Genomic DNA, 57,671 nt, shown 5'->3' with positions numbered 1-57,671 from the left:
TGCTGATCGGAGACGACGAATACGTGGATTGGCGGAACCGTCCGCGCAGTGAAGCCGACGTCATTTATGCGGAATATCAGCAAGTATCGGCGAAGGCGTTTGAAGCACTGGAGTCGCTTGTCGGCATGCGCTGCCGTTTGAACAAGCTGACGTGGATCGATGCCACGCATCTGTATCCGGAGGACCGTCAACGCTTGGTGGATATTGCCCGCAAGGCGCATGTGCCGGTTATTGCCGTTGTGCTGGACATTCCGGAACAGGAATTGCTGGCGCGTGATGCCGGAAGGGAACATCCGCGCGGACGCCAACGGGTCAAGCAGCAGGTGCAGCAATTCAAACGCACGCAGCGCGGAGTTCGCGAAGACGGCTTTGATGCGGTGTATGTCTTGAAGCAGCCGGACGATATTGCGTTTGTCCGGGGAGAGAACCCGTTGATGGTCGACATCGGCACAGGAATCGATATCATTGGCGACATCCACGGCTGTTACGACGAAATGATGGAGCTGATCGAAAAGCTTGGTTATGTAAATCGCGACGGGGATGGGCTGTTTCGCCATCCGGAAGGCCGCAAGCTGGTCTCGGTAGGCGATGTTACGAGTCGTGGACCAAAGTCTCTTGCCAGCCTGATGTTCTGGCACCGACACTGTGCCGCAGGACTTGCTTACATGGTGGACAGCAACCATGGCTGGAAGATCGCGCGTTATCTGGATGGGCGCAACGTCACGCTTGGCCATGGCGACGAATTGGTCGAGCAGGAATTGCGTCGGTTTGAAGAAGAGCGCGGCGAAGAAGCGGCTCGCCAATTCAAAGACGCATTGAAGCATTTTTTGCAGGAGGCTCCCTCGCATCTCGTATTCACTCGAAACGGCATCAGGCAAGTGGTTGTTGCTCACGCAGGCATTCGGGATCACTTTATCGGCAAACAGTCGGCACGCATCCAGGATTACTGCCGGTACGGCGACGTGGAGGGTACGGACGCTGCGGGTCGGCCGGTGCGCAAGGATTGGTACGTGGACCACAAATCCGGCGAGTGCATCGTGTGGGGTCATGATCCGAGGCCTTACCCCACCATCGTGAACGATACGGTGAACATCGATCAGGGCGTGGTATTCGGCGGCATGCTGACCGCATGGAGGATGCCTGAGCGGCAAGCCGTCAGCGTTCCCGCGCGGCAGGATTACGCGGGGGACCCGGACAGCCCGCTGCGGCGCTGGGAACGGCGGCGGTTCACCGCGCCGAATCTGCGCAAGTTCACGGAAGGCTTCGCGGTTCAGACGGGCTCGCGGATGAATGTCTCCATTAACGGGGAGCAGGCGAGAGCCGCGATCGATACGTTCTCGCATTTTACCGTACCGCTCGAAGAATTGGTGTATGTGCCGCCTACGATGAGCCCGCCGCCCGGAACCTGCTCCGTCGATGGGTATCTGGAGCATCCACGCGACGCATTTCAGTATTACCGGGCACAGGGAGTGACCCGCATGGTAGCCGAGAAAAAACATATGGGCAGCCGGGCAGTGCTCCTTCTATTCCGGGATGAAGCGGCAGGGCTGCAATGGGTGGGAAGGCCGATGCTGGGCAATATCGTGACGAGGTCAGGCAGATCGTTCTTCGACCCGGAGACGGAACGCGAGGTGCTGTCCCGATTGCATGCGGATCTTCGGGCGAACGGTTACTTTGAACGGCATTCCACCGAGTTTGTGCTGCTGGATGCCGAAATCGTGCCATGGAACCTGAAAGCGCGTGAGTTAATTTCGTCCCAGTATGCCCATGTGGCCGAGGCGGCGATGATGGATCGGGACGTATTGCTGGATCAGTTGGGCAAAGCGCTGGCTGCCGGCCGGCATGTGGAAGACTGGCTCCGGGAAACGGAGAGAAAACGCGAAAATGCGGGGCTGTTCCGTGACGTGTTCCAGAAATACTGTTGGGACGTGCAGGGTCTAAACGATATTGCAATAGCTCCATTTCATGTGTTAGCGCATAGCACCGGAACGTTCTGGGACAAGTCGCACGAGTGGCATATGGAGCAGGGACGCGAACTGGCCGGAATGTCTTCGCTGATCGGAGAGACGGAGTATCGCGTCATTACGAACGAAGCCGAGGAAGAGGAAGCTGTCCGCTGGTGGGAGGAAATGACGGCAGAGGGGCATGAGGGAATCGTGATCAAGCCGGACAGGTTCCGTGCGTGGAACGGCGACAAAATGCTCCAGCCTGCGATCAAAGTAAGGGGGCGTTCATACCTGCACATCATCTATGGCATGGATTACCTGGCCCCCGAGAATCTGGAACGTCTTCGCAAACGAAGAACGTCCAGAAAGGAGCGTCATGCGCTGATGGAAAGTGCGCTGGGCATGGAAGCGATCGACCGCTTTGTTCGCCGTGAGCCTGTAGAACGCATTCACGAGTGTATATTGGCAGCGCTGGCGCTCGAATCCGAGCGGATCGATCCGCGATTGTAGCGGATGCAGGCAAGTTTATGGGAAAGGGGCCTTGCAAGCTTGCCTTTTTCTTCATGTGATGATTTTCCGGAATGCTGTTTGATAATCACTGTTTTTTTGAGATTGATTCCCGTTGTTCAAAGGTCTTCATCGTCGGATAAACCTGGTTATATTCGTTGATTTGGCGCGAGAGAGGAAGGGAAAACGATGTTCAAAGTGGTGGAAAACGAGTTGGAACTGGTCATGTTTAATGGGATCTGGACTACGGTTTGGGCCGAGAAAGGGTATGAACTGGAATACTCGAAACAATTTCTGGAAAGATATGTTGTCATCACGGAGGAGGGACGCTACGTCGGGACGGCGGAAATCAAGCCCTTTTCCCGAGAAAGTTATATCAATGAAATATGTGATTTCCAAGATCATCCGCTGATCGCCAATGGTTCCGGGGCGGTTGCCGAAATTGACAAGCTGGCCGTATTATCCTCGCACCGCGGGCCTTATGTTGCCGAACTGTTGTCGGCCGCCGTACAGTTTGCGGAATTTCACCGTTTGAATTGCTTTGTTGCGCTATTGGAACCGATGCTGATCCGAGCGCTGCGAATTTCGTACCATGTTCCCGTAGAGAGGCTTGCGGACCGGATTTTGTACAAAGGGGGAGATGTCATTCCCGCGATTGTTCATGCCGAGGAGGTGTACACCCATCGCAGCCGTTATTCGTGGTTGATTTCTTAAGGCGGACGGCAGGATGAATGGATTCATGTTGAGCGATTGTTTATAAGGAAACCGTTCCAGAGAACGGATCGCCATCCAATCATAGGGACGTTGGTCCGGTTGTAGAAAGGCGAGACCGGGATATTCCGGATACCCAAACGAACCAAAGCCCTATATGATTACCCCCTGATCTGGGAGATAATGATAATAAGCATGTTTTTATTGAAATCTCAGTTAGTAACGATAGGGGGTAACCTGCATGGCATCCATGATTCTGCTGGTCAAACAGGCGGAGGACGATGAGAAGGTTATTTATCGATTCGGGCCGGATGAGCGCAAGATGGGACTTATCGAAATGAATAAGATCAAAGAAAGCGTCAAGGAATTGGAGCCGGTCCGGGTCGAGGGCGTCAATTCAAGCTTTTATTTCAATCGGGCAGCGCAGCGGCTGGTTCGGTATTTGTTTAGGGAAGGCGGGAATTTTCCCGATCGAACGACGTTTGAGTCCTGATTCTTTGCGGCAGGGCGATCACTTCCTTGCAGCTGCCATGTTTTTTGTACACGATCATGAGAAGTTCACATGGATCCTTCGAGGGTTACATGTGAACTTTTTTGCGTTTTTACGCATGTTTGGAATTTGTTTAGAGCGGGTTTGTTAAAGTGGGGTTATTGAACTAATAAAATTCAGGACTAAGGTAGTGTTTTCATTGATCTGTCATCCTGCTGAATAGTAGGAATGACCTTCATGAACCTCCGATCTGTTGTCGAAGGGAGACAATATTTGTGAACAAGTGGCTTCTGCGTACGACGCTCAGCGTCACCCTGCTCAGTCAGCTTCAGGCGCCTTTTGCTTCCGCGCAAGCGTCGGATCTGCTCTTTTCCGACATCCATCAGGCATCCAATTGGTCATTGGATTCGATTGCCTATTTGAATGAAAAAGGCATTACCCACGGATACGATGACGGAACGTACAAACCGCGCAAACCGATTACCCGCCAGGAAGTGGCCGAACTGCTTGTGCGCGCGCTGCAGCTTCCAGCGAGTGCATCGTCGGTAACATTGCCTTCGGACGTTCGTCCGTCCAGTTGGTCTGCCGACAGCATTCAGCGTGTGCTGAACCAGGGATTGATGGGGCGTCCCGATGAGCCTTTTCGTCCTACGGACGTCGTTACCCGGGAAGAGCTGCTGTCGATTTTTGTCCAAGCAACCGGAGCGAGGGGAGAAGGAAAGACTGCGCTGCCTGAAGGTGAAGTAAGCTCTCCCGAGCGTAAACAAAGCATTGAAACGTCTCTGGAGCTTGGGTTGCTGCAAGGGGACGGCCGCAAGCTGGATTTGAACAAACCGACGGAACGGCAAGAAATCGCGGTCTTTTTGACTCGTTTGATGGATGCCCTTCAGGAACCGCAAAACCGTGAATTGGAGCTGACGTTCGTAAACGAAAGCATCGTTCGCATCGGTGCCTTCCAATATCCGGTGACGGATGACATGAAGGCACTCTTTACCGCAGGCAACACAGAGCTGCTTTCCGGTTCGACATTAAAGGTAAAGCTGACCTCCGGTTTCAAGATTCAGGAGATCGTGGATTTGACCGTGCCTGCCTCCAAAAGCAATTTGACCCTCGATGGCGGCGGTCTCCGCGTTTCCGGCAATATCACGATTTTGGGAGACCACATCAAGCTCCAGCATTTGACCGTTGCCGGCAAAATCGTCGCCGGCGGAGCACCTAAAACGTCATTGGAGCTGCACGACGTGACGTCGAATCAACTGGAGCTTGCCACGGCTTCCCAGCTGAGCTTGACAGGAAATTCTTTAATTCAATCTTTGACGGTGAGCCAGACTGCCGTTGACGGATCTTCGATCGTGTTGAAAGAAACCGGCGAGATTAACGACATTATCGTTCCGGACAAACGGCTTGTGCCGAACCTGGTCAAGGATTATGGCATTAACCAGGGCAAAATTCAGCTCATTAATGGACAACCCCGGGAAACGCAAACCGCTGCTTCCGGCGGATCGGGGACCAGTAGCAGTTCTGGAAGCAGCAGTTCCGGGAGCGATAGCAATTCCTCGGCCCCGGTAATCCCAACGATTAACAAAATACAAGAGGTCGACAAAGCGTACGTGCTTCCTGCTCAAGTGTCCGTGCGTTTGGACGGCAACACGACGGTAAACCGGACAGTGGCCTGGACCGCGCCTGAAGGCGTGCAAATTACGGATGGTGCGGTTCACATCAAAGTGCCGGGAGTATACGTATTTTCGGGCAAGGTGGAAGGGGTAGCGGAGAAGGCTCAGCTGAAGCTGGATGTCAGGCTGCCGTTGAAGCTGACGATCGGGAACGAGAACTCCAACATCGTTGTGACAACGCCAGGCGAAGCCAAGACCATCACTTTCACATCGGAGCCTCTCCTTGAAGTGGCCAACAACGTTGAGCATATAAGCTACCTGTTCCAATGGACGGATGAGAACGGCGAACCTTCCAGTCAAGCGAAGTTTATTCGTGCGGAAGGGTATGAGTACGAGAAGCTGGGGAACGGCTGGCTGCTTACCAAAACAGACGATTCTCCGACGACTTCCAAGGAAACGTTGTCCCTTCAAGTGGAATTTGGCGAACCGGGCACCTACAGCGTGAAGATTACTGCCGTTAAGCATGAACATCATGAATACTAAAGGAGTGTTAATTCAATGAAAACGACCAGATTTGTAAAGGTTTTGTTGCTTTCCTCGGCATTATTAATGATGGCTGCCCCTACGTATGCTGCTTCATCCCAAAAGGTGTCCAATACGGTTTCGGCCACATTCACGGTCAAACCCGTGACACCTAGCTTTGTGCTGAAATGGGTCGGCGATGATGAATTGTTGGACACACTTTCGCCTCAAACTGTTAATAGCGGGGACAGCAGGAATGTAACCGTTCGCGCGATCACCTCTCAAGTTTATACAAACGTTGAATTGAAGTTCACCATAACTCGTACCGACGGTACAACCATGCAGAATGGTGACGTGGAACTGGCCGAGTACGTTGAAGGTTCCCTTGGAAATGCTGAAACAGGAAGTGTGAATGGCATCGGAGATCTGGTGATTTTCTCTGATTTTTACCCTTCGATTTCTACGCCAGGCCAAGACTTCAAGTATAATCTGAAATTCAACACTGCTGGCGAGTATGTGATCAAAGTTGTAGCCATAAAAGTTCCTTCTTAAAGGTGAGTACCGATTCAAATCATATACCGTGTGAACATCGAATTCACCGTCAAATCATGAAAAAGGAGATCAAATCCAATGAAAACCCCTGCATTCATAAAAGCGTTGTTGTTGTCTTCCGCCCTGTTTACCATGGTTGCCCCCGCCTATGCGGGAGCAGCGCCATACATCACTCTTTCCAACGAGATCACCGCTACGTTCAAGGTAAATGCTCCGGAAGAACCTACATACATGCTGAGCTGGATCAACTCGAGCGGCGCTGAAGTCAATGTACTCCCGACTCAAGAGGTAAACGCAGGAGAAGAGAAAGAACTGACGCTGCGTGCCACCGTGAGCCAAAATTATGACAATATTCGTTACGAGTTCAACATCACCAGAACAGAAGATAATACCTATGTGGAAACGAATGACGATGTGACTGTGTATCAAATGATCAATAATGAGGCAGTAAAATTGAATGGTTTTACACAAAACGGAGTGTTCTACGCCAGCTCCAACAAATTAGCCACAGTGACCAGCCCGTCCATGGATACTACATTCAAAGTGGTGTTTAACAAGGCCGGCAACTATAAAATAGAAGCGGCAGCCTATCAAGAAGAAGCTCGTTAATCGAAGATTCAGCGATCTGGATGCATACTTGCAATACTCAACCCAAAAACCTGTCCGGCTTTTAAATACCGGACAGGTTTTTGGGTTGAACGTTTTTGGTTTAGATCTATGAAAGGAGGATCGTAGTGGAATCCGTATGCTCAGAACGTTCTTGCAAACGAGATCAGCGCAGTAATCGTGATGATGTTCAGCAGGGTGGAGATCAGCACGGTCTGAGCCGCGAAATCCGGTTCGTTGTCATATTCCTCCGCCAAAATGGAGGCGTTGACGCCGGTCGGCATGCCGGAAGCGATGATCAGCGCCTGGGCGGCGACGCCTTGCATACCCAGGAGCAGCACGATGGAGATGCCGATGGCCGGACCGATCAAGAGGCGCAAAAATGTGCTAATATACACATCAAGGCGATACAGCCTGATCGGATATTTGACGATCTGGGCACCCAGCGTCAGCAGCGCGACGGCGACCATGCTTTGCTGCGCGTACGTGAGCGGCATGGACAGGAAGGTCGGCAGCGGAACATGCCACATCTGGAATAGAAGGCCGAGCAGCAGCGCATAAGGCACGGGCATTTTCAGAAAGCCGATGATGACCGCGCGGTAATTGCCTTTGAGCTTGGCCCCTTGGATCGACAGAACGCCGAACGTAAAGGTGAGCAGCGATTGCAGCGACATGACGAGAGCCTGTATGGAAGAGGCCAGCGGATCGCCGCGGAACACGAGTGCATTGATCGGCAGCCCGTAATTGCCTGCATTGTCCAGCATGATGCTGTTGTTGAAGGCGGCTTTCATGCCTTTATTCAGTTTGAGCGCCCGGGAGACTGCTGACCCGAGAACATATAGAACGATGACGTAAATGGCGTAAAACAGCGTAACCGTCCCGAGCAGCTCGCCCGACATGTCGGAATGGTACATGCTCATGAATACGGCGGCGGGAGTGATGCAGTAAAAGTTGATTTTGGCGAGGGTGTACAAGTCGAGCTTAAAGATCTTTTGCATCCAGGACCCGACTCCGATCAGGAGAAAGACGGGCAGGACGACTTCCAGTATGATGTCAAAAATCATCGAGTTCAGCTTCCTTTTTCATGGGGATTCAATCCGGTTTCGAAAAACACTTTACTCATTATATCACTTCATGCATATATCCGAGGACGCAATTTGAAAAATGAAACGGAGGGTAATTTATGGCTATTCCGGACCATCTCGATTATGGCTTGTCCATTCTGTTCATCGGTTTTAATCCAAGCCTGACGTCTGGAGAAACGGGCCATCATTACGCTTATAAAGGAAATCGTTTCTGGCGCATTCTCGAACGTTCGGGCTTGACTCCGCGTCTGTATGCACCGGAAGAGGACGGAGATTTGCTCAAGCTGGGCTATGGATTCACAAATATCGTGGCCCGTCCCACGAGAGGTGTAGAGGATATCACGCGTGAGGAGTATGCGGAGGGACGCCTCATTTTGAAACAAAAGCTGGAGGAATACCGGCCGCAAGTGGCCTGCTTCGTTGGCAAAGGCGTATACGCCCAGTACAGCAAACGCGGAAAAACGGATTGGGGATTTCAGGACGACCCGGTCGTCCCGGAAATCCATGAATTTGTTGCTCCTTCCTCCAGCGGGCTGGTACGCATGTCCATGGATGAAATCGTGGCCATTTATGCACAGCTTAGCGAGTTTGTGGCCGGGAAATAGGAAGCGAATAGCAAGCGGCATCAGTCTTTCGAATTCACCCCAAACGCACTTTTGCGGGAAAGGGTGAATTCTTTTTTTTGCCAAAGTGAGAAGTTTTAGGGGGAGAGGACGTCTATAGAGTACAGAACCATGCATGGACGCTGTAGAGAAGGGGGATACAATGACACAGCATATGCCTGAAATCTCGGAGGATGAGCTGGTTCGGCGCATTGTGGCGGGGGAGAAGCAGCTGTTTGCCATAATTGTGGACCGGTACAAAAATAAAGTGTTTGGCCTTTTGCGCGGAATGGGCGCGAGCCATCAAGATGCGCAGGATTTGGCGCAGGATGTGTTTATCCGTGTTTACCGGTATTTGGCGACCCGGCGGGAAGGCTCGAGCTTTTCGGCCTGGATCTACACGATTGCGGTGAATCGGATGCGCGATTTCATGCGGCAGCAGAAACCCGTTATGGGCGCAGATACCCTGGAACTGGTGGAGGCTGCCGAGGAGGGAACGCCGGAAAAAACGGTGCTGCAGCAGGAGATGAAACGCGAGATCGTGCAGCAGCTCGATCGATTGCCGGAAGCGTATCGCCTCGTATTATTGCTGAAGTACACGAATGAGCTGAGTTATGAGGAAATCGCACGCATTACGGGCATGAACCAGCTCCAGGTGCGCAATGCGCTGTATCGTGGCAAAAAAGCTCTTAGAAAACAAATGGACCGCAAGGGAGGTTTATCGATATATGAAGCCTATTCCAAGTGAAGAGGACCGGCAATGGGAGCGTGTTTTGTTTCATGAACAGCCGGATTCGGAGTTTACGCTGCGCGTCATGGAGAAGCTGGATGCGATATCCATCGATAAAAAGGAGCAAGGGAATTCGATTGGAGCGCAGATCAAGCTTCCCGGAAAAAGGATGAAACGTGCAGCCGTTTCTGCTGCGGCGCTGCTGCTGCTGGTTGGTGGAGCGTGGTTTGCTTGGGAGTGGGTGCAGCAGCAGCCAGCTGCGAGAAGTACGATCAATGCGGTAAATCCGCCACTCCCGGATATACCGGTACCGGATGAATTCAGGATCAACAATCTGGTCAATGATTATAAGCGCCTGCAACCGCTCGGACTGGTCGTTAATCCGAATATCCGGATTGAGGATCAGGGTTATACGCTGCAAATCGAAGAAGTGCTGGTGGATCGTTCACGGATTGTGCTGACACTTCAGGGGTCTGTACCGGATGGAAGCGGGCCCATTGATATTACACCTGACCCCAGCAGGATCCACATCACGGATGAGAAGGGAGAATCCGTAGTCTCCGAAGTAGAGGTGAATATACAAAGCTGGAAGTACAGGCAGTTTGTTTTTCAGCTGCATGATGACGTTCCGGATCGGATTGTGGTGCGAGGGGAACTGAATCACCTTAATGTAGGCAATGTATATGATGCGAAGAGCCGAACGTATACCGATGAAACGGCCTATGTCGATTGGAGCTTTCAATTTGGAATCGATCTGGCCAAAGCCAAAACATATGCCGTGCAGAAGGCAATGAACGAAAGCTATGTGACGCCGGAAGGCCTTCGTTTGCAAATGAAGCAGTTGCTGCAAACGCCAACCGGAACACGTCTTGATCTGGATATAAGCCTGAACGATAAGCTTCTTGCCAAGGTGGGAGAGGGTTGGGAAAACCAAGTGGAGATTCTGTACCATCTGGAGATCCCGGCTACCCAGGAATATCGAATATTCAACGGCAGCCGAAGTGGTGCTCGTAAGGCAAAATACAGCCTTCGCGATACGACCGGACTGAGCGGGAATGGCGGCGTGCTGAAGCTGTCGGAAATGTGGGACCCCGAATTCGTCACATTAGGCGCGGGACCGATTCGTTTCGTACTGGACGGGTACACCTTGCCTGTCAAAGATGAGCAATCATTAGCGATTGATTTGGACCGGATCCGCGAGCAGCCGGCGAAATTTGAACAGTCTGGGGATGAGCTGGTACTGAGCGACTATGGGTATGGTCACGTCCGGGTATCTGGTAACCAGCCGATAAGTGTATTCGATGATAAGGGGGATCTAATTCTTGAAGGTTCAGGCTCGTTCTGGCAGAAAGAAGCACAAGCTGATCACTGGGTCGCAGTAGACGAGCATGGCGAGCAATACCCAGTGGAAATCGCCGGAACCTCTACTGCTTCTGAATATGGTGGAAAATTTGTTTCGGCGAATCTGAAGTACGTTATTCGGGGATTTTCTCAAAACAAAGGCACCAAACTGACCTTGAAGCGCACCTTGGAGACTCATGATTATCAAGACGTCGATTGGGAGGTGGAGCTTCCTTCATCGGAGCATCTGCCTTGGTTGAATCAATGAGATCGGATCATGACGATGTCTGCCGGGGATTGAATTGTGTAGATTGATAGATAACGATGCTCCGAATGCGTTAGGGCAGTGTCTGAGAAGCTTTGCGCGTGAAACGGATCAGGCTTTAAAGAACCTGACGCACGTTATTAAACGAATTTTCAGGGAAAGAAATTTCTTGCGAATCACAGACACGCTATTGGCGTGAAAATGAAGTTCCTGGCGCTCAAATGGCCACAATAAGGTGTCTGACGTTCGTAAGAAATTCAATTTTCCAAAATGGCCCGAATAAGATGTGTGAGGTTCGTAAGAGTCAAAATGGAGATGTAGAGACAAAGGAGCGAAAGCTTCCGGCACTGTTGTCCGGGAGAATTTCGCTCTTTTTTGTTGTTGAAGGTTCAGCATACGGCAAGTACCCATACCCCCGAGCCGAGCCCGTATGCTAGAAGCTACGCGGAGTCCCTTGGGATCAGGTTGGTGGACAGCATAATCGTTTCCCTCGGCGAACCGGGCCGCTCCATGCGGCGCTGCAGCGATTCGATTGCACGCTGCCCCAGCTCTTCCTTGCACAGGTGAACCGTTGTCAGGGGGGGAATCGCAGAGGCGGCCGCGTGTACGTTGTCGATGCCGAGCACACGGCAATCGCCTGGCACGGAGAAGCCCATGTCCTGCAGTTTGCGTATCCATCGCATCGCAATGTCGTCATTGACGCCAACCCAGGCGTCCGGGCGCTCTGCTTCAGGCAGCCGGCGAAACTCGTGGGCCAACTGTTCAAGCCAATCACCGTGCTCATAAGGAATGCTCCATTCGCGCAGCGCTGCGGTCACGCCATCTTGTGCTTGCGCCTGCTTGACCATCAGCTCCATGCCCATTCTGCGCTGGGCAAAGCTGGTGGCCCGGCCGTCGTCGGTGATCAGCCCGATTCGTTGGCAGCGGACGGACAGCAGGTATTGTGCGGCGGTCATGCCCGCCTCCAGGTTGTCATGGCTGACGGTGTCGCAGTTCAGGAGCGGATCATGGTGATCCACCAGAATGAGGGGGCGTCCCGTTTTCGACAGCCGCTTCATCACGGTATGCGGGAATGCACCCATGACAACGATCCCTGCGCAATGCGCCCAGTCGAGATGCGGAGCGAGGGCTTGCTCCGGCGGTAGGCGGTCATCATCGGCAGACAGTGAAGGCGAAACGATAGCATGATGCCATCCTCGTTCATCGCAGGCAGATATCATGCCGGACAGCACGCGCTGCCAATAATGCGGCTCGCTGAGATTGGATTGGTTCATGCAGATCAGGGCAAACAGCGGGCTCGGTGGCCTGTGAGGGTCTGCTCCAGCATTGGCTATCAGCGTAGACGTAATGCCTGGCGTGTGTTGGCGATATCCGAGCGTTCGGGCTAATTCGAGCACACGTGCGCGCGTTTCTTCGCTGACTCCCGATTTGCCGCCGAGGGCACGGGATACCGCATATTTGGACAGTCCGAGCTGGTCGGCCAGCGTTTGGATGGAAATTTTTCGTGACATGGCAAGGCTCCTTCATCGAAGAAAGTGATGTGAACGGCATGAACAATTGACGGACGTGTACATCCATAGTACATTACAAATATAATAACGTTATTATAATTTAGCATAACAAAAATAACAATATACATCCGCTCCACCTAAAAATCCAACCTAATTCATCCCAAGGGAGACGATATCGATGGAACAGTTCAGATTACCGCAGATTGCCATGCCGCGGCTGGAGCTGCCGCAGGCCGTACAAGATGTTTTGACTCAAGCGGAAGAGCGGTTGCGGGACAGGCCGCGATTGCTCCAGCAATTTCGCAACTGTTTTCCGAACACGCTGGAAACGACGACGAAGCTGCTGGACGACGGCACAACGTTTGTCATTACGGGGGACATTCCCGCGATGTGGCTGCGCGACTCGGTGGAGCAGGTGATGCACTACGTCCCGTTTGCCAAAAAGGATGCCCAGCTGCAGCGCATCATTGGCGGCTTGGTCAAACGGCATATGTTTTATGCCGAGATCGATCCGTATGCCAACGCGTTCAACGAAACGGCAAACGGCTGGCACTGGGATGCCAACGATGAGACTGAAATGTCCCCATGGGTATGGGAGCGGAAGTTTGAGCTGGATTCCCTCTGTTTTTCGATGCGGCTCGCATATGCGTATTGGCGGGAAACGGAATTGACGGACATCTTCGACGAACGCTTCAAACGGGTGATGGAAATGACGGTAAAGCTGTGGCAAACCGAGCAGCGGCATGCGGAACGGTCGCCCTATCGTTTCATGCGGCGCAATTGTCCTGCGCATGATACACTGCGCAATGAAGGGCTCGGCATGCCGGTCAATTATACCGGAATGATCTGGTCGGGCTTTCGCGCAAGCGACGATGCGTGCGATTTTCACTACAATATTCCGGCCAACATGTTTGCCGCCGTAACGTTGAAACAGATGGGAGAAATCGCAAGATGGGTATTCCGGGATGAACGGCTTGTGGGGAGGATGGCATCCTTGGAGGAGGAGATCCGGCATGGCATCGCGCTGTACGGCACCTACAACCATCCGGTATATGGCAAAATCTATGCTTATGAGACCGACGGCTACGGCAACTATTGCCTGATGGATGATGCGGGCACGCCCGGATTGATGTCCATTCCGTATTTCGGATACGTGCAGGCGGACGATCCCGTTTATCGGAATACGCGGCGGTTCATCCTCAGCAAGGACAATCCGTTTTATTTCGAAGGGAAAGCAGCCAAAGGCATCGGCAGCCCGCATACCCCCGAGGGTTATATCTGGCACATGGCACTGTCCATGCAGGGGCTTACGGCAGAGACTGACGAAGAAATGCTGGAGATGATCGGAGTGCTGGAAAGCACCGACGCAGGAACCGGGTACATGCATGAAGGTTTTGCTGCGGATGATCCGTCCACGTTTACGAGACCGTGGTTTGCCTGGTCGAACAGCCTGTTTGCCCAGCTTGTGCGCAAGGCAATGGATAAGGGGATTTTATAGCTGCGATAAAACAGGCCCACATCGCGGTGAATCCGCTGAAAGGGCCTGTTCTTTATTGTATTGAAAATCTATGCCTATACGCTGCCGAGCAGGTCAGCAATCCATACCTTTTGCCCGATGCGTGCGCTTTCCAGAGAGCCGAGCACCATGGCCATGCTGTACTGGTTGTCGCTGCAATGCGTTTCCGGCAAACGTCCGGTTTCGAGCGCGTCGAACATATCTTCCAGACAGCCGTGGTGTCCGGTTTTGTCCATGGCAGGAATCACGCCTTCAATTCGTTCGGCAGGCTGGAAAAAGGTCAGTTTCCCGTTCTCGTCCAAACGTTCCGTTACAACAGATTCTGCGTAAATCTCGTCGTGTCCGTTCCAGATGGCCGACCCTTTTTCCCCGATAACCCGCCAGGATGCTTCCCACGATGTGGGCGCGCCTTCGGCACACCATGAACCGCGGTAATTGAACACCGAGCCGTCGGACATTTCAAAAATGCATAAGGCCATGGCATGGCCCTTATACCACGAACCGGGAGGGTTGAATTCATGGCAGTAGACCGACACCGGATCGGCGCCGAGAATGAACCGGGCCTGATCGAAGGTGTGAATGGCCATGTCCAGCAGCAGCGGGCTGTCCATGATTTCACGGAAGCCGCCAAAATGCGGCCCGAGAAAGAAGTCGGCCCCGGCATAACCAACCTTGCCGATCGTGCCGTCCGCGATCAGGCTGCGATACGCCCGTATGCGCGGATCGAAGCGCCGATTCTGCATGACGGCTTGCAGCTGTCCCGTTTCGCCGGAGAGGCGCACGATATCCCGGCACTCGGGGATGGTTTCGGCCAACGGTTTCTCGCCGAACACGTGGCAGCCTTGCCGCAAGGCAGTCTTGGCAATGTTATAGTGGCTCGACGGTATCGTCACGTCGAAGACGATATTGGCTCCCGTAGCTGCAATGGCTTCGTTGATATCGGTGAACGTGGGGCAGTCCAGCCCGTGCCGCCCTGCAAGCGCAGCCGCCTGCTGCGGCTGAAGGTCCACCAGTCCGACGATGGCCGTATCCGGCCTTTGCATGGCATAGTCGACCCAGGTGCCCGACATGGCCCCGCATCCCGCCACGATGACCCGGTAACGTTCGTTCATGCGATCATCTCCTTTGTTTATGATGGTTTCGAGTCGACGTCACACGGGGTTTGGCACAAAGCTTCCCCCGCGACAGTGCTTCAAGTAGTTCAGCGCGTGCACCTGCCCGGTCATCTCCAGCTCGCCCTTGTAAACCGGATCATGCCAGCCTTCAATATCGATGGTTCCCTCGTAACCGTGCTGGCGCAAAATCGTGATGATATCCGACCAGTTGGTATCCCCGAAGCCTGGTGTGCGGTGCCAGACGAATTCATGCGGTCCATGAACGCCATGTTCCTTCACGACATCCCAAGCAATGGTTGCATCCTTGCCGTGCACATGAAACACTTTATGGGCCCATTTGCGCAATTGCGGAATCGGGTCGATCAGGCTGACCATTTGGTGGCAAGGCTCCCATTCCAGCCCGACATGCTCGTCGGGAACGGCATCGAACATCATTTCCCAAGCGGTTGGATTATGGGCGATATTCCAGTCCCCGCTCTGCCAGGTTCCGCCCATGTCGCAGTTTTCGAAGGCGATCCGCACGCCCCGGTCGGCAGCGCGTTTGGCCAATTCGCCGAAGACTTGCTTGAATTTGGGAATGGATTCGTCGATCGGACGTCCGGTCAGGCGGCCGGTGAAGCCGGAGACGATGGCTGCCCCGAACAGATGGGCATGGTCGATGGCCCGCTCCCAGCTCGCCAAGGTGTCGGCATTGTCTCCTTCTCCCGTAAGCGGATTGCCGAACACGCTGAGCGCCGAAATGACGACGTCATGTTCGTCGACCAGTTCGCGAACGCGTTTGGCCGTCTCGGTCAGGTCCACGGTTCCTGTCGTCTGCCAGAAGGTCAGGTTGAACGATTCGAAGCCGTGCGGCAAAATTTGCGGAATGACTCTTACGGCGTCCGCGCCGCCGACAAGCGTGCCTATGCGCAATGCTTTATTCATGGTTGAATTCACTCCAATATTGGCTTATAGTCTTCGTGACACACTCATTATAGCGGTGCATTTGCCGAATGGCTCTAAACGATCTTGTGCATTATTAGTCCGATTTTGTGGGGGAAGGGGAACATCGGTGACTGAGTTGAAAGCGCTTCACGAAAAAACGCGGATGGACCATAAATCACATCCGTTTCAGCTGTTTCAGAATCGATGCGCTGACAAGAAGGCAGGGGAATGCATATTGTATTTGCATTGGCACGAGCATTTTGAATTCATCGTGATGCGCAGGGGGGAAGCGCAATTCCATATCGACAGCAGGCCGTACACGGCGCGGGCCGGAGAAGTTCTCGCTATTCCTGCAGGAACGCTGCATGTCGGCTACGCGATGAATGACGGCGACGTGGACTACGATTCGGTGGTCGTCAACGCCGCTTTGTTTCAGGACTTCATCCATGACCCGGTGCATATCGGATATGTCGCGCCATATCTGGAGGGAAGGCTGCGTTTTCCGGTCAAACCCGCCGAACAGGATGAAGAATGCGCGCGCATCTACAGTCTGATTCACGAAGCGATCGAAGAGATGACGGAACAGCCGCCCGCTTACCAGCTGATGGTCAAATCCAAGCTGTACGCGCTGTTCACAATGCTGGCTCGCATGTTTTTGCCGCAGCAGCTCCCGAGCAAAGGGGGCGGTTCTTATTTTCCGAACAGGGAACGTTTCAAGCAGCTGATCGAGAAGATCGAGGCCGATCCCGCAGAGAGAGTATCCGTGGCCGAAGCCGCCGGCCAGGTCGGCCTGAATACGTATCATTTTTGCAAAATGTTCAAAAAGCTGACCGGGCGAACGTTCGTTGAATACGTTAACGGCTGCCGCATGATGCTCGCGGAGCGGCTTCTGAAAGAGAGCAGTCTGACGGTCACGGAGATCGCCGCACAGGTCGGCTGCGACAATGCCAATTATTTTACGAAGCTATATAAGAAATACAAAGGTGTGCCGCCATCGCGGGGACGTCAGGCAGCGGAGAATGGAAGCTGAATCTGGCCGTCCGTTTGCCATCTGCCGGCTCCTCTAACGAACCGTAGACACCTTATTCCGCCCGAATCGCCACGCTTCAAAATGTAACGAACTTCAGCCACGCTATTTGGAGCAAAATGCCACAAACCGCGCTTTCCAACCACAGATAACGTGCCTCAGGTTCGTTACCATTTCAAATGCTCCAATACATGCCCTATATCGTGTCTCATGTTTGTTAGGGCTAGTGCCGAACCATAACATAAAACATCCCCCGACATGGAGGTGGGGGGATGTTTTGGCTGCGGATGCTATCATTTCAGAAATCGCGAAAACAGGCGATTGGCCTTCTTGGACAAGTCCTCCAATTTGATATTGGCCTGATCCAGTTGGTTGTAGGCCCATTTAATCGTCTGCAGCATGCGCGGGGAGATCGGGGTGCCCTCAATGCGTGGATACACGTTGTAATAGGCCCAGACGAGATGCTCCCAGCGGTTGTCATTGCCGTCCTGGATATATTCCGAGACATCGAGCACCTTGGCTCGCCCGTTTTGGAGCAGTACGTTTTTCAAATGGATGTCGCGGGGGTTCAGCCCCCGTTCTCGGACCGCTGCACGTGCGGCGTCCACGTCGAGCATGACCTGCTCGGGTACAGGGATGCCTTGCTCCAGGCACTCCAGCAGCGTTGGTCCGGCTTCATGGCTGATTACGATCATGTTGGGGCCGCTGCCGTAATAGGTAGGAAAATAGGGCAGGCCGCGAAGCCGCTCATAGACTTTTTTTTCATGATCGAGCTTGTCCAGAGCATGATCCGAGTACACTTTGAAGGCGTATTGCGGCAACCCGTCATAGGCAAATACGGCTGCATCCGTGCCTGTGCCGATGCAACGGACGCCTTGGGCGCGCCCGATAATGTCGACGAGTTCGTTCCGGTCGCTTCCGATGACCCGGATCTGCTGCAACGCTTTTTCTGCCTGGAACCAATCGGGTTGATTCATGGGTGGTGCCTCCTTTGGGATATTGCCTGCAATCTATCTCATGCGGTTCACTGCGCAATTTCAGTGGTGATGAACGTATATTAACGATACGAATGAAATCCGAAACGGTTCCGATTCGAACCGGGGACGCTTTAGACGGATGACCAGCTAGCTTGCGGCGTTTTTGCCTGGTCCCTTATACTTGGTGCAGCAGCAGTTTTACATAAACTGCAATCACAAATCACACTTCAGAGATTGGTTCTGCCTCTCCGTTAACGTGTGAATGTTTTTTTGACGTTTATAGATGTTGTCCCGATCCATAAGCATCGATTGCACAAAAGTATAATCGCAGAAAGGTAGAATAAATCATGGCACAATATCCGCAGTGGTCTTATTCGCAGTCGCGGGCCAATATGTTCGATGAGTGCCTGCGCAAATATTATTATCATTATTATGGTGCCCACAATGGCTGGAAGACCGATCAAGCCGATGATATGACGGTCCGCCTTTATCGTTTGAAACAGCTCAGCAATCTGTATCTCGTCTTTGGTGACCTGGTGCACCGGATGTGCGAATCGGCCGTGCGCAGCAGGGATGAAGGACGAGAAAGGCCGCGCGTGCCTTTTCTGGAACAGACGATGCGCAAGCTGCTGAATGAGGCGTACGTACAGTCGTTGGACGCGGAGCAGTGGAGGCAGGATCCCAAAAACCGGGTTATGCTGTCCGAAATGTACTACGGGGACGACACGCTGCAGGAGCGGATCGGAACGATCAAAGACCGCATTACCGCCTGTGTGAACAGTCTGTACGATACGTTGACCTGGGAAGACCTGGCGCGCGCAAGCACGCAAATTCTGGAGATCGAGAAATGGGATACGATGATGCTGCACGATACGCGGGTGTACGTCAAGATGGACTTGCTGTATCGGAGAGGCAACGGCAACATCGTGATCGTGGATTGGAAAACGGGCAAGGAAGAAGATTTCTCGGACCAGCTCCTGCTGTATGCCGCATTTGTAAGAGAGCACTATCGGGTGCCGCTGGAGCAGATCGAGCTGCGGGTGGAGTATCTGCTGAACGGAACGCACAAGCAATATGCAGCTACGCAAGAGGATTTGGCGAGGGCGGAGGAAAAAGTCGGACGGTATATCGAGGAGATGAAGTCCTGTGTGGCGGACGAGTATTACAACAGGCCCAAAGACATTTCGTTCTTCACCCCGATGCCTTCGCGCCGGGCTTGCCGGGATTGCAATTTCCGCGAGGTATGCAGTGAACGCGTGATGTGAATTCAAACGGCCATTCCACATACCATGATGCATGCGAAAGAAACCGAAGCGCCAGCCTGGACCACCCACGGTCCGGACTGGCGCTTCATGCGTTCCACAGCCGGCAGCGGACTGCCATGTGGAACGGCAAGCGGCAAGATTACTGGACGTCGGCGCCGTCTTGCAGCACCTGTCCGGGCGGTACATAGGCGTGCCCGAGATCGCGGGCAACCGCCTCGTACGTGATATGTCCATTCAGCGCGTTCACCGCGCTGCGAATGGACGAACTGCCGCGAATCGCGGCGGCTGCACCCTGGTTTGCCAGCTGCAGCGCATAGGGCATGGTGGCGTTGGTCAGCGCCACCGTGGAAGTACGCGGAACGGCGCCAGGCATGTTCGCCACCGCGTAATGCACGACGCCATGTTTCACGTAAGTCGGATGGTCGTGAGTGGTGATGTGGTCGATCGTCTCGACGATCCCGCCCTGATCAATCGCCACGTCCACGATCACCGAACCGGGTGCCATGGCGGTGACCATCTGCTCGGTGACCAGCTTGGGCGCTTTGGCGCCCGGAATCAGCACCGCGCAGATGAGCAGGTCGGTTCCGGCCACGGCGGCCGCAATGTTGGACGGACTGGATACCAGCGTCTGAATCTGGTTGCCAAAAATATCGTCCAGCTGGCGCAGCCGATTCAGATTCAGATCGAGGATGGCGACGTCCGCTCCCAGCCCGATGGCGATTTTGGCCGCATTGGTGCCCACCGTGCCTCCGCCGATGATCGTAACCTTGCCGCGGCTCACGCCGGGCACGCCGGAGAGCAAAATGCCTTTGCCGCCTTTGGGCTTCTCCAGCAGTTGGGCACCGATCTGGGCTGCCATTCGCCCGGCGACCTCGCTCATCGGCGTGAGCAGCGGGAGCGATCCGTTGACTTCAAGCGTCTCGTAGGCCAAGGCCGTCACTCGGCTCTGCACCAGCGCAGCGGCCAGTTCGGGCTCTGCAGCCAAGTGCAGGTAGGTGAAGAGAATCAGTCCGGGACGGAAGTATTCGTACTCGCTGGCCAGCGGCTCCTTCACCTTAAGAATCATGTCGGCTTCCGCCCATACCGTCTTGGCCTGTGCCGTCACGACCGCGCCTGCGGCCTGATACTCGCCGTCGGTAAAGCCGCTGCCGAGTCCCGCACCTTGTTCAATGACCACCTGATGGCCGGCCCGGACGAAATCAGCGGCCCCGGCAGGGGTAATGGCAACGCGGTTTTCATTGTTTTTGATTTCTTTGGGAATTCCGATTCTCATAGCCATGCACCTCGTCCATGATAAGGTTGTTCGCTTACACGTTTAAGTGTATGAATAGAATGGCCGTTTGTCACCTTGCTTTATGTCTAATGTTTTGCAGGAAGGATTCAACATTTGCCGAAAACATCATTGAGGACACTTGTCCTCGGTGAATAAATGTGAAAAAATGACATTACAGAGGTAATTGCCATGGAACGATGATCGAAAGGTCTGATCCGCATCAATGTCATTCTCTTGCACGGACAAGCCGAAACAGAATCGATGTAAACCTGGATGGAAGGTTGCGAATGGAGGCTGCATGCATTCCTTTGACATGGGATGGAGAGGATGGATCGGTCCAACATGTTTGCCTTTCAAACCGTCTGTTAGGTGAAGGCACATGCATGGACCGTACGGAAATCGCGTAATGGTTTAATAATTTCTGCTGACTCGGCGAATCTGGTCAAAATCCGGTTTCGGTATGGCGGAGCGGAACTGGGACCGGCGGCCCCGGAATAGTTTCGGCTGATTTGCGAAAGGGGCCAGCGTTAACGAATCGGGGGCAACCAAACGGTATGGGGCAGTTTCGCGCTCGGCAGGGACGGGGTGTTTCATTGATTCGGATGCTGCGGTATGTTGGCGAAGCCATTCATGAAGGGAATCACTGCTGATTCCGAGTTGTCCGCTCAGATTACAGATGTCGAGTTGTTTTCTCACATAAATCCGCCTTTCTGGAATATCGGGCTAATGGGCTTGAAAGGAAGCGTGATCATATGGCTGCGGCTCAATAGTTTCAACTCCGTGCAGCATGCAGCGACAATGAGGGAGTTGGTCTCGACTGGTACAGACACGAACTTCGGCTATAAGCGTTCGGTCTCCCGGAACCTTCGATCGGCGTTTATTTACATGAAAGAACGGAAACGGCTGGTGAAAAAGCGCTTTCCCGTTGATGTCTGATGTTATTTTCTATAAATTGGCTTTTATCGAAATTTTATCATTTGCAGTGTCGTTGTGCGTCTCAATATAGTCTCAATTTTAGATGAAATGATTGTAAAAGTATCAGGACTCAGTACGGAGGCTACGGATGGAAAACAGTGACGAGAGACGGTTTGACAGCCACTTTGATCATGACAAACGTTTTGTTGGACGAGCGAAGGAATTGAAGTTGTTGAATCGCTGGTTTGGCGATCCGGGAGCACCCCTTACCATTTTTTCGGTGACGGGTATGGGGGGGATCGGGAAATCCTCGCTGCTGTCGGAAATGCTGGAGATATCCCGTGACCGGGGAGCAACGGCCATCTGGATGGACGGCAGGTCCTGCGGTCCGACGCCTTCGATCTTTTTGGAATACCTCTCTTCAACGATCGGACTGGAGATGATGGGGAGCGAAAGCGAGTTCGGTCCGCTGCATGTTCTGACTCAAGCCTCGGCTCGGAATAGGCTGGTGATTGCCGTGGACAATTATGAAGAGCTGGCTTTGCTGGAGCATTGGTTCATGGAAGTGTTTGTCTCCAAGCTGCCGACCAGCGGCGTATTGATCGTGCTCGCTTCGCGCCCAGAGCCTGTGCTGACATGGAAATCGCACCCCCGCTTGCAGCAGCTTTTTGTGCGGATGCCCTTGCAGCATTTTACGGATGAGGAAATTACGGCATATATTGCAGGGGCAGGATTGCCGAACCGAAGCGTTGAAGGCAAGATAGCGCGCATGACGGACGGCCATCCGCTGGGGCTTGCCTTGGCGGTTGAGGCAGCGGACCAAAGCCGGGATGTGCCGTTATCCGAGTGGACGGAAATGTCGCACGCGATCAGCGCCAGGCTGCTGCTGGAGCTGACGTCGCCGCGGCTGCACCCGATGATCGAGGTGCTGACGCTTCTGGAAACCGCAAATCAGGAAGTGTTGTCCGCCGTGCTGCAATCCGAGGTGACTACCGAGGAATATCACGCCCTGCGGCGCATGTCTTTTATTCGTTCCGGCCCGAACGGTTTGGCCTTGCATGACATGGCAAGAATTCATCTGCTTCGGGACTTCAGGCAGCGTGAACCCCGGCGCCTGCAGCAGATGCGTGTACGGATCGCCAATCTGTTAAGGCCGCTGCATGAAAAGGCGAGATCGCATGATCAGCGGCAAATCGCAAGAAAGATGCTGCTGTTATGCCAGGAATCGATGCTGCAGCATCGCCAATACGCAGACGTGTCGGCGGATGCCTTGTTTACGCCGATGGAAGTGATGCGGACCGAGGATTTGCCTGCGCTTCAACGTTTGATGCAGCATTGGACCGAGTATAGCGTGGAGCCTTGGCAGGCGCCTCCTTACAGACCGTTTTTGGACGAGTTGGCCGAACGTTATCCGGAAGGAATTGTGCTCATGCGGGACAGGTCGGGTGACCCGATCTCCATGTTTATTACCGTGCTTGTGCATCGGGAGAGCAGCAAGCTGCTGATGAAATATTTCCCTGCCGAGATGCAGGAGTGCTTCACCCCCGAAGAGCTGGATTGTGACCCGGACCAGACGGATACGCATTATGCCGTTATGGTTACGGCAAAAAACGATGTAAGGGGATACACGCGGGAAGAACTCGTCGGATATATGTGCCTGGACCGGCTGTCCCTGCTTGGCGATGGGACCAGGGTTATGCTGGTGGCGACCAATCCGTATCTTAAACTGTTTTTGCAGAGCATCGGCTTTCAAATGAGAAAAACCCGAAGCCGCGTTTGTGATTTGTATGACCAGCCTGCGGATGTCATGTACCTGGATTTTCGCAATGGCCGATTCGGAGATTGGGTGATGTCACTGCTGAATCCGGAAACGGAGAACGGGAAATTTCATCAGGACGCTGCGGGCGAGAAACGACAGGCCTGGTCCGAGGCAGATATGCGTAAAATGTTGTCCAACTTGCATTCCCCGGCAGATTTGCAGGAATATGCTGCGCAAATGAAAGACATGAAGGATGGCGTGCAGCTGCAATTGCATATTCTGGACATGCTGGAGGGACGAAAGCCGGGGATTAGCGCTCAGGACCAACGGTTGCTGCATGCCCACTATTGGACGCATGCCGGCAATCCGACTGCCGCGGCTGAGGCTTGCTCCATGAGCAGGGCCACTTTTTATCGCCACTTGCGCAATGCGTTGATCCGATTGGCGCGAATGATATAGATGGACAATCCGAAGAGGCCGGTCACAGACCGAGCCTCTTCATGCGGTTATAGAGCGTTGCCCTGGAAATGCCGAGCCGCTTCGCCAGCATACGTTTGTTGCCTCCAACCGTTTCCAGGCATTGCAGCAGAAGATCCGATTCGTATGTCTCCATCTGCTTTTTATAGGCCAGGGGGGAGACTTCGAAGAGCAGACCTTCGTTTCCGGCTTGGTTTGTATCGGGCACGTCCCCGGCCGAATGGAGAGAGGACCGTGCTGGCATGGATCGAAGCGGCATGCTCCCTCCCGTTGTGGACGGTTTCGGATCCATGGAAGCGGTGAGGGATTCCGGCAAATATTCAGGCCTGACCTCTCCGTCCGTCGTCAGGATGGCAATGCGTTCGATCACGTTTCGGAGTTCCCTGACGTTTCCGGGCCAGTCATAGCTGAAGAGCATCTTGAACACTTCCGAAGGGAGCGATTCGATATGGCGGTTGTATAGCAGGGAAAACTCTTGAAGGAATGTCCGCGTCAATTCGTATATGTCTTCCTTGCGCATGCGCAGCGGAGGGATGACGAGATTGATGACATTCAGACGATAGTAGAGATCTTCCCGAAACTGGTTGTTCGCAATCATGCCTAACAGGTTTTGATTGGTAGCGGCGATAATCCGGCAATTGGCCTGCTTCATTCGCGTTCCGCCAACGGGAAAGTAACTTTTCTCTTGCAGCACGCGCAGCAGCTTTACCTGAAGCTCCAAGGGCATTTCGCCGATTTCGTCCAAAAAGAGCGTGCCTCCGTCGGCGAGTTCAATTTTCCCCTTTTTACCTTTGGGGTCAGCACCGGAAAATGCCCCTTTCTCGTATCCGAACAACTCGCTCTCAAATAAGGAAGCGGGTATGGCACCGCAGTTAATGGCAATAAAAGGTGCAGTCTGCGGTTCGCGCAGCTCATGAATGGCTTTGGCGAACAACTCCTTGCCTGTCCCGCTCTCCCCGAGAATAAGCACGGTAGCCGAGGTTGTACTGATCTTGCGAATCGTTTCCAGACACTGCTTCAGTCCCGGACTGCTGCCCTTGATTCCCGCAAACGGATCGGAATCGGGGCGCAGACGGGCGACCGTCTTCTCCAAATGCTGGACTTTGGATGACATATGTAACAATTCCTGGTGCAGGCGAATTTCAGTGGTGATGTCTACTTCGGCCGCAACCGCGCCCACGATGCATCCATCGAGCACCACTGGACGCGCGTTGATGAGGGCAAACAGATCGGACCGGGGCTGATGCTGTTTGCGGTAGACCGTTTCGCCGGTATACAACGTTTTGAGCGACTGAAGCCGCTCAGGCGGGAAGAAGTCTGCAGCCGGCTGCCCGACGATGTCTTCTTTGCGGATGGAAAAAACGTGTTCGGCACCGGACGTCCAATACGCCACCTTCGCTTCTTCATCGATCAGGGTCAGCGCTGAACCTGCGGTTTCCAACGTGGTTTCCAAATAAGCCTCCAAGAGGCGATGAGCCTGCAGCATGTGCTGCAAAACATCCGCTGCGACAATGTATCCCTGCGGCGGGCCTTCGTCTTGAATCAACAAGTAAGGACTCTCATTGAAACAGGCAATAACCTCGGCCCAATTTGCAGAAGAAGGGATTACAGGCAGGGGAAGGGAAGGATCCCGATCCCACTTTCTCAGGTCTGTCCGCAAAAGGGACATGAGGTCAGGAAGCAAATGTTTCATCGGTTTCACCTCAGTCGAAGCATCACGATTAGACACGTTACTGTTGCACTGGCCAAATTGCAATGCGCATGATGGTTGAGAAATAATCGTTGCACATATTATATCGCTTAAACCAACTGGTGTATATATTTTTTGACATGGAGCGTAGGGGTTAAAGGAAGACACTCACGAGTGGATTGGAATGGCAAACGGTTTCATTGAGGTTCAAGTCAAGAAACATTACATTTTGGTGTGATTCGTATCATCGAATATAAGGTTGAGGTGTCCTGAATTTTGGACATTTCCATGCTGGGATGCTTATTTTTTTTGACATTGCGTCAAGCTGGCGTTGCGTGCGGTCCCCAATCGAAAAAAAACATGCGGCCCCCAAAAGTGGACCACATGGTTTTTCTTTCAAAGTCTTCGTCTATCTGAACATGTTTTTAACGACCATCCAGAGATTTGCCGGTTTCTCGGCCAGACGCCGCGTGTAATACGGGTACCACATGGTTCCGTAGGGAACGTAGCAGCGAACGCGATACCCTTCCCGAGCGAGCCTCTCCTGTTCGTTCATGCGCAGTCCGTATAACATTTGAAACTCGAATGCATCGGGAGAGATGGCGCGGTCTTTGGCGTACTGTTTGGTCCATGAAATAAGTTGATCATCGTGAGAGGCAACCGCCGTGTAGACGCCTTGGTCGAGATGCTGGCGAATCATGGATTTGAACTGTTCCATGACTTCGGAGGCGTTCTGATAAGCTACTGCGGCAGGCTCTTTGTATGCCCCCTTAACGAGGCGGAGCTTGATGCCTTCACGGATCATGTCCCGCGTATCCTGCTCGCTCCTGTGCAAATAGGCTTGCAGCACGGTCCCCGTGTTATCGAGCCCTTCTGCGTGAAGACGGCGAACGATGTCCAAGGTAGCCTGGGTAAACGGGCTGTCCTCCATATCGATCCGCACGAAAAGATCATGCAGCTTGGCCTCGGCGGCCACCGCACGGATATTCCGATATCCCTCTTCAGGATCAAGCGCAAGGCCCATCTGGGTTGGCTTCAAAGACACGTTGGAGTTGACGCGATAGCGCGTGATGCCCTCCACGAGCCGAATGTATTCGTCCCGGTACAAGGCTGCCTCGCTCAAACGGGTAATGCCCTCCCCCAGATGGTCCAATGTGGCCATAATGCCTTTGTTGTTCAGGATGCGAATTTCTTCGAGAGCTTCATCCAGCGTGCTGCCTGCGATAAATTTGCTTGCCAGCCTTTTGCCGTATTTGACGGACAGACGCTCGACGGTTTTATTGCCTGCGACGGTCAGCAACGTTTTGCGGTACATTTCCGTTCCCATACTCATGGGGGCTTCCTCCTTATGATCATACTGCTTATGCTTCTGATACGAAGCAAGAATCATGCCAAATGCTGCAATCTCAAAAATAATCCTTCCCCCGATTGGAGTTGGCACGGAACTTGCTACATATATTGGGTGATAAGCAAAACGCATGGCAATCCAGGATATATAAGCCGCAAATAATCAAAACACACGTTAACGGAGAGGCAGAACCAATCTGGGCCTGCGAACCCAACATTTGAAGGAGGAATCATTCATGAACATTCCTTTTGTTAACGAACCGTTCACGCCATTTAGCATCCCGGCCAATAAGGAAGCATTCGAACAAGCGCTGCGCAAGGTGGAATCCGAACTCGGAAAAGACTATCCCCTTATCATTGGCGGGCAAAAAATAACGAGTCCCCGTAGGTTAAACTCCGTGAACCCCGCCGCCAAGCATCAGGTCGTTGGCACCGTTTATCAGGCAGACCGGGAACTGGCGGAGCGGGCTGTTCAGACGGCTGCCGAGACGTTTAACCGCTGGAAGCATACCGATCCGAACGAACGCGCACGGTATTTATATAAGGCAGCAGCGATCATGCGCCGCCGCAAGCATGAGTTTTCCGCCTGGATGGTATATGAAGCGGGCAAAACATGGCCTGAAGCAGATGCGGACACGGCCGAGGCCATCGATTTCATGGAATTTTACGCCAGGGAAATGCAGCGCCTCAGCGAACCCCAGCCCTTGACCCGCATTGCAGGCGAAGACAATGAGCTGTCGTATATCCCGCTAGGCGTAGGCGTCGTCATTCCGCCGTGGAATTTCCCGCTCGCCATCATGGCTGGCATGACGTCGGCCGCGTTCGTTTCCGGCAATACCGTCGTTTTGAAACCGGCCAGCACTACGCCGGTAATTGCGGCCAAATTCATGGAACTGCTGGCTGAAGCGGGCGTGCCGGATGGCGTCGTGAATTATTTGCCGGGGCCGGGCAGCGAAGTGGGGGATTATTTGGTCGATCATGCGTTAACGCGTTTCATCAGCTTTACGGGCTCCAAAGATGTCGGTTTGCGAATCAATGAACGCGCAGCCCGCACGGCGCCGGGACAGAAATGGATCAAACGGGTGATTGCCGAAATGGGAGGCAAGGATTCCATCATCGTGGACGGCGAAAGCGATCTGGAGCTGGCTGCGGAATCCATTACCGCATCGGCGTTCGGGTTCTCCGGCCAGAAATGTTCCGCGTGTTCCCGTGCCATCGTTCATAAAGATGTATATGATGAAGTGCTGCGCAAAGTGATTGAGCGGACGAAGAAGCTTTCGATGGGCAGTCCGGTTGAAGCAGGAAGCCATGTGGGTCCCGTCATTGACGACAAGGCCTATGCCAAAATCAAGGAATATATTGAAGTGGGCAAACAAGAAGGACGATTGATGCTCGGCGGGGAAACAGGGGATGTCCAAGGTTATTTTATCGAGCCAACCATTTTTGCCGATGTCGATCCGCTCGCCCGAATTGCGCAGGAGGAAATTTTTGGACCGGTGCTGGCCTTTATTAAGGCAAACACATTTGAAGAGGCGCTGCAAATAGCGAACAATACCGATTATGGCCTGACAGGTGCGGTTATCTCGCGTAATCGTGAACATCTGGAGCTGGCGCGGCGCGAGTTTTTCGCAGGCAATCTGTATTTCAACCGGAAATGCACGGGCGCATTGGTAGGCACCCATCCGTTCGGGGGATTCAATATGTCAGGGACGGATTCAAAAGCAGGCGGCAGAGATTATTTGCTGCTTTTCACGCAGGCGAAGCTGGTGTCGGAAAAATATTAGAAGGAACTATATAAACCGCAAAAAACAAACACACGTTAACGGAGAGGCAGAACCAATCTGGAGAAGCAAAGCGTTCTAAAAGCTTTCTGAAAGAAAGCTGCATCGGAAGCATAGGCTTATCACCGGATTTTTCCCTTTGAAAAAAGGGATCAAAAAAATCTGGGGATAACAGTGATCGGAAGATGGTTCTGACCACGTAGTGACTCCGTGTAAAAATCATCGGTTCAACTTATATAGAGCCGACATTGCTTTTATGTTACCATTTCCAGAACATGCAGCCTGATCATGATGCCAAAGCTGCCGAGCGGTGCTAAGGGGGAAAACGTATGTTAGGTGTTAAGTTGTTACAGGAACAGCGTTTTCGGCTGGCCATTACGCCTGAGATGAAACGGTCCTTTCATTTGCTGACGTTGTCCAATCAGGATTTGGTCCGTTATTTGCTGGATGCAGCGGATGCGAATCCGCTCCTTGAAGTCGAAGGACACTCTGCGCCGCTGGCCCGACTCCCGCGGAGCATGGATCGCAGGAAGCACGATGGCTATGAACCGTTGCTTCAGGCGCGTGGGGCTGAACCCACGTTGGAGCATTTCCTGGCCGCCCAAGTGCGTTTGCTGGACCTCCCGCCCGCGCTAACGGCCACAGCGGAATACCTGGCTGGCTGCGTGAACGACGACGGTTATCTCACGTTGGACCTGACGGAAGCAGCATCGGCGCTCGGCATATCCGTGGATGAGGCGGCTGAAGGGCTCGAGGTTCTTCAATCGCTGGACCCGGCAGGCGTGGGGGCCCGCAGTCTGCAAGAATGCTTGCTGCTTCAGATCAGGCGCGCCTCGATCGTTGATCGGCATGCCGAGCGGATGGTGGAAGCGGGTTTGTCAGAGCTGGTTCCTTTCCATCCGGGAAAAGCAGGGGCACGACTCGCGATGACTGCAAGCGAAGCCAAGTCCGCATATGATTACATTACGCGGCTTGATCCCAAGCCTTGTCGTTCCATCGGCTGCACTGCACCTCCCCATTACGTTATTCCGGATGCTGTTGCGGAGCTGCGTGATGGCGAAGTCCGCTTGGAATTCCACTCGGCCGGAAACCTCCGCATATCGATGAATGAAGCGTGTTCTCGCTGGGTCAGGCAAGTAGGTACGGGCGAGATTTGGGCGGAACGGGCCGCAGAGGCGCGGGCGATCATTCGCAGTGTGCAGCTTCGGCGCAAAACGTTGATGCGTGTTCTCGCTGCGGTGATGGAAGAGCAGGAGCTTTTTTTGCATCAAGGGCCGTCCGGTCTGAAGCCGCTCAACTTGGCGATGATTGCGGAGAAGATCGGCATGCATGAATCAACGGTGAGCCGTGCCGTTCAAGGGAAATATATCCGGACGCCGCATGGCATGTTTGAATGGAAGGCCTTTTTTGCCACGGCCATCGGAACAGACGATGGGGATCGAACATCTGCCGCGGCGGCCAAATGGCGGTTAAAAGAATTGATTCGCATGGAGCAGGCCGATCGCCCGCACTCGGACAGCCGATTGGCGGAGCTGCTTGCCGGGGAAGGCATCGTCGTCTCGCGCAGAACGGTGGCGAAGTATAGGGAGGAGCTCCGGATTCTGCCTTCGCGTGAGCGCAAACGCCGATAATAGGCGCGCTCTTATCCCGTTTCCGAAACAAATAGCCCCTGCGAACCGGGTTGACGGCGCAGGGGCTGTTCTTCGTTTACATCGGATTGAATACATCCACGTCAGTAGAAACCTACTACATGTTGCGCAGGAAACGTTCGCCAGCGATTCCTGGCGTGGTCATTTGCTCCGGATGCAAAATCTCTTCGAGCTCTTCCGGCGTCAACAGTCCGCGCTCCAGGATGATTTCTTGCAGGGTTGCGCCTGTTTTCAGCGCTTCTTTCACGATTGATGCCGCCACGTCATAACCGAGATGCGGATTGAGAGCAGTAATGACGCTGAAGCTTTGCTTCATAATTTGCGCACAGCGTTCGCGGTTCGCTTCCATCTCTTCCACGGCATATCGCGTGAATACGTCGATGCCGTTATTCATAATTTTCAGCGATTGCAGCAGGTTGAAGGCGATCACGGGACCCATAACGTTCAGCTCGAATTGTCCGGCTTCGCATGCCATGCAGATCGTGTGATCGTTTCCCATCACCTGGAATGCCACCTGGTTGATCACCTCGGCCATCACGGGATTGACTTTGCCCGGCATGATGGACGAGCCCGGCTGGCGTGGAGGCAGGCGAAGCTCGTTGAACCCGGCACGCGGGCCGGAGGCCATCATGCGAATGTCGTTGCAGATTTTGGACAGGTTGACCGCACAGACCTTGAGGGCTGCGGACAGCTCCATGTAGGCATCCGTATTTTGAGTGGCGTCGACGAGATCGTCGGCCGTTTTCAGTTTCAGCCCGGTCGCTTCGGATAAATGCTCCGTCACTTTGGCGATATATTCAGGTTTGGCATTAAGCCCCGTTCCAACCGCGGTTGCGCCAAGGTTGATGGTTAACAAGCGTTGGTTCGCATATTCCAAGCGTTCCATGTCTCGCCCGAGCACTCGTGCATACGCGCCGAATTCTTGCCCCAGACGGATCGGAACCGCATCCTGCAGATGGGTACGTCCGACTTTGACGACATCATTGAATTCCTTCTCCTTCTTGAAGAAGGCATCCTGAAGGCGTTTCATCGTGGCAAGCAGCGTTTCGGACAGCTGATAGGCCGCGATGCGCAAGGCCGTCGGAATGACGTCGTTCGTGGATTGGGACATGTTCACGTGGTTGTTCGGGTTGCAGTGGAAATAGTCTCCTTTGCTCTGCAGCAGCAGCTCGAGTCCGCGGTTGGCCAAAATTTCGTTCATATTCATATTCATGGAAGTGCCTGCACCGCCCTGAATGGAGTCAACAATAAAATGATCCAGATGATGGCCTTTCATCATTTCTTCGGCAGCCATGACGATGACGTCGCCGATTTTGCGCGGCAGCATCTTGAGTTCCATATTCGTTACCGCAGCAGCCTTTTTGACGGCGGCCAGGGCGATGACCAGTTCCCTGTGCACCGCGACTCCGGTAATCGGGAAGTTCTCGACCGCCCGTACCGTCTGAATACCGTAATAGGCATAAGCAGGAATTTCTTTTTCACCGATAAAATCTTTTTCGGTTCTAGTGGACATTTTGTTCGCCTCCAGTGGCATCCAATAATTGGTGGACCTCGGCATTGCCGAAGCGCACTCAGTATATCATTTAAGCAAAAAGGTTGCCAATCTAAAACATTTTACGCATTTTGCCGATAAATAATTAAAATTATAAATAATCATTCGAGATGTGCGACATCAGCTTTGGACGGGCTCGAAGTGCCTTGAATGCCGCGGATGATAGCGCAATCATTATTTTGTTCGAAAAAGGCGTCGGGGAGGGCGATTTCAACGTTGTCAGTGATATATGTTACATGTTTTCTGGTTATTAACTGGTAATCTAGGAAAAAAGGACTAAGAGGTGCGAGGATGAAGTGGACTTTAGGCGCAAAAACGGTCGCAGGTTTAGTACTGATCTCGGTTATTACGTACGGAACTAGCGCTTTTTTTATATTCTTTCTGAAGGATTGGTTTGCATTTAATATTCCAGATTGGTTATATATATCGATCGTGCTGATCCTGGGGGTATGCTGGAACGGAATACTGGGTTGGGGCGCTTCCCGCTGGTTGACCCGTCCGATCAAACATTTGGCCACCGCTGCCAAACAAGTCTCTTCGGGCGATTTGACCGTCACGATCCCGAAGCGGCAGACACAGGATGAAATCACGGTTCTGTACGATGCGTTCGGGGGCATGGTCAGCAATCTGAGGGATATCGTCAACGATATTGCGGAAAGCACCCGCACGACTTCGCAAAACGCCCAGTCGCTCAGCGAAGCGATCACCCAAGCGGCTGCCCAGATCGAGATGATGTCCGATGCCGTTGACCATATCGCCGTTGGCGTCGAGCAGCAGAAGGTAACTTCCCGTCAATCGCTCGCGATGGCCGATGAAATGCTGACGGATTTTCAGGACATGCACGGCCAATCCGTGAGCATGACCGATCTGTCGGGGCAGATGGAACGTTCGGTGGTTCAAACGAAAGAGACGTTTTCATCGTTGATGAACGGCATGGAGGAACTGACTGCTTCCCATGACCGTTCCAGAGAAATCATGCTGCTGCTTGAAAAGGAAGCGTCCGATATTGAAGTTATTACTCAATCCGTTAAGAACATTGCGGAAGAAACCGGGCTGCTTGCCCTTAATGCTTCCATCGAGGCTGCGCGCGCGGGCGAGGAAGGTTCAGGCTTTGCGGTCGTTGCCCAGCAAATTCGCAAGCTGGCAGATGAGAGCAAGCAGTCCGTACACCGTATCAACGAATTGATCAGCCGCGTGCAGCAGCGAATTCGGGATACCGCGCAGTTGATTCACGTCCAGCACGGGCTGGTCGTAAGCGAATCGCAGCGTACCGTGACGGTGGACGAGACGTTGCACGTACTTACGGGCGCGGTGGAAGTGTTCATGCAAGGGGCCAACAAGATCGGCTCCCAGATTGCGGAACAGACCTCCAGGGTAGAGCAAACCCATGGCCATGTGAAGCAAATCCAGGGGAAAGCAAGTTCATTCTCGGATGAAGCGAAACGAATCATGGATGCGGCACATGAAGAAACGGCGATCATGCAGGAGATTTCTTCATCGGCCGAAGAACTGAGACAATTGACCGATCGTTTGCTGGACAAAACGAAAGCATTCCGGATGCAGCCTTGAGCTGATCCGGGGTGCTTTTTTCTTGATTCGTACCTGTTCAAAGAGACGTCTTTGACGGTGATTCCCCCTATTTTTAGCCAATATTTTGCTTGTCATGCTAAAACACGAACATTCTTTCGTGAAAATGAATATATGTAAAGTTTTTTTTATGAAACATTAACAAATTCGCAACGTGTGGGCTATAAATGACTATATAATAAGGTAGTATTCAATGAAAAATATGAAGGAGCCCAGCATATTGAAAACTTGGACAGGTATCCTGCTGATGATCGTTTTGGCGGTAGCCATAATTAGTGCAGTATCGACTGCTCACTCTACGAACGAACAGGCTGAGCAGCTTCCCATAGATAACCCATCAAGCCAGGCCGAAGCGGTCGCGGCATCCAATATAGATAATGACAGTGACAATGACGAAGAAGCTTTACTCCACTCCAATGAAATTCTCCAAGACACGGACAATGTTTCGATTGCACCCGAGAATGAAAACATTCGATTATACCCTATGCAGGTTGAAGGTTCTGGATATATCTATAACGGCATTACATTAGAAGTCAATGGAAAAGAACAGCATTTTCCGGCCTGGAAAGCAGAGGGAGGATCGTACAAACCGGAAGTCCATGAGCTGGATCTGAATGGAGACGGACGGAAAGAAATTTTGGTGCTGCTCACGGCAGGCCACGGGACAGGCGTTTATTTGGGAAAAGCTTATATTGTCGATCCGGATACGCTGACAGAAATGAACATGCAGCCATTGGAAGAGGTCGTGCAGCAGCATGTTGCTTCCCGAGTCAACGTTACTCCGGGGAAAGTGGATATCAACGTTGATATCGACGGGAAACCTGCCGCGTCCACCCGTTTGGAGGAAGAAACGGAAGGCGTGGATTACAATCAAGAACTTGAATTTGGCAGTGTCGTGTACTACAGCATCGATCAAGATCGCTTGACCGTATCCGCTTCGGGAGCATATTCCTTTGGCATGTACGGCGGGGAACTGCGTTTTCGTTATGAGTTCATGGACGGGCAGTGGAAGGCAACCGGACTGGATTTCAATTCAGACACGTATGAAGAGGAGTACACGCAATCGTTTGATTGATGTTTGCCAGGTGAATGACAAAGAAAACAGAAATAAGAGGCTGAAAAAAAAGAAGGACAACAGCCTCTATTTGTGCTGTCCAGAATTGCCGCAAGCGAGCGGCTTTATGAAGAAGAAACACCGCTGGCATCCCACATTCCCGGGACATCCCCAGGGCTGTGGAATGGCAGCGGTCAGAGCTTGAGAGCCGTGATTTTATCGAATGACGGTATCGAGCGGTTTAAGATGAGCTTCGATGGAGGCTCTCCGGTCCTCAAGGAATGGAGGCAGAGCCAACGATTCCCCGAGAAACTCGAACGATTCGTCGGTACCGAATCCGGGACCGTCCGTAGCGAGTTCGAACAGGATGCCGTTCGGTTCACGGAAATACAAGGAGCGGAAATAATGCCGGTCAACGAACCCGGAGTTGGAGAATTGGGATTGGCGCACCCGTTCCACCCATTGTCTCAGCTCTTCTTCATTATCTACGCGGAAGGCAACGTGGTGCACGCTGCCGCGGCCGGGACGTTCGATCGGCAGGTCGCTGCGTTCCTCCACATGAACTTCGGAGCCGCTGCCGCCTTCCCCGGATTCAAACACAAGCACATCCGGTTGTCCTGCCACAAAAGCAGGGAAGGAACCTTTCAGACGGAAGCCCAGCAGATCGGTGAGCACGCCTGCCGTAAGTGAAGCGTCTTCCACGGTAAGTTGTACCGGCCCCAGGCCAACGATGCCGTATTCCGCAGGCACCGGGCTGCGATCCCACGGTTTGCCTCCGGCAACGCCCGTATTGTTTTCGTCCGAGACGAGGATCAAACGCTGGTTTTCGAAATCGGTGAAAGCAAGCGTCAATCGGCCGGCGCGCTCCGTGATGTTGCCGTGATTCACGTCGTATTCGTCAAAACGCTGCAACCAGTAGTCCAGTGCCTTATCGTTTGGGACGCGGAGGGAGGTGGCCGAGATGCTGTTTACTCCTTCGCGGGTTTGCCCGGCCATCGGCATTTCGAAAAAGGTTAACTCCGTGCCGGGATTTCCGATTTCATCGCCGTAAAACAGGTGGTACATCGTTACATCGTCCTGATTGACGGTTTTTTTGATCAGTCTCAGTCCAAGAACCTCGGTATAGAAGCGATAGTTGGCTGCTGCTTTTGCGGTTAATGCGGATACATGGTGCAGTCCTTTGATTTGCATGATGGAATCCTCCTTGGGATCGGTATTTTAACATTGGAGATTGAAAAAGATCTGATTTGTTTGGATTCAAATTGTGTTTATATTATAGTAACTTACTTAAAGTTTGTTTGTTCTGAATTTATCTTAACATAAAGATAATTAAAGCGCAACACCCGATTGTACGAATGTCATAGACATATTGCATCAACGATGCCACAATGGTTGAATGTAAAAAAAGCCCATTATATAAACTTCAAATATATAGGCCAATAGAAAGGGGCGTAATCATAATGGCTGATCCGAAGTGGCTTGATCCATTTGATGAGGCACCGTTCATCATGTTTTCCTGGCCACACTTGTGGGCAGTGTTCGGCATTGCTGCTGCGATCGGGTTGTTATATGTGTTGAAATCCAGATTGAGGGCATGGTCCGAAAAAAAAAGGAAGGTCCTCCGAATCTGCATGGCAGGCATGTTGTTGTCTATGGAAATCATGCTTCAGTCATGGTATGGCTATGGCGGGGTATGGAGCCCGCAAACGTCCCTTCCGCTGGAGCTGTGCAGCTTGACCTTGCTGCTGTCCGCCGTCCTGCTGCTGACACGAAGCAAATGGCTGCATTCCGCATTATTGTACGCCGGGATCGCCGGAGCCATGATGGCGATCGTGACGCCCAACCTTGGTTATGCGTTCCCGCATTTTCGCTTTATTCAATTTTTCACTGCCCATGGCCTTATTATTCTTGCTTTGCTTTACATGACTTGGGTGGAGGAGATGCGTCCGGGCTGGAAGTCAGTCATAGGTTCGATCTGTTTTGTAAATCTGGCTGCCCTGGCCGTGTATATTGTTGATGTGATGCTTGGTGCCAATTACATGTTCCTGCGCCATAAGCCCGATACGGCTTCAATCCTGGATGTGTTCGGTCCTTATCCGCTGTATATCTTGTGGGAGGAAGGATTGGCCGCTGCCTTGTTTGCGCTCATGCATGTGCTGCTGTTTGCCATACCGGACAAGATCCATCGTATAAGAAACGCGAATCCAGCAGAAAAAAGGGGAGCCCGGCTTTCCGAAACACGTTAAAGAAAAATCCCGCCGTACGCCGGAAGGCGACTGCGACGGGATGAACGAAAGATGGGATAACGGCAAGAAGCCGCACTAAAATGCCGATATGCAATTGAAGCGATAGGAGGCTTACCCCCGGAGCAGCGACTCCGCCCCGTCCACGTATATGCGCGTGCCGGTGACATGGGACGCTTCATCGGAAGCCAGGAAAAGCACAACGTTGGCTACCTGCTCCGAGGTTCCGGGCTTGCCTTTCAGCGGATGTTCGTGGCCTTCCGGAAACTGGACGGGAATCTGCACTTCTTTCAGGTCATCCGAAGGATAGGTATTGTCATCGATGTTGGTGTCAATCGCGCCGGGACAGACGGCGTTTACGCGAATGCCATAACGCGCAAGCTCCAGGGCGGCCATTTTGGTGAAAGCCGTTTGCCCCGCCTTGCTGGAAGCATATGCCGAGAATCCGATGCCCGAAAATACGCGGTTGCCGTTGATCGAGCTCGTAATGATGATGCTGCCGCCACGCTCCTTCATGTGGGGGATGGCATATTTCACCGTGGCGAACGTACCGCGCATGTTGATATCCATCGTCTGGTCCCAATCGTCCATCTCCATCGTTTCGATGGGGGCCATCGTGCCGTTAATGCCGGCATTGGCAAACACGACGTCGATGCGGCCCGCCATTCGGGCAGCTTGGTCGATCGCTTGGCGGACTTGGTCCGGCTTGGACACGTCGCACTCCAGCACATGGGCTAGGCCGCCGATTTCTTCAATGCTCCTTTTTGTTTCCTCCGCGTTCTCCGGGGTCCTGTCCAGCATGAATACTTGAGCGCCTTGTTCCCCGAATTTGATGGCCGTGGCCTGGCCAATGCCCGAACCGCCTCCCGTGACGATCGCGACTTTATCCTTTAGACGTTCTGTCATCGTTCATTCTCCTCCCTGAAATGACGGTTTATCCCTATTTACCCGGCGAGAGAGGCATGAAGCAAAAAATGAGCGTCAAAAGAAACATTAAAACGAACCATCACAAAACGATCATCACAAAACGATCCATCTCAAAAAGACAGCGTCCCGGGACGCTGTCTTGTTTGTAGCATAAGAGCCATCGGCCTTCGCCATGGCGTCTATTTATGTTTTTTCCAATCCAAGGAGCTGTTGTTCAGCAGGTACTCGAAGTCGTTCTCCAGCCGTTTCTGTTCCGCTTTGCGTACTGCTTCCGCTTCCTGACGTTCCCGTTCTTTGCGTTCCGTTTCCGCCGCCTTGGCCTCATCGGCCTGTGCTTTGAGCTTTGCCAGCACGTCGCTGCTCAGAAGGTCTTTCAGCGTTGCCGGTTTATCTTGGGCTGCCTTTGGGGCAGGGGAGTGTTTTTTTGATTTGGCCATGGGAATCGATCTCCTTTCAAAAACATACATCAGTATGGCATGCAGACACCCTGTTGCAGGGTAGTCATTATAGTATATCAGGTTCGCAAAATCCGTTCCATGGAGCAGGCGAAAAAGCAGGAAAGTGGGAGCTTCAGCGCGAATGAAAAAGGGTATAAACTCATATATTATTACCGATACTTCGACTATTCCCTGGTGAAAGGAGTCGTTGGTCGTGGAAATGAACCGCAGTTTATTGAAAGGGCTTGCATGGGGGTGTGCCTTCAGCATCCCGCTGTGGATGGCGATTATCGGTTGGGTGCTTATGCTCAGCCATATGTTGTAGGATGCTGCAGAACCATTTCGAAGCACAGGAGAGCCAGCATTACGGGTTACGGGTTATGGATATCATTACATGCATGAAAAAACGTAAAGCGAGGGTTTTGGTTTTGATAAATGTAAACGCTAACAACGAAAAAGGGACGAAACGATAAAGCTCTGCCTTCCGCACATCGGCGAGGGGCAGAGCTTTATACGTTCAATTAAGGCATTTTGACCGGTTCAGGGTATTCGAGCCCATGGGTGTCGACGGTCACCTTTTTCATGACTTGATCCTGAAGGGGCTTGTCCTTCTTGTCTCGTTCTTGAGCAGCGATGGCATCCACGACCTCCATGCCTTCCGTTACTTTACCGAAGGTAGCATAAGCGTTGTCTAAATGATCGGCATCTGATTCCATAATGAAAAACTGAGAGCCTGCCGAATCCAGATCATTCCCGCTTCGCGCCATGGAAATGACGCCGCGCGTGTGCTTCAGATTGTTTTTATGGCCGTTGGACGTAAATTCGCCTTTAATGGTATATCCGGGCCCCCCGGTACCATTTCCGTTCGGATCTCCGCCCTGAATCATAAAGCCCGGAATGACGCGATGGAAGATCGTTCCGTCGTAAAAGCCTTTGTTCGCCAGCGAGATGAAGTTGTTCACCGTATTCGGCGCGATGCCCGGGTACAGCTCGATGACGATTTTTTGTCCATCCTGCATCTCGATGGTTGCCACCGGGTTCGGGCCTTCCGGCTCGACCGGTTCGGGCGTTTCGGCTGCGCCGCTGGATGCGCGCCCGCAGCCGCTAATGATGATAAGCAACAACGCCAGCATCAGCGAAGTTGCCGTCGTTTTTTTCAATCGACCAAACATGAAGACGTTCCTCCCTGCAATGTGCATCGTCGGGGTTCTGACAGTAAGGCCTGTCGTCATCCACAAACTATCATACCTTTTTTGCCGCCGAAAAGGCAATCGATGGCATAGACGCAGACTATAAAGGATGGCCTTCATGGGAGGATGGGTGTAAAATAAGGGAAATGCTTCCTCAGGCAGGGACGTACGGGTCTGTACCGTTCGCTCCAGCATATGCGGCAGTCCCGGCGTCGGCAAAGGAAAGGACGTGCAGGGAAATGAACTTCTCGTGGAAGCGCAATCTGGTTATTTTGTGGATAGGGGTGTTTTTTTGCAGCACGGCCTATTCCATCTCCATTCCGTTTCTGCCCTTGTTTCTAAGTCACGACCTGGGCGTTCGGAATCATCTGGAGTTCTGGTCAGGGCTTGCCTTTGGCATCACGTTTCTGGCCAGTGCGCTGGTGTCGCCCTTCTGGGGGTCACTCGCCGACAAGTACGGTCGCAAGCCGATGCTGATCCGGTCGGGATACAGCCTTGCGGTCTTGTATTTGATCAATTATTTCATTCAGGACCCGTATTCGCTGATCGTCGTGCGCACGTTTCAAGGACTGCTGGCCGGTTTCGTCCCGGCAGCGATAGCTCTGGTAGGCACCAATACGCCAGAAGAAAAAACGGGGTATGCGCTCGGCATCATGTCGACCTCCGGAGCGACGGGCGGCATCATCGGGCCGCTCATCGGCGGTGTGGTCAGCCACTATTACGGCAATCGAAGCGCGTTTTTGTTTTCGGCGATCGTGGTCCTTATTTCGGCCCTGATTGCTACCTTTTGGGTCAAAGAACAGAATTTCAACCGGAACAAGGCGCGTTCCCATGTCATGGATGACATTCGCGAAGCGAGAGCCAATCGCGTGTTCATAACGGTGCTCGGCATGATGGGCATATGCACGTTCTCGGTCATGATTCTGGAACCGCTGCTGACCGTGTACGTCATGGAAATGGGCGTACAGCCGGACCGGGCTTCGCTCAGCTCAGGCATCATTTTCTCGGCCGTGGGAATTGCAACCGTGATCATGGCCCCGAAATGGGGGAAGATCGGTTCCCGCATCGGTTATGGCAAAGTGCTGATCATCGGACTTGTAGGGGGAGCCGTCGGGAATCTGTTGCAGTTTTTCACGACGGGTTACGTAGGGTTCGGCATATTGCGGTTCGTGTACGGTTTGTTCTTCGCAGCCGTATTCCCGGCGATCAATGCCATGATCGTACAGGTAACCGAGCCAGGGTTCCGCGGCAGAGCCTTCAGCCTGAACCAGTCTGCTTCCCAGATCGGGACGATGGCCGGGCCGCTCATCGGCGGCATGCTCGGCGGATGGCTGCCCATTCGCTGGATCTTCGTCATCAATGGAGCTGCGCTGCTGCTGACGGCGATTGCCGCCAGATGGTCCGGACTGGAGCGAAGGCTGCCTGGTGCCGACAAGTCTTCATCAGATAAGGTTTCAACGTAATTCGGCGAATCGGAAACGGTTTGTTTGAACGAATGAAAAAACTGACACAACCACTGGATGTGTCAGTTTTTTTGGGCGTTTATACGGCAAACGGTATTCTCCAATTACAGCGGGATTCCGATGCGTTACGAAGGCGAAGCTCCGCCTGCACCATTGATGAGATCCGTGCCATGGGGTGCATCCGGATCAGGTGCGGCGGGGTCTACCGGACTGTTCGGAAATAGTGTATCCGCGTCGGGAACGGATTCCAGGACAGGCTCTGCGGTGCGTGACTCAAGCTGCTCTTCATGCTGGTCGTTCAATCTCTGAACTCTGGAAACTTTGCGGGACGGATCATCTTCCATTTGGATGCGTTGTCCGGTACCTTCATCCAAAGCTTCCATTTCTCCGGATGGCATTTCAATTTCAGGGGGAAAGTCGCGATAACGTTGGTAACGGTCGTAGACACGGTCGCTTTCGTTATTCCCGGTCGGTTGATCTGGCATCTTCATCAACTCCTTGCGGCAAATTGGCGTTCTTGTTTTGTATTACCCTCAAGCGCAGGGATGCAATCCCGCCAAGTTATTATTTCCGGGGAAGCGTGAATGAAATACCGCGCTTGAATATCCAACGGCGGCCAGCCATAAACGGCATTAATGGTTGTATAAGGACGATTTTGCAGATTTTTGTCTTTTGTCTGTGATATCATTAAACGTAGTAAAAAGGAGGGCTTGGTTTGGATTGGTTTACGCTAGGCAATATGATCGGTCGGATCAGGATCGGGCAAAAGGCGTCAACGCCAGGGTTCTCGCGAACCGTGATCCGGCGTCCGGACGGGCTGTTCTGGGTCGGCGGCATCTGGGCAGGACAAGTCGTGCAGGTCCGCGATTTTCTTTTCTCCGACATATGGACCATCTACGAAGATGAAGAAACGGAGCAGTGGCTGGAATTTCGCCAGCGCCATGAGAAGATGGAGCGCGAAATGATTGAAAACCAGTATGAGGATTTAAATGGATAACCGAATTGGAGAGATCATCTCCAAAATGGAAAAAATATATATTTATACTAAAATGTGATTTTTTCTACCGACTTTAGAAGGTGACATCTTCACATATGGCGAATGATAACATGAAGCAAAGAAGGGGAGATAGAAAATTAGAACTTTGAGGTGCTGTGAATGAAAAATGTGCCCAAAGCAATCATCGTCCTATGGATCGGATTGTTATTTTTCATGGTCTGGCCACTTGGTACGAGCGCGGCGGCTGTTCAAGAGAATAACCGTTCTATCCCCGTTACGATGTGGGAGATTAAATGGGGAAATGTGAATGACCAAGGGTTTATTAGCGAAATCAGCGGTCTGGATGACGTGTGGGAGAGAAGAGGTTCAGGCCGAATGGATTACGAATCTTCGGGGCAGCCCACCCAATCCTTATGGACTCGTCTTACGATCCCGGAATTGAATGAGGATAGCCCGGCTATACGTTTCGAGAACATTAAGGGCCAGCATATCGTCATGTATTTGCAAGACCGTAAAGTGTATGAAAACTATCATTATAATTATGACAATAATGCCGTTTTACTTCCCCTCAATCAAAGCAATTCGGGTGATCGGCTCTACATATGGTCCGAGAACAGCAATGGTCGTTTGGGCATTCAAGGCACTGTGGAAATTGGGCGATATACCGTTTTGCAGGAGAAGTACATTCACAGCGGGCTGCTCGATGTCATTCTCGGAGCAACGTTCCTGTTTACGGCAATTACGATGGTGAGCTGTACGTTCTTTTTTGGAAAGTTTCATAAAGGCCTGTGGATTTCGCTATGCGTTGTCATGGGATCCATCGGAATCATGATTATTACGTATTCGCCATTTCTATACACGTTCTATCAAAACCAAGGCAACCTCTATTCCGTTTTGTTTGATACGGCCATGCTGTCAGGCATGCCTGCATTATGTTATTTCTTCGAACAGATTATCGGGAGAGGGCCGTACGGCGTATTTACCAAATTGAGAAAGTTCCAACTGGTGTACTCCATCATTGCCGTCCTGGCATTGAGCGTTTATTTTGCTTCCGAGGGGCAGGTGAACTTGCTCTACGTGATTCTGGTGCAAAAGGGGAACGGAATCGTGCTCGTCGTTTTGCTCACTTTGCTGATGATCGGCACGGTCTCCAAAGCGATGCAAAAGAACAGGGAAGCCATCATGCTCGCGGCAGGTTTCGGTACGTTTGCTTTGGTGAGCGTTGCGGAACTGTTATGGTTTTACCAACGCGGCGGAGCATATCACCTCACATGGTGGAAATGGTCCATGGCGGCGTTTATCGTATCGCTTATTGCCATTCTGGGCAGCCGGTTTGCCGAAAAACATACGAAGGTGATTGAATACTCCAAGGAACTGGAACTGTTCAACAACGAATTGCAGCGTTCGGAGAAAATGGAAATCATCAGCGAACTGGCGGCTTCCGTGGCACACGAAGTCCGCAATCCGCTACAGGTAACGAGAGGTTTCCTGCAGCTGATGACAGAACAGGAAGACCATATAAATAAAGGATACGTGAGAATCGCCCTCGAAGAGTTGGATCGTGCCTCGGATATCATTACCGATTTCTTGACGTTTGCGAAGCCGGAATTCGATCAGATTGCCTCGCTCAACATCGCTGAAGAATTCGATCATATCGAAGGCATTCTTGTACCCATGGCGAATCTGGAGGGCGGGAAAATTACGACGGATATTCCGCCAAACCTCTGGATTCGGGGCAATTCCTCAAAGTTCAAGCAAGCCTTTATCAACATCATCAAAAATAGCATCGAGGCTCTTCAAGGACAGGGTCAAATTGACATCTGGGCGTATGCGCAGGACGGCATCATCAAGGTCCATGTCAGGGATAACGGGGAAGGAATGGATGAAGAAGCATTGCATCGTCTGGGTGAACCCTATTTTTCGAACAAAATTAAGGGGACAGGCCTGGGCATGATGGTGACGTTCCGTATTGTAGAGGCTATGAACGGACAAATCTCGTTTACAAGCACTAAAGGGGTAGGGACAGAAGCGGTTGTATCGTTTGCCGAGTTCGTCAGTTGACGAGCCCGGCAGAGGGTACAACCTTTTTTTGTCCGCTACCCCTGGATGATCAGAATGGGAATATTAATCTCTCCAAGGTCCGCAATTTACATCATAATTGACTTTGGAGGGATTTGGAGGAATAACGAGCACATAATCGTTTTGTTGTTCTTCCACCGTACGGATTTTCACGTTGTCCGGAATCTCAATGCCGAATGCCTCGCGCAAAGCTTGCTTTGGATTGGCATGCAACTGCTGTCTGAACTGCTCGTCCATCCACGCTTTTTCAATAATATCCTCACGCATTGTTTTTTCTGATACCATCATTGTGAACATTCCCTTCCCATTTTGGATTGTTTGGATCATGATTGTTGACTGGCATGAATCAGATACGAAAAGCCGCCTTGCATTAACGATTTTTTGTGGGCCTCCACCTCTTCAATCGCTTGATCCAAGGCAGAGCACAAAAAAAGGTTGAACGACCGGAGTTGCGGAATCCAATCGTTAGACGATGTAAGAGTGTAATGATGCCAGGCAATGTCTGCATAGGACTTCATAAACCGGGAATTGTACGTGTTGCGAATAACCTGCTCACTTACGGGATATGCCGGGTAATCCAGCTTCATGGCCGAAGATACGTACGAAAGGAAGCTGTTGTAATTCCCATGCTCGGCATCTTCATTGAAATCCGTAAAATCGTCGGTCATCTGAAGCGTCATCAGCGCAATGTCAAGGTCGGCGCATAAGGAAGGAATCCGTTCCTCTTGTTCCAGCAGCAGAAGAGAACCTGCGGCTCCGAGCAGTAAAGGTGCGGCCTTTTGCGCATTCCGAAGCGGATTGATGCCAAAGGGGTCCGACATCGTTTCTTCCGTGACGCCGGTCGACCATTCCATGACATATTGTCTGTAATAACTCCAGAATAGGGACGTGTTGCCGAACAATTCACGGTATATGCCCAGCGCATCGACGTAGTACAGATTTCCGAGTGCCAGCTTGAGTGTGATATCTTCGGGACGCTGATCCATGATTTCATCCTGGATCAGAAAATACAACATATGAATCAGACAGGCTGTGCTTAACTTGTGTGCGGTCTCTGCGGGAAGTCTGCCGGGGCCGGCGTGTTGCATCCACAGAGGGATGATGTAACCAATATAGCTGTGCCCGCTATCCCGCAATAAGGGATTGGCCAATTTGAGCTGTTCCCCGGCATAATGGGATATCGGTCCGGGATAGTTTTGCACCAGCTGCTCGGCGGCAGCGAATACCACCTCCACATCGGATCTAAACGGATCAAACCATTCTCTCCGCATCATTGGATTACGTCCTTCCTGCTTGAGTGAATTCAAGGACTATTTGACTAGATCTTGGAGTTAATCCCAGTATAGCGGAAAATTTTTGAAAAAAATAGGTTTTTTTGTGATGAATTGTGAAAAATATGGTGACATTTAAGGCGTTATGGCAGTAATTGAGGACTCTCAAGCCTATTTTGGGATCGAAACATGCAAAATGTTGGAATAAAAAAAAGGATAATGGGACCAAAATAGAGAGAGAGGCTTTGCATGACACTTTGTTACGAATCCATGTGTACACGAAAGGTAGGATGGACATGAAAATAAATGAAAAAAAATGGCTGGCTGGCTTCATGGCGGCTGCGCTGTTCTTTGCGGCTGGAAATCTGGTTTCGGCCAACGCGCCAGCCGTTCAAGGGGGCAGCGAGCATGTAGCCCCTGCATCCTCGTTTACGGGTGAGAAGGCTCCATGCATGCAGGCCAGCCACGGTCTGTTCATGATTGGCGAAACAGCGGACCTGCTCGGCGTGGGACTCAGGGAGCTGAAGGAGCAAATGGAGCAGGGCAAAACGCTGGCTCAGATCGCGAAGGAACGCAAAGGCTGGAGCGAAAGCCAATTGCTCGAGAAATTGAAGCCGACACTGTCTCAGAGACTGGACAAAGCCGCGAACGAAGGCTGCCTGACGAAAGAACAGGCGGCGGCAGCCAAACAGTCCATGGATCAGAAGCTGCTGAAAGTCATTCGCACGCCACTGAAGGACTTGCGGCGTGAGTTTGCCGGTATTGCAGGCAAAAAGCCGCCCATTAACCACAAGGTCATCGCCGAATTTATCGGCATTACGCCCGAAGAGCTGCAGAAGCAGCTGCAGAGTGGCAAATCGTTGGCCGAAGTGGCCAAAGCTCACGGGATAAGTGAGACCCAACTGATCGACAAGCTGAAGGAGCAGTTAACGGATGATCTTCAGCGATTGGTGCACCGCAAGGGATGGGCGCGCCCTGCACCCCATGACCGCGCTCCAGGGCATCCCGCTGGAGCGGAAGCAAAATAAATAATAAGGTGTGAAGGAACACTTACGCCTATATGTAATCAGGCTGCCCAACGCTTCATGAATGCGACGGGGCAGCCTCTTTTTTTTGCGCCAATGCGCGTTGCTTCAAAGATAAGGTTTGGCAACCGGGCGATCGGATCGCGGCGTGCCGTAAGTTGGCTCACCATTGGAACGGTTTCGCTTGGAATTGGAGGGATTCCCCTTGTTCAAGCCGGTCAAATAGCGCGCTCCGGGCAAACGCGATAAGCCGCGGCTCATGCCAAGTGCTGCCACCGCCGTCAAGACAAAGGATAACAGCGTCATCGGCAAATGCCACCCAGCCAACTGCAGCGGCCGGGTCACGTACGCAATGCCGTAAATAACAAGTGCATGAACGAGATAACCGCCGAATGAATAACGGCCGATCCAGGCCAGCAGGCGCTGAAACCGCGTGTTCTGGCCGCGCAACAGGACGAGAAAGCCATACAGCATCAGCATCTGGGCCATAATGATGACAAAGGTCGTCGGTTTCAGGTAGGTCGAGATGTTCAGGTTCATCGTTTCGCCAGAACCTCGAAGCACGTCGTAACCAAGCCACACATACATACCAATGAATACACAGATCGTATAAGGGAGGGCGCGTACGGTCCGGTGACGCCAATCATCGACCGACCAGGCACATACGGCGCCCAGCACAAAATAAAACCAGTACATCATCCAGGAATAAGATCGATATTCCAGCAAAAACGACCAAGGCCGCGACCATGCGGCTGTCCACCCGGCCATATCATAATAGGACCATTTCATCAGCAGGGCATAACATGCCGCAGCTGCCAGAACGAGAAGAGCAACCCACTTCCCCCGGCTTAGTCTTCGGGCAGCGGAGATTCGCTGTTCGATCAGGTCCGTACCCTTGAGAAAGAGAGGGAACAGCAAATAGAATTGAAAAATCATGATGATAAACCAGAGGTGGTATCCCGTTTGCGGAATAACCAGTTCACGCAGCAAACTTGTGACATCCAGCGAATCTGCCTGCCAGAATTGAGGCGTAAAGATGCGAACCGCAATCCAGTAAATTCCCGTCCAGACGATGAACGGAACGAAAATGTCCCCGAAACGTTTGCGAATAAAGCGGCCGTAATCCGGTTTGGCATGACGATGATGATAGAACAGCAGCACACCTGACAAAAAAACAAACGTTGGCGTGCCAAAACGCGTCAAATGATAGATCATGGCCAGCATGATGGAATCCGGCTGTTCAATGTCCGGGCGGTAGATGTACTCGGCAATGTTATGCTGCATGACGATCGCGAGAAAAGCGAATCCCCGCAGCTGCGTCCATTCTTCGATACGTGTTTTGCCCATCCATACTCCCTCCTTGTCGCCGTTTCATCATTAAAGCGTACCTGCTCAACATTAAGCCCGCATTAAATGGGGAAAAGAGGCAAAAAAAGACGGCTTATCGCCGTCCGTCAGGGTTGTGTTTCAATTTGTGGTTTTGGTTTCTATTTCAAGTTCGCTTTCAGAATCAGTCTCTGTTTGCGTCTGCTGCTGCGCATCTTGATCGAACAAATCCTGAATGTAGGCTTGCAGCTTGTTGACATCCACGCCCAGAACCTGAGCGGAGCCCGCCATTTCGTTGGTCAGCAGCTTATACGGAGGGATCTGCTGTTTATCAATCTCGTTGACATTAATGTCAAATCCGAGCGCAGCCAGCTTCAGCATCTGGGTCGGACTCAGATCCGTCTCGATGTACGGAGCCACCGCTTCCAGAATTTCCGGCACTTTGAATAGCGAAGAGGTGCTTTGCAGCTTTTTGGCCAGCTCGGTCATAAAGATCCGCTGCCGCTCGGTGCGGGTAAAGTCCGATGTGGCGTCATGCCTGAAACGCACGTATTGCAAAGCCGTTTTTCCGTCCATATGCTGAAGTCCTTTCTTCAGATCGATATCGTACATATGCTTGTCGGCTTTGCTGGTGTAGTGCATGTCCTTTTCCACGTCGATATCAATGCCGCCGACCGCATCCACGAGCGCGATGAAACCGGTGAAATCGGTGTAGACGTAGTGCTGGATCGGGATGCCCAGCAGATGGCTTACGGTTTGTTTGGTCAATTCGGCTCCGCCATAGGAAAACGCGGCGTTCAGCCGGCTTTTGCCATGCCCCGGAATGTCGACATAGGTGTCGCGCAGCACGGAGAACAGATGGGCGGTTTTGGTGACCGGATCAATGGAAGCGACCATGACCGAGTCCGATCGGCCTGCATCATCTCCGCGGGAATCGCCCCCAAGCAGCAGGATGTTCACGCGCTCTTTGCCTTCCCATTTCGGTATAGCGGTTTCTGGCGCATTCTCTGAGCTGCCTGTCTCCGTAGAAGCCGTTGGGGTGTGCGAGGCCGTCGATATGCTATTCGCAAAATGAGCGATCGAATATCCGTAGTAAATGATGATTCCCGTTACGGCAAGAGCCAGGGTCAGAGCGGTCCCCCATAACCATTTCTTCAGCATGAAATTTCACCTTTCTATCGTTGAACTGATATGTAACCCCAACTATTTTAACAAAAAGTAAGAGGAATGTCCCCTTTGATTTCGAATGTTAGGTATTACGGGCATAAATTTGACATTTCGTTGGTGAATCGATAAAGTGTAAAAAATAATCGAGTTTGTTGTAAATGGAGTGTGAAATAATACCGTGAATCAATCTGTCTTCGACTGGATTAACCAATTTGCCGATCATGTACCGCTATTGGACTGGTTCATGATGACGTCGGCTGAATATGCAGCATGGGTCATGATCGCCCTGCTTGTCATCGTCTGGTTTATGGGCAACCCTGCCAAACAGCGCATCGTTTTCTATGCGTGTGTGGCATCTATTCTATCTTTATGTCTTGCAAAGTGGGGGATTTCGCCGATCGTGGACCATCCAAGGCCATTCGTCGAAGGCCACGTGAACCAGCTTATTCCGCATGTGCCCGATCCGTCGTTTCCCAGCAAACATGCATCCTTTGTATTTGCGCTTGCGGCAGCTTCCTTTTTTATCGGGCGGCGATTTGGATGGTGGATGCTGCTGCTCGCTGTGCTAACGGGCGTGTCCCGCGTATATGCGGGCGTTCATTATCCTGGCGACATTTTGGGCGGTTTCCTATTGGGGAGCCTGGTCAGCGTGGCATTGATCGTGACGCGCAATTATACGAAGTCGGTCCCTGATTTTTTCATCAAATGGCATCGCAAAGTCTTTCGCTATATAAGTTGAACCGATGATTTTTACACGGAGTCACTACGTGGTCAGAACCATCTTCCGATCACTGTTATCCCCGGATTTTTTTGATCCCCTTTTTTCAAAGGGAAGATCCGGTGAAGCTTATGCTTCCGATGCAGCTTTCTTTCAGAAAGCTTTTAGACCGCTTCGCTTCTCCAGATTCTTTCTGCCCTCTCCGTTATCGTGTAAATGTCAGGTTCAACCTATATAGTTTTGTAGAGGAGGAGCGGAGCCATCATCGAATAGGGTAAAAGCAAAAGCTTGATGGATACTGGCCAGGCCAGTAACCTCAAGTTTTTTTGAGTTTTGCGGAAGTTATATGAAATTTGAAAAAATATCGAATGGCTTCTCTATAATCGTTGCCGATTTTTGTCGATATACTATAGGTATGTATCAGTTAAGGAGTGGGAGCCATGAAGGATGCCGGGGGAACGGCACAGAACAGATTTAAATTAACGATTCGCATGAAATTGTTAGCTGGATTTTTAATCGTGGTAGGTTTACTGGCATTTGTAAGCGTGTATGCCCTGACCCAGATTCACAACATGTCAAAGAAAGCGGATGAGATTGACAAGACGTGGATGCCTGTCGTTACTCTTCTTGGGGGAATGAACGGGGATGTGTCGGATATCGAAAGGCTGGCACTGGGGATCATTGTGGAACAGGACGCGAGCGAGAACGCCAAAATGGCTGAAACGCTCGACCAGCTCCAGGAGGAGCTCAAGGGAAAGAACGAACAACTGAAAACGTATCTTTCGGGGAGTGAAGATGCGCTGAAGATGTACGAGAAGTATATCACGAATTACAATGCCTATACTGAGAAAATGCCTGCTTTCATCAAGTTGGGCCGGGAGAACAACTATGAAGAGTCAAGCCGATTGCATAGGGAAGCGTACCCGTTCTGGTTTACGGCAAACGAGACGATTATGCAATTAATCAGTTCGGGAAATATGGCGTCCGAAGCAGCAACCAGTTCTTCGGTTGAATCGGCGGAATTTGCGTTTAACGTGATCTTGGTCGTGACGATCGTTTCGTTTGCGCTGGCGATGTTCATCGCTATCTTTATTTCGATTATCATTTCAAAACCGATCAAACAAATGAATGAAGCGGCCATGCGTATTGCGAGCGGTGATCTTACAGGCGAAACGATCGTCCTCAAAAACAGGGACGAGCTCGGCACGCTCGCCGGCTCATTCAATACGATGACGGCGAACTTGCGCGTCATGATCGAATCGGTGGCGACGACCTCGGAACAGGTAGCAGCCTCTTCGGAGGAACTGCTCGCCAGCGCGGAGCAAAATACGAAAGCATCCGAGCAGATTTCCGAAACCGTGGAAGAGTTGGCCGTAGGTACGTCCGAGCAGGTGAACCTCGTCAAACGTTCGTCCCAAGCCATGAGCGAGATGGCGATCGGTTCGGAACAAATCGCGCAGTTGGCGACGAGTGTATCCACATCGGCCGTGGATGCGGCCAACATGTCTGCCGAGGGCAACATGATCATCAAGGAGGCCGTAACGCAGATGGCTTCCGTGCGTACTTCGATTGCTTCGTTATCCAAACTGGTGACAGGCCTTGGAGAACGTTCGGCCGAGATCGGCACGATTACCGAAGTCATCAACAACATTGCACGCCAGACGAATCTGCTTGCTCTGAATGCGGCCATTGAGGCAGCCCGGGCGGGAGACCATGGACGCGGTTTCGCGGTCGTTGCCGGCGAAGTGCGCAAGCTGGCCGAAGAGTCTTCGCTGTCGGCGCAGCGCATCACGGATCTGGTACACCTGATTCAGTCCGATACCGAGCAAGCCGTAGAAGCGGTGAAAGTAAACAGCAACGAAACGGAAAGCGGCATCGAAGTCGTGACGGCGGCCGGGGATGCATTTGAACAGATTTCGAATGCCGTCAGCAAAGTTGCCGGCGAAATTCAGGAAGTGTCGGCAGGTGCAGAGCAGATGGCAGCGAGCACCGACGAAGTCGTCAAATATGTGGAACAGGTGTCGGCCATCGCGGAGGAAGCTTCCGGCGGTGTGCACAATGTATCTGCAGCCACGGAAGAGCAGTTGGCCTCGATGGAAGAAATCGCATCTTCGGCAGCTTCCCTGTCGAAGATGGCCGAAGAACTGCAAGAACAGATCAACAAATTCAAAGTATAGTTCCGGTGCCTTATCCCGAGCCCTTGTTTAGCGGCGCGGGATAAGGTTTTTTTGCATGCCTGATCCAGGTCACAACAATGTTATTCCGGAAGTCACCAAAGCTTATATTGCATCCGGTGCAAAAGACTATAATGGAAATTAATGGTGGAAAAACTTGGAGTCACGCCATGGAAAGGAGCGGTTTAAACAAACCTCGACATGGGGCAATCGAACAATACGAAAGACGGAGGAGTTGAATGGTTGGAGATGAAGTCAAGCTGGCGTAAACGTCTCGTTATGTTGGCGTTATCGGCAGGACTGTTGACAGGAGGTACATTCATGCATGGGTTGACGGACAGAGCGGATGCGGCCGCAAATGGCCACAACTATGCAGAAGCGCTGCAGAAGGCGATTTATTTCTATGAAACCCAGCGTTCCGGAACTTTGCCGGAGTCGAACAGGGTAGAATGGCGCGGCGATTCGGGCTTGAGGGACGGGGCCGACGTCGGCGTGGATCTGACCGGGGGTTGGTACGATGCCGGAGACCACGTGAAATTCGGTTTGCCGATGGCATACTCTGCCACGATGCTCGCCTGGTCTGTGGTAGAATACCGCGAAGGATACGAACAGGCCGGTCAACTCGAGGAAATCAAGGATAACATCCGCTGGGCGACGGATTATTTTATGAAAGCGCACACAAAACCGAACGAATTATGGGGACAAGTCGGAGCGGGTCAAACGGACCATGCCTGGTGGGGACCGGCCGAGGTCATGCCGATGGATCGCCCGGCATTTAAAATCGATGCCTCTTGTCCGGGCAGCGACCTTGCGGGAGAAACGGCGGCGGCACTTGCGGCATCTTCGATCGTTTTTGCGGCGGATGATCCGTCGTATGCCTCCAGATTGCTGCAGCACGCAAAGGAGCTCTATCATTTTGCCGACACGTATCGTGGCAAATATTCCGACTGCATTACGGATGCGCGAACGTTCTACAATTCCTGGTCAGGGTACGAAGATGAACTGGCATGGGGAGCGACATGGCTTTATCTGGCAACAAATGATAACGCTTACTTGTCCAAGGCGATAGCCGCAACCGATGCATGGCCCTCGACCGGAGGGGCATACAACTGGCCATTTACATGGACGCATGGTTGGGACAACAAAAACTATGGTGCCCAAATTTTGTTGGCGCGCATCACGTCTGGGTTGAACATGCCCGAAGCGGCAAGGTTCATCCAATCCGCGGAGCGTAATCTGGATTATTGGACGGTCGGAACGAATGGGCAAAGGGTGAGATACACGCCTGGCGGCCTGGCCTGGCTGGACCAGTGGGGATCGCTTCGATATGCAGCGAATGCGGCTTTCATTTCGTTCGTATATTCCGACTGGGTGAATGATCCGGCGAAGAAAGCGAGGTATCGGGATTTTGCCGTCTCGCAGATCAATTACATCCTCGGCGACAATCCGCGTCAAGGCAGTTACGTCGTCGGATACGGGCAGAATCCGCCGCAGCATCCGCATCATCGCACAGCCCATGGTTCATGGGCGAACAGCGAAAACATTCCGGCATCCCATCGCCATACCTTATACGGCGCGATGGTGGGCGGGCCTGATGCATCCGACGGTTACACGGACTCCATTTCGGATTATGTAAGCAACGAGGTGGCGATCGATTATAATGCAGCGTTTACGGGAGCGCTTGCCAAAATGAACCTGTTGTTCGGGCAAGGCGATGAACCGTTGGCGAATTTTCCGGAACCCGAAGAAAAGACGGATGAATATTTCGTCGAGGCATCCATTAAGGCCGAGGGCCCCGATTATACGGAGATTCGGGCATTATTGAACAATCGCTCCGCGTGGCCTGCCAAAATGGGAGACCGGCTGTCCTTCCGTTATTATCTCGATCTGAGTGAGGTATACGACGCAGGGTATACGGTCGCCGACGTTCGCGTGACGACGGCCTACAGCGAGGGAGCAGCCGTATCACAGCCCATCGTCGTTGATGAGGCTCGCCGAATCTATGCCGTAACGGCGGATTATAGCGGGAGCAAGCTCTACCCCGGCGGCGAGGGGCATTATCGGAAAGAAGTGCAGTTTCGCATCAGCGGACCGCAAGGTGCATGGAGCGCGGCCAACGATCCGTCCCATTCGGGATTGGCAGCCGGGACTCCGCAAAAGAGCGCGCATTTGCCGGTATACGATGCCGGACGGCTCGTTTACGGCCAGGAACCGGGCGTCTTGCCCGTAACGGTCCCGTCTGCGCCAGCTTCGTTGCAGGCTGCTGCAGGCCAGGGCCAGATCACCTTGAGCTGGACGGCTTCCGCAGGAGCGAGCTTTTACACCGTCAAACGTGCCGAGGCAGATGGGGGCCCGTACACGGCAGTGGCTGCCAATGTGAACGGAACGACCTATACGGACACCGGGCTGACGAACGGCAAGACGTATTATTACGTCGTAACCGCCGTAAATGCGGCAGGCGAATCCGCTGCGTCGGCGCAGGCATCGGCTGTGCCGCAGGCAGGCAGCGCCTTGCCCGGCGCGTTCACGCTCGTAGGGACGGCAGGCGATGCGCAGGCGGTACTGGCCTGGGCCGCTTCGGACGGCGCGGACAGCTATGCGGTGCAGCGGCGAACGGGGAGCGGGGCATTTGAAGAGGTGGCGGCAGGGCTGACGGCATTGACCTATACGGATGCCGCCGCCGTGAACGGGACGACGTACACGTACCGGATCGCAGCGAGCAACGGCAGCGGCCAGACGCTGTCGAACGAAGTGACGCTGACACCGACCGCGTCTCCGGTTGGGACGGGAACGCTGGAGGTGCAGTACCGCAATGGCGGGGCGGGAGCGAGCGGCAATGCCATTACGCCGCAGTTCAATTTGAAGAACACCGGCACCGAGGCGATCGACCTCAGCCAAGTGAAGGTTCGATACTATTTTACGAAGGACGGCAACGTGGACATGAGCTTCTGGTGCGACTATGCCCAGATCGGCAGCAGCAACGTGGAGGCTGCCTTCATCGCGCTGAACCCGGCGAAGGGCAATGCGGATACCGTGCTGGAGATCGGCTTCAAGCCGGGAGCGGGCAGTCTGGCACCGGGCGCGGAGACCGGCGTGATCCAGGGACGGTTCTCCAAAACGAATTGGGCGAGCTTCGATCAGACCAACGATTACTCGTACGACGGGGCAATGACGGGCTTCGCCGCCTGGAACAAAGTAACGGCGCATATCGACGGCATAAAGGCCTGGGGCATTGAACCATGAGACAACAGATTGCAGTCAGCAGGGAAAACAACATCGATTCCATTCTATTTCCAAGATTACAGGGAGGTATGTATCATGTTGAAATCAGCTGCGAAAAAAAGCCTGGCGGCCATGCTGGCCGGAACGGTCATGCTCACCGGGTATACGGGACTTTGGGCAGGCCCGCAAACGGTTTTTGCCGAAGAGCAGTCTTTGCAAGCGGAAGGAATCAATGAAGCGCGCTTCATGGAGCTGTACGGACAGTTGAAAGACCCCGCCAACGGATATTTCTCTCCGGAGGGAATTCCTTATCACTCTGTTGAAACCCTGATCAGCGAAGCGCCGGATTATGGGCACATGACGACTTCCGAAGCGTACAGCTATTGGTTGTGGCTCGAAACGATGTATGGGCATTTCACGGGTGACTGGTCCAAGCTCGAGGCCGCGTGGGACAACATGGAAAAATACATCATTCCCGTCAATGAGGGGGATGGCAAAGAAGAGCAGCCTACGATGAGCCACTATAATCCGAACAGCCCGGCGACATATGCTGCGGAGAAACCCTTTCCGGACCAGTATCCGTCAGAATTAAACGGGCAATACCAGGCCGGAAGGGACCCGCTGGACGCAGAGCTGAAATCCTCCTATGGCAACAACCAGACCTACCTGATGCACTGGCTGCTTGACGTCGATAACTGGTACGGCTTCGGCAACCTGCTGAATCCTTCTCATACGGCAGCGTACGTCAATACGTTCCAACGCGGGGAACAGGAATCCGTCTGGGAAGCCGTTCCGCACCCGTCTCAAGACGACAAATCGTTCGGCAAAGCGGGTGAGGGTTTCATGAGCCTGTTCACAAAGGAGAACCAGGCACCAGCAGCGCAATGGCGTTATACCAATGCCACCGATGCGGATGCCCGCGCGGTTCAAGTACTGTATTGGGCGAAGGAAATGGGTTACGACAACCAGGCTTATCTCGATAAAGCCAAAAAGATGGGCGATTACCTGCGTTACGGACTGCATGATAAATATTTCCAAAAAGTTGGAAGCGCCAAAAACGGCAGTCCGGCCGCAGGTACGGGCAAAGACTCCAACATGTACCTTATGGGCTGGTACACCGCTTGGGGCGGCGGTTTGGGGCAGGGCGGCAATTGGGCTTGGCGCATCGGTTCCAGCCATACGCACCAGGGGTACCAAAATCCGGTCGCATCTTATGCATTATCCGATCCCGCTGGCGGGTTAATCCCGAAATCGAACACGGCCAAAGCGGATTGGAACGCTACGCTGAAGCGCCAGCTTGAATTCTACACTTGGCTGCAATCCCATGAGGGAGCGATCGGCGGCGGCGCTACCAACAGCTACGGAGGTGCCTATAAAGCTTATCCGTCCGGAACGAGCACGTTCTACGATATGGCATACCAGGAAGCGCCGGTATACCGCGATCCGGATTCCAATACGTGGTTTGGCATGCAGGCTTGGTCGATGGAGCGCGTAGCGGAGCTGTACTACATTCTTGCGCAGAACGGCGATCTGAGCTCGGAAAATTTCCAGATGGCGAAAAAGGTCATTTCCAAGTGGATTGACTGGTCGAAGGATTATGTTTTCGTCAATGAACGTCCGGTGACGGATTCCCAGGGATACTATTTGGATGCTTCAGGACAGCGCATTCTTGGCGGCACGAACGTGCAGGTAGCAACCACGCCAGCGACGGGAGAGTTCTGGATTCCAGGCAGCCAGGAATGGAACGGGCAGCCGGATTCATGGACCGGTTTCTCTTCTTACACGAACAATCCAAATTTCCGCGTAACGACCAAAGACCCGTCGCAGGATGTTGGGGTACTGGGCAGTTACATCAAAACGTTGACCTTCTTCGCGGCGGCGACCAAGGCCGAGCATGGCGCATTTAACGCCCAAGGCCAAGAAGCGAAGAATTTGGCGGAGCAATTGCTGGACACGGCGTGGGACTACAACGACGGGGTAGGGATCGTTTCCGAAGAGGTGCGCAAAGATTACTTCCGCTTCTTCGCCAAAGAGATCTACCTTCCGGCCAACTGGACGGGATCATATGGACAGGGCAACGCGCTTCCGGGCACGGGCAGCATTCCTTCCGATCCTGCAAAGGGAGGAAATGGCGTCTATATCGGTTATTCCGATTTGCGTCCAAAAATCAAGCAGGACCCGGCTTGGACATACCTGGATAACCTGTACAAGGCGTCCTACAATCCGGAAACGAAACAATGGGAAAACGGTGCGCCAACCTTTACGTATCACCGTTTCTGGTCCCAAGTGGACATGGCGACAGCTTATGGCGAATTCGAACGTCTTCTTGGCGACGGCAGCGGCCCGGAAACCGAAGTTCCTGCTGCGCCAAACGGTTTGACGGCCGCCAGCGGCAGTGAACAGGTTGTTCTGAACTGGAACTCCGTTTCGGGAGCGAATTCTTACACCGTCAAACGTGCCGAGGCAGATGGGGGCCCGTACACGGCAGTGGCTGCCAATGTGAACGGAACGACCTATACGGACACCGGGCTGACGAACGGCAAGACGTATTATTACGTCGTAACCGCCGTAAATGCGGCAGGCGAATCCGCTGCGTCGGCGCAGGCATCGGCTGTGCCGCAGGCAGGCAGCGCCTTGCCCGGTGCGTTCACGCTCGTAGGGACGGCAGGCGATGCGCAGGCGGTACTGGCCTGGGCCGCTTCGGATGGCGCGGACAGCTATGCGGTGCAGCGGCGAACGGGGAGCGGGGCATTTGAAGAGGTGGCGGCAGGGCTGACGGCATTGACCTATACGGATGCCGCCGCCGTGAACGGGACGACGTACACGTACCGGATCGCAGCGAGCAACGGCAGCGGCCAGACGCTGTCGAACGAAGTGACGCTGACACCGACCGCGTCTCCGGTTGGGACGGGAACGCTGGAGGTGCAGTATCGCAATGGCGGAACGGGAGCGAGCGGCAATGCCATTACGCCGCAGTTCAATTTGAAGAACACCGGCACCGAGGCGATCGACCTCAGCCAAGTGAAGGTTCGATACTATTTTA

General features: G+C 52.7%; 45 protein-coding genes (1 of these 45 running past the window's edge). 26 read left to right on the top strand and 19 right to left on the bottom strand.

Annotation, left to right across the window (positions count from 1 at the left end; genetic code table 11):
• The 6 genes from L6H98_RS23730 to L6H98_RS23705 all read left to right on the top strand — a co-directional run.
• Nucleotides 1-2,456: the 3' portion of a polynucleotide kinase-phosphatase gene (locus L6H98_RS23730; protein WP_236420257.1), read on the top strand. The gene continues 127 nt to the left of window position 1, outside the view; 2,456 of the gene's 2,583 nt are visible here — the last part of the coding sequence; its start codon lies beyond the left edge, outside the window; the stop codon is at nt 2,454-2,456.
• Between the two features lie 186 nt (nt 2,457-2,642).
• Nucleotides 2,643-3,167, top strand: a complete 525-nt coding sequence (locus L6H98_RS23725; protein WP_236420158.1) for a GNAT family N-acetyltransferase — start codon at nt 2,643-2,645, stop codon at nt 3,165-3,167.
• Between the two features lie 238 nt (nt 3,168-3,405).
• A complete protein-coding gene (locus L6H98_RS23720) occupies nt 3,406-3,657 on the top strand; it encodes a hypothetical protein (protein WP_236420157.1) in 252 nt (83 codons plus the stop codon).
• Nucleotides 3,658-3,929: 272 nt separating this feature from the next.
• Complete coding sequence (locus L6H98_RS23715; RefSeq protein ID WP_236420156.1) at nt 3,930-5,810, top strand: S-layer homology domain-containing protein; 1,881 nt, start codon at nt 3,930-3,932, stop codon at nt 5,808-5,810.
• Nucleotides 5,811-5,825: 15 nt separating this feature from the next.
• The gene (locus L6H98_RS23710) at nt 5,826-6,341 is read left to right on the top strand and encodes a hypothetical protein (protein WP_236420155.1); all 516 of its coding nucleotides are present in this window, start codon (nt 5,826-5,828) and stop codon (nt 6,339-6,341) included.
• A 78-nt stretch (nt 6,342-6,419) separates the two neighbouring features.
• Complete coding sequence (locus tag L6H98_RS23705) at nt 6,420-6,950, top strand: hypothetical protein (RefSeq protein ID WP_236420154.1); 531 nt, start codon at nt 6,420-6,422, stop codon at nt 6,948-6,950.
• A gap of 140 nt (nt 6,951-7,090) precedes the next feature.
• Here L6H98_RS23705 and L6H98_RS23700 read toward each other — a convergent pair whose 3' ends face one another.
• Nucleotides 7,091-8,011, bottom strand: coding sequence for an AEC family transporter (locus L6H98_RS23700; protein ID WP_236420153.1), 921 nt, complete (start codon nt 8,009-8,011; stop codon nt 7,091-7,093).
• A gap of 119 nt (nt 8,012-8,130) precedes the next feature.
• On the opposite strand from L6H98_RS23700, the gene L6H98_RS23695 reads away from it, so the two are divergent.
• The 3 genes from L6H98_RS23695 (at nt 8,131) to L6H98_RS23685 (ending at nt 10,973) form a co-directional block, all read left to right on the top strand.
• Complete coding sequence (locus tag L6H98_RS23695) at nt 8,131-8,637, top strand: mismatch-specific DNA-glycosylase (RefSeq protein WP_236420152.1); 507 nt, start codon at nt 8,131-8,133, stop codon at nt 8,635-8,637.
• A gap of 160 nt (nt 8,638-8,797) precedes the next feature.
• The gene (locus L6H98_RS23690; protein WP_236420151.1) at nt 8,798-9,382 is read left to right on the top strand and encodes a sigma-70 family RNA polymerase sigma factor; all 585 of its coding nucleotides are present in this window, start codon (nt 8,798-8,800) and stop codon (nt 9,380-9,382) included.
• On the top strand, nt 9,363-10,973 hold the full coding sequence (locus L6H98_RS23685; protein ID WP_236420150.1) for a hypothetical protein: 1,611 nt from the start codon (nt 9,363-9,365) through the stop codon (nt 10,971-10,973). The genes L6H98_RS23690 and L6H98_RS23685 overlap by 20 nt, the downstream gene beginning before the upstream one ends.
• A 437-nt stretch (nt 10,974-11,410) precedes the next feature.
• Here L6H98_RS23685 and L6H98_RS23680 read toward each other — a convergent pair whose 3' ends face one another.
• The gene (locus tag L6H98_RS23680) at nt 11,411-12,481 is read right to left on the bottom strand and encodes a LacI family DNA-binding transcriptional regulator (protein ID WP_236420149.1); all 1,071 of its coding nucleotides are present in this window, start codon (nt 12,479-12,481) and stop codon (nt 11,411-11,413) included.
• A gap of 178 nt (nt 12,482-12,659) precedes the next feature.
• Between L6H98_RS23680 and L6H98_RS23675 the strand changes: the two genes are divergently transcribed.
• Nucleotides 12,660-13,979 carry a glycoside hydrolase family 125 protein gene (locus tag L6H98_RS23675; protein WP_236420148.1) on the top strand — a complete coding sequence of 440 codons (1,320 nt, stop codon included), beginning with the start codon at nt 12,660-12,662 and terminating at the stop codon, nt 13,977-13,979.
• Between the two features lie 74 nt (nt 13,980-14,053).
• Here L6H98_RS23675 and L6H98_RS23670 read toward each other — a convergent pair whose 3' ends face one another.
• Nucleotides 14,054-15,109, bottom strand: coding sequence for a Gfo/Idh/MocA family oxidoreductase (locus L6H98_RS23670; protein ID WP_236420147.1), 1,056 nt, complete (start codon nt 15,107-15,109; stop codon nt 14,054-14,056).
• Between the two features lie 39 nt (nt 15,110-15,148).
• The gene (locus L6H98_RS23665; RefSeq protein WP_236420146.1) at nt 15,149-16,036 is read right to left on the bottom strand and encodes a sugar phosphate isomerase/epimerase; all 888 of its coding nucleotides are present in this window, start codon (nt 16,034-16,036) and stop codon (nt 15,149-15,151) included.
• A 127-nt stretch (nt 16,037-16,163) separates the two neighbouring features.
• Between L6H98_RS23665 and L6H98_RS23660 the strand changes: the two genes are divergently transcribed.
• On the top strand, nt 16,164-17,066 hold the full coding sequence (locus tag L6H98_RS23660) for an AraC family transcriptional regulator (protein ID WP_236420145.1): 903 nt from the start codon (nt 16,164-16,166) through the stop codon (nt 17,064-17,066).
• Nucleotides 17,067-17,356: 290 nt separating this feature from the next.
• Here L6H98_RS23660 and L6H98_RS23655 read toward each other — a convergent pair whose 3' ends face one another.
• Nucleotides 17,357-18,040 (bottom strand): serine/threonine protein kinase, encoded by a 684-nt coding sequence (locus L6H98_RS23655; RefSeq protein WP_236420144.1) that lies wholly within the window; start codon nt 18,038-18,040, stop codon nt 17,357-17,359.
• Between the two features lie 347 nt (nt 18,041-18,387).
• Between L6H98_RS23655 and L6H98_RS23650 the strand changes: the two genes are divergently transcribed.
• Nucleotides 18,388-19,305: a PD-(D/E)XK nuclease family protein gene (locus L6H98_RS23650; protein WP_236420143.1), complete on the top strand. Its 918-nt coding sequence runs from the start codon at nt 18,388-18,390 to the stop codon at nt 19,303-19,305.
• Between the two features lie 139 nt (nt 19,306-19,444).
• Here the strand turns inward: L6H98_RS23650 and ald are convergent, their stop codons facing one another.
• Together ald and L6H98_RS23640 are read right to left on the bottom strand one after the other, a co-directional pair.
• Nucleotides 19,445-20,578, bottom strand: a complete 1,134-nt coding sequence (gene ald, locus L6H98_RS23645; protein ID WP_236420142.1) for an alanine dehydrogenase — start codon at nt 20,576-20,578, stop codon at nt 19,445-19,447.
• Nucleotides 20,579-20,989: 411 nt separating this feature from the next.
• Nucleotides 20,990-21,274, bottom strand: coding sequence for a hypothetical protein (locus L6H98_RS23640; RefSeq protein ID WP_236420141.1), 285 nt, complete (start codon nt 21,272-21,274; stop codon nt 20,990-20,992).
• 367 nt (nt 21,275-21,641) lie between these two features.
• Here L6H98_RS23640 and L6H98_RS23635 point away from each other — a divergent pair, with 367 nt between their 5' ends.
• Entirely contained in the window at nt 21,642-23,711 is a 2,070-nt protein-coding gene (locus tag L6H98_RS23635; protein WP_236420140.1) for an ATP-binding protein, read from the top strand.
• Nucleotides 23,712-23,733: 22 nt separating this feature from the next.
• Here L6H98_RS23635 and L6H98_RS23630 read toward each other — a convergent pair whose 3' ends face one another.
• Complete coding sequence (locus L6H98_RS23630; protein ID WP_236420139.1) at nt 23,734-25,422, bottom strand: sigma 54-interacting transcriptional regulator; 1,689 nt, start codon at nt 25,420-25,422, stop codon at nt 23,734-23,736.
• 406 nt (nt 25,423-25,828) lie between these two features.
• The gene (locus L6H98_RS23625) at nt 25,829-26,752 is read right to left on the bottom strand and encodes a proline dehydrogenase family protein (RefSeq protein WP_236420138.1); all 924 of its coding nucleotides are present in this window, start codon (nt 26,750-26,752) and stop codon (nt 25,829-25,831) included.
• Between the two features lie 250 nt (nt 26,753-27,002).
• Here L6H98_RS23625 and pruA point away from each other — a divergent pair, with 250 nt between their 5' ends.
• Complete coding sequence (gene pruA, locus L6H98_RS23620; protein WP_236420137.1) at nt 27,003-28,550, top strand: L-glutamate gamma-semialdehyde dehydrogenase; 1,548 nt, start codon at nt 27,003-27,005, stop codon at nt 28,548-28,550.
• A gap of 326 nt (nt 28,551-28,876) precedes the next feature.
• Nucleotides 28,877-30,178 carry an RNA polymerase factor sigma-54 gene (gene rpoN, locus L6H98_RS23615; RefSeq protein ID WP_236420136.1) on the top strand — a complete coding sequence of 434 codons (1,302 nt, stop codon included), beginning with the start codon at nt 28,877-28,879 and terminating at the stop codon, nt 30,176-30,178.
• Between the two features lie 115 nt (nt 30,179-30,293).
• Here the strand turns inward: rpoN and L6H98_RS23610 are convergent, their stop codons facing one another.
• Nucleotides 30,294-31,709, bottom strand: a complete 1,416-nt coding sequence (locus L6H98_RS23610) for an aspartate ammonia-lyase (protein WP_236420135.1) — start codon at nt 31,707-31,709, stop codon at nt 30,294-30,296.
• Nucleotides 31,710-32,039: 330 nt separating this feature from the next.
• Here L6H98_RS23610 and L6H98_RS23605 point away from each other — a divergent pair, with 330 nt between their 5' ends.
• Both L6H98_RS23605 and L6H98_RS23600 read left to right on the top strand, forming a co-directional pair.
• Nucleotides 32,040-33,317, top strand: coding sequence for a methyl-accepting chemotaxis protein (locus tag L6H98_RS23605; protein WP_236420134.1), 1,278 nt, complete (start codon nt 32,040-32,042; stop codon nt 33,315-33,317).
• Between the two features lie 238 nt (nt 33,318-33,555).
• A complete protein-coding gene (locus L6H98_RS23600; RefSeq protein WP_236420133.1) occupies nt 33,556-34,410 on the top strand; it encodes a hypothetical protein in 855 nt (284 codons plus the stop codon).
• 195 nt (nt 34,411-34,605) lie between these two features.
• On the opposite strand, the gene L6H98_RS23595 is transcribed toward L6H98_RS23600, so the two are convergent.
• A complete protein-coding gene (locus tag L6H98_RS23595) occupies nt 34,606-35,580 on the bottom strand; it encodes a ring-cleaving dioxygenase (protein WP_236420132.1) in 975 nt (324 codons plus the stop codon).
• Between the two features lie 269 nt (nt 35,581-35,849).
• Between L6H98_RS23595 and L6H98_RS23590 the strand changes: the two genes are divergently transcribed.
• Complete coding sequence (locus tag L6H98_RS23590) at nt 35,850-36,635, top strand: TIGR02206 family membrane protein (protein WP_236420131.1); 786 nt, start codon at nt 35,850-35,852, stop codon at nt 36,633-36,635.
• 111 nt (nt 36,636-36,746) lie between these two features.
• Here L6H98_RS23590 and L6H98_RS23585 read toward each other — a convergent pair whose 3' ends face one another.
• From L6H98_RS23585 to L6H98_RS23575, 3 genes are all read right to left on the bottom strand, one after another.
• Entirely contained in the window at nt 36,747-37,538 is a 792-nt protein-coding gene (locus L6H98_RS23585) for an SDR family NAD(P)-dependent oxidoreductase (RefSeq protein WP_236420130.1), read from the bottom strand.
• Between the two features lie 200 nt (nt 37,539-37,738).
• Nucleotides 37,739-37,996 carry a YqkE family protein gene (locus L6H98_RS23580; protein WP_236420129.1) on the bottom strand — a complete coding sequence of 86 codons (258 nt, stop codon included), beginning with the start codon at nt 37,994-37,996 and terminating at the stop codon, nt 37,739-37,741.
• Between the two features lie 521 nt (nt 37,997-38,517).
• The gene (locus L6H98_RS23575) at nt 38,518-39,168 is read right to left on the bottom strand and encodes a peptidylprolyl isomerase (RefSeq protein WP_236420128.1); all 651 of its coding nucleotides are present in this window, start codon (nt 39,166-39,168) and stop codon (nt 38,518-38,520) included.
• Between the two features lie 257 nt (nt 39,169-39,425).
• Between L6H98_RS23575 and L6H98_RS23570 the strand changes: the two genes are divergently transcribed.
• Entirely contained in the window at nt 39,426-40,649 is a 1,224-nt protein-coding gene (locus tag L6H98_RS23570; protein ID WP_236420127.1) for an MFS transporter, read from the top strand.
• A 125-nt stretch (nt 40,650-40,774) separates the two neighbouring features.
• On the opposite strand, the gene L6H98_RS23565 is transcribed toward L6H98_RS23570, so the two are convergent.
• Entirely contained in the window at nt 40,775-41,134 is a 360-nt protein-coding gene (locus L6H98_RS23565; RefSeq protein WP_236420126.1) for a hypothetical protein, read from the bottom strand.
• Between the two features lie 230 nt (nt 41,135-41,364).
• Here L6H98_RS23565 and L6H98_RS23560 point away from each other — a divergent pair, with 230 nt between their 5' ends.
• Nucleotides 41,365-41,646 (top strand): hypothetical protein, encoded by a 282-nt coding sequence (locus L6H98_RS23560; RefSeq protein WP_236420125.1) that lies wholly within the window; start codon nt 41,365-41,367, stop codon nt 41,644-41,646.
• Nucleotides 41,647-41,805: 159 nt separating this feature from the next.
• On the top strand, nt 41,806-43,707 hold the full coding sequence (locus L6H98_RS23555; protein ID WP_236420124.1) for a HAMP domain-containing sensor histidine kinase: 1,902 nt from the start codon (nt 41,806-41,808) through the stop codon (nt 43,705-43,707).
• 63 nt (nt 43,708-43,770) lie between these two features.
• On the opposite strand, the gene L6H98_RS23550 is transcribed toward L6H98_RS23555, so the two are convergent.
• Both L6H98_RS23550 and L6H98_RS23545 read right to left on the bottom strand, forming a co-directional pair.
• Nucleotides 43,771-44,013, bottom strand: a complete 243-nt coding sequence (locus tag L6H98_RS23550) for an NHLP leader peptide family RiPP precursor (protein WP_236420123.1) — start codon at nt 44,011-44,013, stop codon at nt 43,771-43,773.
• A 35-nt stretch (nt 44,014-44,048) separates the two neighbouring features.
• On the bottom strand, nt 44,049-44,999 hold the full coding sequence (locus tag L6H98_RS23545) for a hypothetical protein (protein WP_236420122.1): 951 nt from the start codon (nt 44,997-44,999) through the stop codon (nt 44,049-44,051).
• A gap of 293 nt (nt 45,000-45,292) precedes the next feature.
• On the opposite strand from L6H98_RS23545, the gene L6H98_RS23540 reads away from it, so the two are divergent.
• Nucleotides 45,293-46,024 (top strand): hypothetical protein, encoded by a 732-nt coding sequence (locus tag L6H98_RS23540; RefSeq protein WP_236420121.1) that lies wholly within the window; start codon nt 45,293-45,295, stop codon nt 46,022-46,024.
• A gap of 105 nt (nt 46,025-46,129) precedes the next feature.
• Here the strand turns inward: L6H98_RS23540 and L6H98_RS23535 are convergent, their stop codons facing one another.
• Complete coding sequence (locus L6H98_RS23535; RefSeq protein WP_236420120.1) at nt 46,130-47,368, bottom strand: acyltransferase; 1,239 nt, start codon at nt 47,366-47,368, stop codon at nt 46,130-46,132.
• Nucleotides 47,369-47,488: 120 nt separating this feature from the next.
• Nucleotides 47,489-48,508, bottom strand: coding sequence for an LCP family protein (locus L6H98_RS23530; RefSeq protein ID WP_236420119.1), 1,020 nt, complete (start codon nt 48,506-48,508; stop codon nt 47,489-47,491).
• A 184-nt stretch (nt 48,509-48,692) separates the two neighbouring features.
• On the opposite strand from L6H98_RS23530, the gene L6H98_RS23525 reads away from it, so the two are divergent.
• From L6H98_RS23525 to L6H98_RS23510, 4 genes are all read left to right on the top strand, one after another.
• Nucleotides 48,693-49,253, top strand: coding sequence for an undecaprenyl-diphosphatase (locus tag L6H98_RS23525; RefSeq protein WP_236420118.1), 561 nt, complete (start codon nt 48,693-48,695; stop codon nt 49,251-49,253).
• Nucleotides 49,254-49,672: 419 nt separating this feature from the next.
• Complete coding sequence (locus L6H98_RS23520) at nt 49,673-51,409, top strand: methyl-accepting chemotaxis protein (RefSeq protein WP_236420117.1); 1,737 nt, start codon at nt 49,673-49,675, stop codon at nt 51,407-51,409.
• 318 nt (nt 51,410-51,727) lie between these two features.
• Complete coding sequence (locus tag L6H98_RS23515) at nt 51,728-54,649, top strand: glycoside hydrolase family 9 protein (RefSeq protein WP_236420116.1); 2,922 nt, start codon at nt 51,728-51,730, stop codon at nt 54,647-54,649.
• Between the two features lie 75 nt (nt 54,650-54,724).
• On the top strand, nt 54,725-57,671 hold a 2,947-nt coding region (locus L6H98_RS23510), incomplete at its 3' end, for a glycoside hydrolase family 48 protein (RefSeq protein ID WP_236420115.1).

Source organism: Paenibacillus sp. JJ-223 (assembly GCF_927798175.1).
Lineage (GTDB): Bacteria > Bacillota > Bacilli > Paenibacillales > Paenibacillaceae > Paenibacillus > Paenibacillus hubeiensis.
The sequence above is the reverse complement of the archived record's forward strand: the minus strand, read 5'-3'. Positions and strand labels throughout refer to the sequence as shown.

Coding starts and splice junctions, on each gene's coding strand:
- L6H98_RS23725 (WP_236420158.1), top strand. CDS start 2,643: ATGTTCAAAGTGGTGGAAAACGAGTTGGAACTGGTCATGTTTAATGGG.
- L6H98_RS23720 (WP_236420157.1), top strand. CDS start 3,406: ATGGCATCCATGATTCTGCTGGTCAAACAGGCGGAGGACGATGAGAAG.
- L6H98_RS23710 (WP_236420155.1), top strand. CDS start 5,826: ATGAAAACGACCAGATTTGTAAAGGTTTTGTTGCTTTCCTCGGCATTA.
- L6H98_RS23705 (WP_236420154.1), top strand. CDS start 6,420: ATGAAAACCCCTGCATTCATAAAAGCGTTGTTGTTGTCTTCCGCCCTG.
- L6H98_RS23700 (WP_236420153.1), bottom strand. CDS start 8,011: ATGATTTTTGACATCATACTGGAAGTCGTCCTGCCCGTCTTTCTCCTG.
- L6H98_RS23695 (WP_236420152.1), top strand. CDS start 8,131: ATGGCTATTCCGGACCATCTCGATTATGGCTTGTCCATTCTGTTCATC.
- L6H98_RS23690 (WP_236420151.1), top strand. CDS start 8,798: ATGACACAGCATATGCCTGAAATCTCGGAGGATGAGCTGGTTCGGCGC.
- L6H98_RS23685 (WP_236420150.1), top strand. CDS start 9,363: ATGAAGCCTATTCCAAGTGAAGAGGACCGGCAATGGGAGCGTGTTTTG.
- L6H98_RS23680 (WP_236420149.1), bottom strand. CDS start 12,481: ATGTCACGAAAAATTTCCATCCAAACGCTGGCCGACCAGCTCGGACTG.
- L6H98_RS23675 (WP_236420148.1), top strand. CDS start 12,660: ATGGAACAGTTCAGATTACCGCAGATTGCCATGCCGCGGCTGGAGCTG.
- L6H98_RS23670 (WP_236420147.1), bottom strand. CDS start 15,109: ATGAACGAACGTTACCGGGTCATCGTGGCGGGATGCGGGGCCATGTCG.
- L6H98_RS23665 (WP_236420146.1), bottom strand. CDS start 16,036: ATGAATAAAGCATTGCGCATAGGCACGCTTGTCGGCGGCGCGGACGCC.
- L6H98_RS23655 (WP_236420144.1), bottom strand. CDS start 18,040: ATGAATCAACCCGATTGGTTCCAGGCAGAAAAAGCGTTGCAGCAGATC.
- L6H98_RS23650 (WP_236420143.1), top strand. CDS start 18,388: ATGGCACAATATCCGCAGTGGTCTTATTCGCAGTCGCGGGCCAATATG.
- ald (WP_236420142.1), bottom strand. CDS start 20,578: ATGAGAATCGGAATTCCCAAAGAAATCAAAAACAATGAAAACCGCGTT.
- L6H98_RS23635 (WP_236420140.1), top strand. CDS start 21,642: ATGGAAAACAGTGACGAGAGACGGTTTGACAGCCACTTTGATCATGAC.
- L6H98_RS23630 (WP_236420139.1), bottom strand. CDS start 25,422: ATGAAACATTTGCTTCCTGACCTCATGTCCCTTTTGCGGACAGACCTG.
- L6H98_RS23625 (WP_236420138.1), bottom strand. CDS start 26,752: ATGAGTATGGGAACGGAAATGTACCGCAAAACGTTGCTGACCGTCGCA.
- pruA (WP_236420137.1), top strand. CDS start 27,003: ATGAACATTCCTTTTGTTAACGAACCGTTCACGCCATTTAGCATCCCG.
- rpoN (WP_236420136.1), top strand. CDS start 28,877: ATGTTAGGTGTTAAGTTGTTACAGGAACAGCGTTTTCGGCTGGCCATT.
- L6H98_RS23610 (WP_236420135.1), bottom strand. CDS start 31,709: ATGTCCACTAGAACCGAAAAAGATTTTATCGGTGAAAAAGAAATTCCT.
- L6H98_RS23605 (WP_236420134.1), top strand. CDS start 32,040: ATGAAGTGGACTTTAGGCGCAAAAACGGTCGCAGGTTTAGTACTGATC.
- L6H98_RS23595 (WP_236420132.1), bottom strand. CDS start 35,580: ATGCAAATCAAAGGACTGCACCATGTATCCGCATTAACCGCAAAAGCA.
- L6H98_RS23590 (WP_236420131.1), top strand. CDS start 35,850: ATGGCTGATCCGAAGTGGCTTGATCCATTTGATGAGGCACCGTTCATC.
- L6H98_RS23585 (WP_236420130.1), bottom strand. CDS start 37,538: ATGACAGAACGTCTAAAGGATAAAGTCGCGATCGTCACGGGAGGCGGT.
- L6H98_RS23580 (WP_236420129.1), bottom strand. CDS start 37,996: ATGGCCAAATCAAAAAAACACTCCCCTGCCCCAAAGGCAGCCCAAGAT.
- L6H98_RS23575 (WP_236420128.1), bottom strand. CDS start 39,168: ATGTTTGGTCGATTGAAAAAAACGACGGCAACTTCGCTGATGCTGGCG.
- L6H98_RS23570 (WP_236420127.1), top strand. CDS start 39,426: ATGAACTTCTCGTGGAAGCGCAATCTGGTTATTTTGTGGATAGGGGTG.
- L6H98_RS23565 (WP_236420126.1), bottom strand. CDS start 41,134: ATGCCAGATCAACCGACCGGGAATAACGAAAGCGACCGTGTCTACGAC.
- L6H98_RS23555 (WP_236420124.1), top strand. CDS start 41,806: ATGAAAAATGTGCCCAAAGCAATCATCGTCCTATGGATCGGATTGTTA.
- L6H98_RS23550 (WP_236420123.1), bottom strand. CDS start 44,013: ATGATGGTATCAGAAAAAACAATGCGTGAGGATATTATTGAAAAAGCG.
- L6H98_RS23545 (WP_236420122.1), bottom strand. CDS start 44,999: ATGATGCGGAGAGAATGGTTTGATCCGTTTAGATCCGATGTGGAGGTG.
- L6H98_RS23540 (WP_236420121.1), top strand. CDS start 45,293: ATGAAAATAAATGAAAAAAAATGGCTGGCTGGCTTCATGGCGGCTGCG.
- L6H98_RS23535 (WP_236420120.1), bottom strand. CDS start 47,368: ATGGGCAAAACACGTATCGAAGAATGGACGCAGCTGCGGGGATTCGCT.
- L6H98_RS23530 (WP_236420119.1), bottom strand. CDS start 48,508: ATGCTGAAGAAATGGTTATGGGGGACCGCTCTGACCCTGGCTCTTGCC.
- L6H98_RS23520 (WP_236420117.1), top strand. CDS start 49,673: ATGAAGGATGCCGGGGGAACGGCACAGAACAGATTTAAATTAACGATT.
- L6H98_RS23515 (WP_236420116.1), top strand. CDS start 51,728: ATGCATGGGTTGACGGACAGAGCGGATGCGGCCGCAAATGGCCACAAC.